The 57,671-nt window shown below is 51.8% G+C and carries 45 protein-coding genes and 2 pseudogenes (1 of these 47 running past the window's edge); 31 read left to right on the top strand and 16 right to left on the bottom strand.

Features of this window, described 5'->3' with window-relative positions; all coding sequences use genetic code 11:
- The 4 genes from walK to IDH44_RS14545 form a co-directional block, all read left to right on the top strand.
- A protein-coding gene (gene walK, locus IDH44_RS14560; RefSeq protein ID WP_190918834.1) for a cell wall metabolism sensor histidine kinase WalK crosses the window boundary here: on the top strand, positions 1-1,426 show its 3' portion. 410 nt of this gene lie to the left of the window's left edge; the window shows 1,426 of its 1,836 coding nt (coding positions 411-1,836); its start codon lies beyond the left edge, outside the window; it ends in the stop codon at positions 1,424-1,426.
- Entirely contained in the window at positions 1,426-3,054 is a 1,629-nt protein-coding gene (locus IDH44_RS14555) for a YycH family regulatory protein (RefSeq protein WP_190918832.1), read from the top strand. The genes walK and IDH44_RS14555 overlap by 1 nt, the downstream gene beginning before the upstream one ends.
- 185 nt (positions 3,055-3,239) lie before the next feature.
- Positions 3,240-4,010 carry a two-component system regulatory protein YycI gene (gene yycI, locus IDH44_RS14550; RefSeq protein ID WP_190918830.1) on the top strand — a complete coding sequence of 257 codons (771 nt, stop codon included), beginning with the start codon at positions 3,240-3,242 and terminating at the stop codon, positions 4,008-4,010.
- A gap of 3 nt (positions 4,011-4,013) precedes the next feature.
- The gene (locus IDH44_RS14545; RefSeq protein ID WP_190918828.1) at positions 4,014-4,832 is read left to right on the top strand and encodes an MBL fold metallo-hydrolase; all 819 of its coding nucleotides are present in this window, start codon (positions 4,014-4,016) and stop codon (positions 4,830-4,832) included.
- On the opposite strand, the gene IDH44_RS14540 is transcribed toward IDH44_RS14545, so the two are convergent.
- Positions 4,777-5,025, bottom strand: a complete 249-nt coding sequence (locus IDH44_RS14540; RefSeq protein ID WP_190918826.1) for a hypothetical protein — start codon at positions 5,023-5,025, stop codon at positions 4,777-4,779. The genes IDH44_RS14545 and IDH44_RS14540 overlap by 56 nt on opposite strands.
- Positions 5,026-5,194: 169 nt before the next feature.
- On the opposite strand from IDH44_RS14540, the gene IDH44_RS14535 reads away from it, so the two are divergent.
- Both IDH44_RS14535 and IDH44_RS14530 read left to right on the top strand, forming a co-directional pair.
- A complete protein-coding gene (locus tag IDH44_RS14535; RefSeq protein ID WP_190918824.1) occupies positions 5,195-6,538 on the top strand; it encodes a S1C family serine protease in 1,344 nt (447 codons plus the stop codon).
- Between the two features lie 59 nt (positions 6,539-6,597).
- Positions 6,598-6,765, top strand: coding sequence for a CxxH/CxxC protein (locus IDH44_RS14530; RefSeq protein WP_190918822.1), 168 nt, complete (start codon positions 6,598-6,600; stop codon positions 6,763-6,765).
- Positions 6,766-6,919: 154 nt separating this feature from the next.
- On the opposite strand, the gene IDH44_RS14525 is transcribed toward IDH44_RS14530, so the two are convergent.
- From IDH44_RS14525 to IDH44_RS14515, 3 genes are all read right to left on the bottom strand, one after another.
- Entirely contained in the window at positions 6,920-7,150 is a 231-nt protein-coding gene (locus IDH44_RS14525; RefSeq protein WP_190918820.1) for a hypothetical protein, read from the bottom strand.
- A gap of 150 nt (positions 7,151-7,300) precedes the next feature.
- A complete protein-coding gene (locus IDH44_RS14520; RefSeq protein WP_190918817.1) occupies positions 7,301-7,537 on the bottom strand; it encodes a hypothetical protein in 237 nt (78 codons plus the stop codon).
- A gap of 57 nt (positions 7,538-7,594) precedes the next feature.
- On the bottom strand, positions 7,595-7,825 hold the full coding sequence (locus IDH44_RS14515) for a hypothetical protein (RefSeq protein WP_190918815.1): 231 nt from the start codon (positions 7,823-7,825) through the stop codon (positions 7,595-7,597).
- A 198-nt stretch (positions 7,826-8,023) separates the two neighbouring features.
- On the opposite strand from IDH44_RS14515, the gene rlmH reads away from it, so the two are divergent.
- The 4 genes from rlmH (at position 8,024) to IDH44_RS14495 (ending at position 15,563) form a co-directional block, all read left to right on the top strand.
- Positions 8,024-8,503 carry a 23S rRNA (pseudouridine(1915)-N(3))-methyltransferase RlmH gene (gene rlmH, locus IDH44_RS14510; protein WP_190918813.1) on the top strand — a complete coding sequence of 160 codons (480 nt, stop codon included), beginning with the start codon at positions 8,024-8,026 and terminating at the stop codon, positions 8,501-8,503.
- A gap of 135 nt (positions 8,504-8,638) precedes the next feature.
- Positions 8,639-12,208 (top strand): SIR2 family protein, encoded by a 3,570-nt coding sequence (locus IDH44_RS14505; protein ID WP_190918811.1) that lies wholly within the window; start codon positions 8,639-8,641, stop codon positions 12,206-12,208.
- Positions 12,209-12,373: 165 nt separating this feature from the next.
- The gene (locus tag IDH44_RS14500; RefSeq protein ID WP_190918809.1) at positions 12,374-14,173 is read left to right on the top strand and encodes an AAA family ATPase; all 1,800 of its coding nucleotides are present in this window, start codon (positions 12,374-12,376) and stop codon (positions 14,171-14,173) included.
- 385 nt (positions 14,174-14,558) lie between these two features.
- Positions 14,559-15,563, top strand: coding sequence for a hypothetical protein (locus tag IDH44_RS14495; protein WP_190918807.1), 1,005 nt, complete (start codon positions 14,559-14,561; stop codon positions 15,561-15,563).
- Here the strand turns inward: IDH44_RS14495 and IDH44_RS14490 are convergent.
- The 4 genes from IDH44_RS14490 to IDH44_RS26595 all read right to left on the bottom strand — a co-directional run bounded on the left by IDH44_RS14490 (position 15,560) and on the right by IDH44_RS26595 (position 16,764).
- Complete coding sequence (locus IDH44_RS14490; protein WP_190918805.1) at positions 15,560-15,916, bottom strand: IS3 family transposase; 357 nt, start codon at positions 15,914-15,916, stop codon at positions 15,560-15,562. The genes IDH44_RS14495 and IDH44_RS14490 overlap by 4 nt on opposite strands.
- Positions 15,832-16,215 (bottom strand): DDE-type integrase/transposase/recombinase, encoded by a 384-nt coding sequence (locus IDH44_RS27400; protein ID WP_397326781.1) that lies wholly within the window; start codon positions 16,213-16,215, stop codon positions 15,832-15,834. The genes IDH44_RS14490 and IDH44_RS27400 overlap by 85 nt, the downstream gene beginning before the upstream one ends.
- 76 nt (positions 16,216-16,291) lie before the next feature.
- Positions 16,292-16,573, bottom strand: a complete 282-nt coding sequence (locus tag IDH44_RS14485) for an ATP-binding protein (RefSeq protein ID WP_263364389.1) — start codon at positions 16,571-16,573, stop codon at positions 16,292-16,294.
- Positions 16,573-16,764 carry a hypothetical protein gene (locus IDH44_RS26595; RefSeq protein ID WP_223869682.1) on the bottom strand — a complete coding sequence of 64 codons (192 nt, stop codon included), beginning with the start codon at positions 16,762-16,764 and terminating at the stop codon, positions 16,573-16,575. Before IDH44_RS26595 ends, IDH44_RS14485 begins: the two co-directional genes overlap by 1 nt.
- Here IDH44_RS26595 and IDH44_RS14480 point away from each other — a divergent pair.
- The 5 genes from IDH44_RS14480 to IDH44_RS14460 all read left to right on the top strand — a co-directional run bounded on the left by IDH44_RS14480 (position 16,675) and on the right by IDH44_RS14460 (position 28,167).
- Positions 16,675-17,100, top strand: coding sequence for an ATP-binding protein (locus tag IDH44_RS14480; RefSeq protein ID WP_223869688.1), 426 nt, complete (start codon positions 16,675-16,677; stop codon positions 17,098-17,100). The genes IDH44_RS26595 and IDH44_RS14480 overlap by 90 nt on opposite strands.
- A 338-nt stretch (positions 17,101-17,438) precedes the next feature.
- A complete protein-coding gene (locus IDH44_RS27200) occupies positions 17,439-18,092 on the top strand; it encodes a response regulator transcription factor (protein WP_317890188.1) in 654 nt (217 codons plus the stop codon).
- Positions 18,093-18,719: 627 nt separating this feature from the next.
- A complete protein-coding gene (locus tag IDH44_RS14470; RefSeq protein WP_190918804.1) occupies positions 18,720-19,715 on the top strand; it encodes a response regulator in 996 nt (331 codons plus the stop codon).
- 156 nt (positions 19,716-19,871) lie between these two features.
- Positions 19,872-23,858, top strand: a complete 3,987-nt coding sequence (locus tag IDH44_RS14465) for a leucine-rich repeat protein (protein ID WP_190918802.1) — start codon at positions 19,872-19,874, stop codon at positions 23,856-23,858.
- A 250-nt stretch (positions 23,859-24,108) separates the two neighbouring features.
- A complete protein-coding gene (locus tag IDH44_RS14460; protein ID WP_190918800.1) occupies positions 24,109-28,167 on the top strand; it encodes a LamG-like jellyroll fold domain-containing protein in 4,059 nt (1,352 codons plus the stop codon).
- A 135-nt stretch (positions 28,168-28,302) separates the two neighbouring features.
- On the opposite strand, the gene IDH44_RS14455 is transcribed toward IDH44_RS14460, so the two are convergent.
- Complete coding sequence (locus IDH44_RS14455; RefSeq protein ID WP_190918798.1) at positions 28,303-29,424, bottom strand: sensor histidine kinase; 1,122 nt, start codon at positions 29,422-29,424, stop codon at positions 28,303-28,305.
- Positions 29,421-30,107, bottom strand: a complete 687-nt coding sequence (locus tag IDH44_RS14450) for a response regulator transcription factor (RefSeq protein ID WP_190918796.1) — start codon at positions 30,105-30,107, stop codon at positions 29,421-29,423. Before IDH44_RS14450 ends, IDH44_RS14455 begins: the two co-directional genes overlap by 4 nt.
- Before the next feature lie 240 nt (positions 30,108-30,347).
- Here IDH44_RS14450 and IDH44_RS14445 point away from each other — a divergent pair, with 240 nt between their 5' ends.
- A complete protein-coding gene (locus IDH44_RS14445; protein WP_190918794.1) occupies positions 30,348-31,523 on the top strand; it encodes an SDR family oxidoreductase in 1,176 nt (391 codons plus the stop codon).
- Positions 31,524-31,688: 165 nt separating this feature from the next.
- Here IDH44_RS14445 and IDH44_RS14440 read toward each other — a convergent pair whose 3' ends face one another.
- Positions 31,689-32,381: an RloB family protein gene (locus tag IDH44_RS14440; protein ID WP_190918792.1), complete on the bottom strand. Its 693-nt coding sequence runs from the start codon at positions 32,379-32,381 to the stop codon at positions 31,689-31,691.
- Positions 32,368-33,639 (bottom strand): AAA family ATPase, encoded by a 1,272-nt coding sequence (locus IDH44_RS14435; protein ID WP_190918790.1) that lies wholly within the window; start codon positions 33,637-33,639, stop codon positions 32,368-32,370. Before IDH44_RS14435 ends, IDH44_RS14440 begins: the two co-directional genes overlap by 14 nt.
- Positions 33,640-33,830: 191 nt before the next feature.
- Between IDH44_RS14435 and IDH44_RS14430 the strand changes: the two are divergent.
- Positions 33,831-34,214: pseudogene (locus tag IDH44_RS14430) on the top strand (response regulator transcription factor); the annotation flags it as partial.
- Between the two features lie 194 nt (positions 34,215-34,408).
- Here IDH44_RS14430 and IDH44_RS14425 read toward each other — a convergent pair.
- The 3 genes and pseudogenes from IDH44_RS14425 to IDH44_RS14415 all read right to left on the bottom strand — a co-directional run bounded on the left by IDH44_RS14425 (position 34,409) and on the right by IDH44_RS14415 (position 38,060).
- The gene (locus tag IDH44_RS14425) at positions 34,409-35,227 is read right to left on the bottom strand and encodes an ExeA family protein (RefSeq protein WP_317890187.1); all 819 of its coding nucleotides are present in this window, start codon (positions 35,225-35,227) and stop codon (positions 34,409-34,411) included.
- Positions 35,224-35,985 (bottom strand): annotated as a pseudogene (locus IDH44_RS26585) (Mu transposase C-terminal domain-containing protein); the annotation flags it as partial. The gene IDH44_RS14425 and the pseudogene IDH44_RS26585, both read right to left, overlap by 4 nt.
- A gap of 1,106 nt (positions 35,986-37,091) precedes the next feature.
- Positions 37,092-38,060 carry an SDR family NAD(P)-dependent oxidoreductase gene (locus IDH44_RS14415; protein WP_190918788.1) on the bottom strand — a complete coding sequence of 323 codons (969 nt, stop codon included), beginning with the start codon at positions 38,058-38,060 and terminating at the stop codon, positions 37,092-37,094.
- 115 nt (positions 38,061-38,175) lie between these two features.
- Here IDH44_RS14415 and IDH44_RS14410 point away from each other — a divergent pair, with 115 nt between their 5' ends.
- The 12 genes from IDH44_RS14410 to IDH44_RS14360 all read left to right on the top strand — a co-directional run bounded on the left by IDH44_RS14410 (position 38,176) and on the right by IDH44_RS14360 (position 50,227).
- Positions 38,176-38,841, top strand: coding sequence for a TetR/AcrR family transcriptional regulator (locus IDH44_RS14410; RefSeq protein ID WP_190918785.1), 666 nt, complete (start codon positions 38,176-38,178; stop codon positions 38,839-38,841).
- A gap of 327 nt (positions 38,842-39,168) precedes the next feature.
- The gene (locus IDH44_RS14405) at positions 39,169-39,516 is read left to right on the top strand and encodes a PDC sensor domain-containing protein (protein WP_190918783.1); all 348 of its coding nucleotides are present in this window, start codon (positions 39,169-39,171) and stop codon (positions 39,514-39,516) included.
- Positions 39,517-39,526: 10 nt separating this feature from the next.
- The gene (locus IDH44_RS14400; protein WP_190918781.1) at positions 39,527-40,111 is read left to right on the top strand and encodes a sulfatase-like hydrolase/transferase; all 585 of its coding nucleotides are present in this window, start codon (positions 39,527-39,529) and stop codon (positions 40,109-40,111) included.
- A gap of 240 nt (positions 40,112-40,351) precedes the next feature.
- Positions 40,352-41,530, top strand: a complete 1,179-nt coding sequence (locus tag IDH44_RS14395; RefSeq protein WP_190918780.1) for an SGNH/GDSL hydrolase family protein — start codon at positions 40,352-40,354, stop codon at positions 41,528-41,530.
- Between the two features lie 83 nt (positions 41,531-41,613).
- Positions 41,614-42,063: an HI0074 family nucleotidyltransferase substrate-binding subunit gene (locus IDH44_RS14390; protein WP_190918778.1), complete on the top strand. Its 450-nt coding sequence runs from the start codon at positions 41,614-41,616 to the stop codon at positions 42,061-42,063.
- Positions 42,063-44,609, top strand: a complete 2,547-nt coding sequence (gene cas3, locus IDH44_RS14385) for a CRISPR-associated helicase Cas3' (protein WP_190918776.1) — start codon at positions 42,063-42,065, stop codon at positions 44,607-44,609. The genes IDH44_RS14390 and cas3 overlap by 1 nt, the downstream gene beginning before the upstream one ends.
- 309 nt (positions 44,610-44,918) lie before the next feature.
- Entirely contained in the window at positions 44,919-45,029 is a 111-nt protein-coding gene (locus IDH44_RS26580) for a putative holin-like toxin (RefSeq protein ID WP_223869681.1), read from the top strand.
- A gap of 161 nt (positions 45,030-45,190) precedes the next feature.
- Positions 45,191-45,853, top strand: coding sequence for a type I-C CRISPR-associated protein Cas5c (gene cas5c, locus IDH44_RS14380; protein ID WP_190918773.1), 663 nt, complete (start codon positions 45,191-45,193; stop codon positions 45,851-45,853).
- A 6-nt stretch (positions 45,854-45,859) separates the two neighbouring features.
- Positions 45,860-47,722, top strand: coding sequence for a type I-C CRISPR-associated protein Cas8c/Csd1 (gene cas8c / locus IDH44_RS14375; protein WP_190918771.1), 1,863 nt, complete (start codon positions 45,860-45,862; stop codon positions 47,720-47,722).
- A 28-nt stretch (positions 47,723-47,750) separates the two neighbouring features.
- Positions 47,751-48,653: a type I-C CRISPR-associated protein Cas7/Csd2 gene (gene cas7c, locus IDH44_RS14370; protein ID WP_223869680.1), complete on the top strand. Its 903-nt coding sequence runs from the start codon at positions 47,751-47,753 to the stop codon at positions 48,651-48,653.
- A gap of 152 nt (positions 48,654-48,805) precedes the next feature.
- Positions 48,806-49,126: an ArsR/SmtB family transcription factor gene (locus IDH44_RS14365; RefSeq protein ID WP_190918769.1), complete on the top strand. Its 321-nt coding sequence runs from the start codon at positions 48,806-48,808 to the stop codon at positions 49,124-49,126.
- 90 nt (positions 49,127-49,216) lie between these two features.
- Positions 49,217-50,227, top strand: coding sequence for an NADP-dependent oxidoreductase (locus IDH44_RS14360; RefSeq protein ID WP_190918767.1), 1,011 nt, complete (start codon positions 49,217-49,219; stop codon positions 50,225-50,227).
- A gap of 117 nt (positions 50,228-50,344) precedes the next feature.
- On the opposite strand, the gene IDH44_RS14355 is transcribed toward IDH44_RS14360, so the two are convergent.
- A complete protein-coding gene (locus IDH44_RS14355; RefSeq protein ID WP_190918765.1) occupies positions 50,345-51,100 on the bottom strand; it encodes an SDR family oxidoreductase in 756 nt (251 codons plus the stop codon).
- A gap of 154 nt (positions 51,101-51,254) precedes the next feature.
- On the opposite strand from IDH44_RS14355, the gene IDH44_RS14350 reads away from it, so the two are divergent.
- Both IDH44_RS14350 and IDH44_RS14345 read left to right on the top strand, forming a co-directional pair.
- Positions 51,255-51,776, top strand: coding sequence for a TetR/AcrR family transcriptional regulator (locus IDH44_RS14350; protein WP_190918763.1), 522 nt, complete (start codon positions 51,255-51,257; stop codon positions 51,774-51,776).
- A gap of 667 nt (positions 51,777-52,443) precedes the next feature.
- The coding region (locus IDH44_RS14345; RefSeq protein WP_190918761.1) for a fibronectin type III domain-containing protein at positions 52,444-57,671 on the top strand (5,228 nt) is incomplete at its 3' end.

The following is a 57,671-nucleotide window of genomic DNA, read 5'->3' as shown; positions in this document are numbered from 1 at the left end:
TGAAGAGGACATCATCGACGACGACAACGTGCGCAAGAAGGTGATCGCGCGGCCGGCCTTCTACCAGGGCAAGGTCGTCGGGGCGGTCTACATCGTCGCCTCGATGTACGAGGTGTACGAGACGATCAATCGCGTCAACCGCATCTTCGTCACCGGGATGCTGCTCGCGCTCGGGCTGACAGCGGTGCTGGGCGTGCTGCTGTCGCACACGATCACGTCGCCGATCAAGGTGCTGACCCGGCAGGCGACGGCGGTCGCGGAGGGGCGCTTCGACCGCAAGGTGCCGGTGCACGGCGAGGACGAGATCGGCCAGCTCAGCGAGGCGTTCAACAACATGACGCAGCGGCTGCAGGAAGCGCTCTCGGTCAATGAGGAGGAGAAGGAGAAGCTGGCCTCGATCCTCTCCAATATGAGCGACGGCGTCGTCGCCGCCGACGAGCGCGGCGTCGTCATCGTCACCAATCGGCGGGCACGCGAGATGCTCGGCGTCAAGCAGGGCGAAGGGCTGCCGCTCGCCGAGCTGGTGCGGCTCGAGCCGCAGCGCATCGAGGAGCTGCTGCGCGGCTTCGAGCATGCGGCGCTGATCCGCACCGATACGCTGGAGCAGACGGAGGGGGAGGGCGGCATCATCCGCGTCACGTTCACGCCGATCTCGCGGCGGGACAAGACGACGGCCGGCACGATCGCGGTGCTGCAGGACGTCACCGAGCAGGAGAAGCTGGAGCAGTCGCGGCGCGAATTCGTCGCCAATGTCTCGCATGAGCTGCGCACGCCGCTGACGACGATCAAGAGCTACGCCGAGGCGCTGGAGGACGGCGCGATGCAGGAGCGCGAGCTGGGCGAGCGCTTCGTCGGCGTCATCCGCAACGAGACGGAGCGGATGATCCGGCTCGTCACCGATCTGCTGCATCTGTCGCGGCTCGACTCGAGCCAGTCGGCGGTGCGGCGTCAGGCGACCAATATTCAGGAGATGCTGGAAGAGGTGGCGGACCGCTTCTCCTTCCAATTGCGGCAGAAGGCGATCCGCGCCACCGTCGAGGCGGAGCCGGATCTGCCGCCGATCCGGCTCGACCGCGATCAGATCGATCAGGTGCTGGACAACCTCGTCTCCAACGCGATCAAGTACACGATGGACGGCGGCCGGATCGCGATCCGCGCGCGCCGGCCCGACCCGGCCTCGGTGGCGATCGCGGTGCAGGATACGGGGATCGGGATTCCGCAGAAGGATCTCAACCGGATCTTCGAGCGATTCTACCGCGTCGACAAGGCGCGCTCGCGGAATATGGGCGGAACGGGTCTAGGATTGTCGATTGCCCGGGAAATAATCAAGGCCCACGGCGGCACGGTGACGCTGGAGTCGGAGTGGAACGAGGGGACGACGGTCACCTTCACGCTCCCCGCGCTGCAGGAAGGAGATGGCGCCTGATGATGGAGAAGGCGAAGACGGGCGCGCTCGCGCTGCTGGTCGCGCTGAGTCTGCTGCAGAGCTACTTCCTGGCGTACAGCTTCCCGTCTCTGGGCGCGCGTGAATCGTCGGAGATGAGCTATGTGCCGACGGAGAAGATGGGTCCGGAGGAGCGGATCGAGAACCTGCTCTTCCCCGAGAACATGGTGCTGCACTTCGGCGGCGACCGGCACACGGTGCTGTATCCGGACACGGTCGCGTACAATCAGATCTGGGAAAAGCTGCAGAGCCGCGAATTCCGCGGCTTCCAGCGGATCGGCGGCCAGGCGCAGGACTGGGAGCAGGTGCGCAGCCGCTACGGCGGCATCGAGCTGCGCTTCGGCTACGGGGTGCCGCCGGAGCTGCTGCGCAAGGTGCTGCGGCTCGAGGAGGACATGCTGCTGATGGAGGAGCGGATCGCCCGCATCTGGATCTATCGGATCGCGGAGCTCGATCAGATCCGCGTCTATCTGTTCAGCGCCGACGGTCAGACGGTGTATGAGTCGCGGCGCGCGGACATCACCGTCAGCGACATCCACGAGTACATCAGCTTCGGCGCGCGGCAGCCGATGTACCGGACGACGGACGGCAATCTGTACCTGCCGGAGCAGCCGCTGGAAGCGATGGAGGCGACCGCGACATACGACATGTACACGCCGGATCAGCTGCTGCGCAATCTGAACTTCGACGCGGGCGCGACCAAGTCGTTCAAGGACCGCAGCGGCACGCAGATCTACACCGACAGCAAGCGCGGGCTGCAGGTGGAGCAGGACGGCCGGTGGGTGCGCTTCACCAATCCGGTCGCTGTGACCGACAGCGCGACGCAGCCGAGCGACAGCGCGTATACCGCCGTCAGCTTCGTCAATTCGCACGGCGGCTGGGACGGCCTGCATCGCCTCGTGCTCGCAGGGAGCACCGAGTACGGCCGGAGCGTGCTGTTCCAGCAATATTACCTGTCGCGTCCGCTGCTCTCGGCGCCGCTCTTCCGGATCGGCGCGATGCGGCTGACGGTGCAGCAGGGCGTGGTGACGGACTACGAGCGCTCGCTCGTCACGCTGAGCGGCGGCGCGGCCGAGCATACGGTGCGCTACTTGCCCGGCGGCGACGAGCTCGCCGGCCGGCTGGCGCAGTATGAGCGCCGCTTCGAGGTCGAGGCGCTCTATCCGGCGCTGCGGACCTCGCAGGCGGGAGACATGCGCGTGCGCTTGACGCCGGTCTGGGCGGTGCGGCTGCGCGACGGCACGCAGGAGACGCTCGCCTCGGCGCTGCCGGCGGGCATGGAGGTCGAGCCCGCTCAGGCCGCCGGCGCGGACAAGCTGCCGACTGGCGGCGAGCAGGACGAGGCGGGCGGCGGCGCGCAGGACGGGGCGCAGGATGGAGCGAGCGCCGATGGGCCGGACGAGGCGTCAGGCGTCGATGCCGAGGGCGGGGAGACAGGCGACGCCAGCGGCACGGGCGGTGCGGACGATGCGGCTGACGGGGCATCCGGCGCGGATGCGGACAGCGCGGCGTCGGGTGGCGCGAATGCGGAAGGCGCGGACGATTCCGCTGGCCGCGAGGCCGCAGACGGTGCGGACGGCACGCCTGCGGATGCGAACAGCGGTGCGTAGCAATAGTGGCGGCGTCGACGCATCCGGCAGCGCGGCGGCCGATGCGTGAACAAGTGCAGATGCGCCCAGCGCAGGCAGTGGCGGCGCCGACGCCCCTGCGAGCCAGGATGAGCGCGACGGGGCATAGCTGACGGCGCAGCAGCACGGCGAGGAGCCGCAGGACAGCCGGCGGAGGAGGTGGAGCGATGGATTGGAGCCGCGCGAAGAGCGTGCTGATCATTTCGTTTTTGGTGCTCAATATCGTGCTCGGCTACCAGCTATGGACCGATCTGCGCGACCGCCTCGACACCGGCGGCGAGCTGTCGCAGCAGACGCTGGAGCTGATGCAGCAGAAGGACATCCTCCTGCTCGGCAACGTGCCGGACAAGGCCCCGGAGCTGAGCAATCTGGAGTATCGCTTCACGACGACGCCGGGCGAGCCGGAGCGCGTGGAGCTGGAGACGCCGGTGGAGAGCCGGATCATCTTCTCCGAGGATGAGCTGCGGGACGGGCTGGGGGACATCATCCCCGAGTTGGACCATTACGCGTACGACCCGGAGATCAGCACGACGGACGTCTTCGTCCTGTACTGGATGGCGGACGGGCTGCCGATGTTCGACGTCGAGCTGCGGCTGTACATTCAGGATCAGCAGATCATCGCCTACAGCCAGGACCGGGTCGAGCAGGTGCAGCCGGACGGCGCGATGCCGCAGCAGGTGCTGTCCGCCTCCGAGGCGCTGCAGCTGCTGATCGAGAATACGCTGCAGCCCGGCACGGTGATCCAGGAGATCCGGCTTGGCTACCACGGCCAGATGTTCGACTCCGAGGATCAGTATTCGGCGCCGTCCTGGCGCGTGCTGCTGCAGGACGAGCCGCTGCCGTACTACGTGCACGGCGTCAGCGCGGAGGTCTCGACGGAGACCGAGCCGACCAGCGGCGACACCGAACAAGACCCGATGGGAGAGGGAAGGCAATAACGTATGGGATTGCGATTCACAGTACTGGCCAGCGGCTCGACAGGCAACGCGACGCTCGTCCAGACGGAGGATGCGACGGTGCTCGTCGACGCCGGACTGAGCGCGCGCAAGCTCGAGGGATTGATGAAGGAACGGGAAGTCGAGGGCAGCCAGCTCGACGCGGTGCTGATCACACACGAGCATTCGGATCATATCAAGGGGCTCGGCGCCTTCGCGCGCAAGTACGAGCTGCCGGTCTACGCCAACGAGGCGACCTGGGAGAGCATGCACAAGCATCTGGGCAAGCTCGACCCGCAGCAGCGGCATATCCTGCCGACGGGCGGCGCCGCCGAATTCGGCGGTACGCTCGGCCGGATGCGGGTGCAGTCGTACGCGATCTCGCACGACGCGGCGGAGCCGGTCGGCTATTGCTTCTATAGCGGCGAGGCCAAGCTGAGCCTCGTCACCGATCTCGGCTACATGAGCGACAAGGTCAAGCAGCAAGTGATGGATTCGGACGTGATGGTGCTCGAGTCCAATCACGATCCGGAGCTGCTGCGGATGGGCCGCTATCCGTGGAACATCAAGCGGCGCATCCTCAGCGATCTCGGCCATCTGTCCAACGAGGCGGCCGGCGATGCGCTGAGCGAGCTCGTCACCGACCGGCTGCAGCGGGTGTATCTGGCGCACCTGAGCCTGGACCACAATTTGCAGGACTTGGCGCGGATGACGGTGAATAACATACTAGAGAGCCGCGGCTTCTTCTTCAAGCGCGACGAATTCGCGCTCAGAGACACGCATCATGATCGGGCGACCCCGTGGGACGAGGTGCGGCGGCGATAGCCCGCTCCAGCGCGCAGTCGAGCTGCGCGGCGCGGCTGTCGATCGCCTCGGGCGTGAGCGTGCGATGCTCGCGGAGCAGCTCCAGTGCGGCCTGCAGCTCGGTGAGCCGGCGGTACCCTGCGTCGCGCCGGTCGGCGAGCGCGGCGATGCGCTCGACTTGCGCCCACGGATGGGCGGGGGGAGACGTAGACATCTGCGATTCCTCCTTCATGAGAGACAGCGACAGGCCCACGGTCGGATGGTAGACCGCGTGCGAGATCGGATATACTTAGTGTAGGTAGTCTGGGTGCAAAACATGCCTACGGCATGTCACAAAATTAATAGAGAGCGTTGCCCGTGCAATCCGGGAGGAGCGAGAGGCCATGAGCTTGTTTGACGACGATTTTTATTCGACCAAAGTATCCAAGCGCGCCCGCGCGCCGCAGCGCGACCGATTCCGAGGCGGCGCGCGATCCGGCGGGTGGTCGCCGCTGCGCCTCGCCTTCGTGTCGTCGCTCGTGAGCGCGCTCGTCGCGGTGCTGCTCTTCGGCTGGCTGTTCGGCGGGGGCGCCCAGGGCGACCGCACGCCGCAGCTGCCGCTGGCCGCATCCGCAGATCCGTACGAGCGGCCGATCCAGGCGGCGGCCAAGATCCGCCCGGCGGTGGTCAGCATTATCAATGAACAGATGCTCAGCTATGGCATGGACGCCTTCGACTGGGAGGGCGGCGAGTCCGAGGGCGAAGCGCGGTCCGAGGAGGACGGGGACGGCGAAGCGGATCCCGCCGAGGAGGGCGAGCTGGCCGAGGTCGGCATGGGCTCGGGCGTGATCTTCGAGCTGACCGGCGGCAAGGCCCGTATCGTGACGAACTATCACGTCGTCGAGAATGCGGTCAAGGTCAAGGCCGTGCTCGCCACCGGCGAGGTGCGCGAGGCGACCGTCATCGGCAAGGACATGATCAGCGACCTGGCGGTGCTGGAGATCGACGGCAAGGGCATCGACGTGGCCGCCGAGCTCGGCGATTCGACCCAGATCCAGGACGCGGAGACGGTGATCGCGATCGGCAATCCGCTCGGACTGGGCGAGTCGATCACGATGGGCATCGTCAGCAAGACGCGCCGCGTCATCCCGGTCTCGCTCAATCAGGACGGGGTGTACGATTGGGAGCAGGAGGTCATCCAGATCGACGCCTCGATCAATCAGGGCAACAGCGGCGGCGCGCTGGTCGACCTGAGCGGCCGTCTGATCGGCATCAACAGCATGAAGGTCGCGGACTACGGCGTGGAGGGGCTCGGCTTCGCCATCCCGATGCACATCGCCGAGCCGGTGATGGAGAGCCTGATCGCGCACGGCAAGGTACTGCGCCCGTACCTGGGCGTGTACACGCTGGATGTGGAGCAATACATCGAGCAGCAGGCGTTCATGGAGGCGTACGGCGAGGAGAGCGGCGACGACACGGCGGCCGAGGAAGAGGCGCTGACGCTGCCGGAGGACATCAAGCGCGGCGTCATCGTGCTGGAGACGGTCGGCCCGGCGAACAAGGCGGGGCTGAAGTTCAACGACATCATCGTCCAGCTCGACGAGCAGAAGATCGGCAGCACGCGGGAGCTGCGCAAGTACCTGTACGCCCACAAGGCGATCGGCGACCGCATCGACGTGACCTTCTACCGCGGCGACGAGCTGGAGCAGACCTCGTTCGTGCTGGCGGAGATGACAGACGAACAATGACAATTGCGAATGGCAATCGATTGCGGATACTATTTGGGACGGAGATGGCTTAGAACGATATGTATTGTGTATGCAAGGCGCATGTAGAGATTGCACTGGAGATGTTTGTCGACGAGTACGAGGACGCCCCCGACGTCGTCGATCTCAAGGAGACCCACTTCGCCAATTGGGACCCGCCGCCGCGCTGCGAGCGCTGCGAGGCCCCTGCCACCTATCTGGTGGTGTGAGGCCGGCGGCCGTTGCGGACCGGGTATCGGTCGCGAAGGGAACACGAAAAAGGAGCGCGTCCGCGATCGGATGCGCTCCTTTTTGGTCGATTGCGCGTTTGCAGATGCAGCCGCATCTCAGTGACTGCAATCCTGCCGCGCGGCGTCGCTTCGATTAAGGGGCAGGCGTCATGCCGCCATCGGCGGGTGCGCCCATGCCGGGATCGGTCGGCGTCGTCGTGCCGCCGTCCGTCGGCGGAGCGGTCGTGCCGTTATCCGGCAAGGTCGTATCGTTGGTCGTGCCGGTACCGTCATTGGCGCCGCCGCACGCGGCCAGCGCGAAGACGAGCGCGAGACTCATGACACCTGTCGACACTTTCGTCAGCCATTTGCGTTTGCCTTGCATGGGAAATCATCCTTTCTTCGTGAGAAGTTGTAGTGTGATGCTCGTATAAGGGCTAGATTCCAAGTCTGGTGCGCGCATGGTACGCGAAAGGTACGTGCACGGTGATGTGCTCATCCTACGGTTGCCGCATAGCCATTCATATGCCTCGTATTAAGGCGCGGGCGTCATGCCGCCATCGGCCGGGGCGTCCGTGCCAGGATCGGTCGGCGTCGTCATGCCGTCATTGGTCGGTGCGGTCGTGCCGTTATCCGGCGTCATGTTGTTGTTCATGCCGTTATTGTCGTCATTGGCGCCCCCGCAGGCCGCCAGGCCCATCACGAGTACGAAGCTCATCAATGCGGTTGTAATCGTCGTTACCCGTTTGCGATTCGTCGTTTTCGTCTTCATGGTCGTTCACCATCCCTTTCGGATTTTAGAAGTAGTAGTAATAGAAGTTAGCTGACGTTAGGGTGCGGGCGTCATGCCGCCATCGGCGGGTGCGTCCATGCCGGGATCGGTCGGCGTCGTCATGCCGTCGTTGGCTGGTGCGGTCGTGCCGTTGTCCGGCGTCGTCGTGCCCGCGTTATTCATATCGTTGCCGCCGCCGCAGGCCGCCAGGGCCAACACGAGCGCGAGACTCATCATTGCAGTCATCAGCGACGTCAGCCACTTGCGTTTGTTGCTTGCTTGGTTCATGGCTTTCCATCCCCTCTCGGTGAAGCGCGTTGTTTGGTCTTCCTGCCCTGTAATTAACCGCCGGGACGGTCGCGAAACGAAAAAAACGATTAGAATGCGGTTAGAAAACACTAAGATTCAAGCCGCTATCCAGGCGGTTATTGATAGGATTGGCTGTCGATAGGTAGAATATTATGGTAAAATAGGAGGAACAAACGCATGCATATCCAAATCGCGGCGGTCGGGAAGCTGAAGGAAAAATACCTCGTACAGGGGATCGCGGAGTATGCCAAGCGGCTCGGGCCGTACGTGAAGCTAACGCTGACGGAGGTCGCGGACGAGCGCGCCCCCGAGACGATGAGCGCGGCCGAGGAGGCGCAGGTACGCGATCGCGAGGGCGAGCGCCTGCTGGCGCAGATCAAGCCGGACGCGCATGTCATCACGCTGGCGGTGGACGGCGCGCTCTGGTCGAGCGAGGAGCTGGCCAGCGAGCTGGACAAGCTCGCGACATATGGCCGCAGCCATGTGACGCTTGTCATTGGCGGCTCGACGGGCCTCGCGCCCGCCGTGCTGCAGCGCGCCCAGCAGCGCCTTAGCTTCGGCCGTATGACGCTGCCCCACCAGCTCATGCGGCTCGTACTGGTGGAGCAGGTGTACCGGGCGGTGAAGATTAATCGGGGGGAACCGTATCATAAGTAGGGCGAAATATAGCTAGAAACCAAACATAATTGATAAATGGTTATGATTGTCTTCTAGACCACCCACATTATGGTAATATTAAAATGTATTTTAGAATGTATTGTTGCGAGAGAATATAAAAAGGTGGGAACCGAAGTGAACTACCCTAAGAATTTTTTAGAAGCTATAAAATCTCCTGAAAGTGTTTTATTCATTGGTTCGGGTATATCTATGTGGTCCGGGTTACCGCACTGGGAAGGTCTTCTTAAACTGATGATAGATTTCCTGGTACATCGTGGCCTATCAGAAAAACATCGAGTTGAAATACAAGGAATGATAAACAAAGGAGATCTTTTGACTGCGGCAAGTTTATGTGCATCAAAAATGAGAGACGCCGATTTAAGTGATTTTATTGAAAATACGTTTATAAAGTCAAATCCAGGACCTCACAATATACACGAATTAATAATTGACTTAGGTCCGACTTGCTTTATTACAACTAATTATGATGAACTTATCGAAGATATCTTCTATACAAAGAGAAAATCAAAATTAGCTGTGGTGAATAATGATCAGCCTGCAGAACAAGCGAAGCTTCAGAAGTCCGGAGCCGCTAAGTTTATTTTTAAAATACATGGTAGTATAAATAGTGCGAAAACAATAGTTCTATCTAAAGAAGGCTATAGAAGATTGGTAAATGAAAATAGGTCGACAATTGAGACATTGAAGTTTCTTTTTGCTTCCAGACCAATAATTTATTTAGGTTTTGGTTTGAGAGATCCTGATTTTCAAATATTAAAAGATGAGATAAGCTCTACTTTCCATGGAGCAGAGCGGGAACATTTTGCAATAATGGCTGATATAGGGGAATTGGAAGCGGAATATTGGAAAAGAGAATATGGTATAAATATTATTACATATGAAACAGCAGAGAAAATTAAGGAAGGTAATATTAAAATACGGAGTCATGAAAGATTATTATTAATGCTCAAAAATATTTTAACAGAGTACCGTGAAGATGTTTATGACGAAACTGAGTCATTAAAAGCTTCTCTTAATAGATATTTTGAATCACTTTGTCAGATTTTTCTAAGTAGATCGAATGAATCAGTTATTAATATAAGTGTAAAACAAAGATATGATCTTTATAAAGGAAAGAGCAACAAGGAACATCTCATTAAATCTAACGTTCCTATAAACGAGGTTTTGAATTCAAATGGTAATCTCGTTGTTATTGGTTCACCGGGAACAGGTAAGACAAATTCAGTCCAAAGATATACTTATTCGGTAGCCAAATTATATTTGAATAAATTACGCACATGTAACAATATTGATGAACTTGATTTAAAGCACTCAATTCCTGTGCTTTTGTCAATGAAGGAATACAAAGGTGACTTAAGAAAAATGATAGAGAACAGGTTACCTTCAACTATTGATGTAGATGATGCATTAGAGAAAGGATGGTTTACTGTTATATTCGATGCTGTGAATGAAGCTCCTAGGCATCTTATCGAAAATGAACCAAGAATTTTATATAATAATTTGCAGTGGTTGACAAATATGTACTCCAAAAATCGATTTGTTGTAACTTCAAGATCAATGAATTACATCCAATTCCTTGATTATCCGGTTTATGAGGTACAGCCACTTAATTATTTTCAATTAGATGTGATTCTTTCTGAGAATTTCAACGATAACAGCAATAATCTACCTCCAAAAATGAAGAATATACTTCTAAATCCCTTGTTTCTTAGTCTTTATATACAATTAGACCAAGATAAAAAACAAGTTGGTGACATAAAAACTCTACTAGAGTATTATTTGCAATTGGCAGAAAAACAGATAATTCACCATACTAATATTGATATTAGTGTCATTCATCAAGTTTTCGCTAATCTAGCTTATGACTTAGTGGATAAAGGGATACAAACTATCGAAACTAATGAATTGTTATTGAAATTCCAAAATTATGGTTGTACCAATGAAATTTCCGAAATTGTATTACAAAATAGTATTAAATCTGGAATTATGGTTACCGATGTTGAGGGAGGTATCTCCTTCTTTCACCAAACCATTACAGAGTTTTTAGCGGCGTTTAGTCTTTTGGAACATTTTAATAATGATCCTTTTGTTATTGAAGAAAAAATAAAAAATCTTAAATGGAATGAAACCCTAGTTTTGTTTGTAGGGCTATTAGAGAAAGAAAAGGCAAGATCGGTATTAAGGAAAATTGCAAATACTGATATTTTATTTGCAGTAATTGCTTTCCAAAGTGCAGCAATAAAGGAGGGGGAAATTGGATCCCAATTATTCCGGATTCTCAATGAAAGAATACAAACCCCCTCTATTAGCAAGGCAGAAATAGAAACATTAGCAAATTCATTAGAGTATATAGGGGAATTCGGAGAGAAGGAAGAATTATTAAAGATGCAAAACAATGAGGTAGAGCAACTATCAGTTTCAGCTTCCATGGTATTAGCTCGGTGCGGAGTACTTGATTCTTTTGATAGATCCTTAAGGGGTTTATTAACTGACAGAGCATGGAGGTCAAATGGATACGATAAAGCTTTGAAAATATTGGCTATACCAAGTATGTTCGACACTTTATTTGACGAAGCAATGAAACTGGATATAGAAGAAGATGCAATAATATTAAGTAATATTGCTGAAGTTATAGGTGCTTTTGATTCAGATGATTTATATAAGAGATTAGCTGAACTTATAGATTCCGAAAATGAGAAGGAAATCATATTTGCTGTTGAAATATTAAGTAATATCAAAACAGAAAGAGCGAAAAATGAATTGTTGAACCTCATGAGAAGTGACTTTACGAAAGTTAAACAGAAAATAATCTATGGATTTAGGGACGAAAATTACAAACCAATTAATTACAAAAATTTGATTGAGTGTCTCTTTGAATTGCTATGTGAAGACTCAGTTGGGGCAACCGCTGCAAACTACATATATGATCTTGAAGATGTTGAAATTGCACAAGTCGCACTCGATAAATTAGACAGTTCTAGAAATGATATAGAACAGATTAATTTGTGTAATATTGTTTCATTAATTGATCCTGATAAAGCATTTAAGATTCTAGAGGAGAAAATAAATAATTATAATTCTTATTGGATAGATTGTTTATCTAATGCATTAAATAATTTAAATGAGAATTACCCTATAGTTGATTATTTAATAAATAAATTAACAATCTGTGATGCGGATGTTCGATCCGTAATATTGCACACTATCGTAAATAATGAATATAAGGATCAAAAGTATCCCGTTAATCACGATTCTTTCGTTATTTTGTTTAAAATATGGGAAGAGTATTGCGGCTTAGGATTTGATTATTGGACCGAGAGATTATCATTAGAAAAATTTATTGGGCATAACTGCTTTCATTCCGAAAAGGATTACATATTACATCGTTTCAACGATAAGGAGTACAAGCATAGGTTCCTCTTAAAAGGAATAGTAAGTATTTCTCCAATTAACAGCAGTGATATTGAAGAAGTAACAATGCGTTGGTTAACTGATTTAGTAATAAAAGGAGTTCCACAATTTCATCAGTATAAATTAGAAGAGCTATTATCTAAAGCTTGTAACGAACAGCGACTTACAGAATATATATTACCACTTTTAAATAATAAAATAGATTTTATTAAAAGCAGTGCATACAAGATTATTAAGAGGTTTGAGCGTATAGTGGGCAAACGATATATTTAGTACTATTATAATTTTTGCGAGTTGCTTTCACCGCATTTATGGTACGTAGGTACATATCACAATTAGGTGAAATGCGGTATACGGAGATTTCGCCTTGGCGATGATACGAAGAACCGAATCATAAGTGACGGCGAAAAATTTTGTTATGCTTAGGAGGGCAACGATATGATAAAAAAAATTAAATTACAGAAGTTTAAAAAAATGAAGAATAAAACATACGATTTAAACATATCTGGTATTTCTATTGTCGCAGGAGCTAATAACTCAGGGAAATCGACTATTTTGCAGGCACTAGCAGTGTGGGAGTTTTGTAAAACCATTATTATGCTTGAAAAGAGTAAGGCTAGTTTATTACCTGGAAGTAATAGTCAGGGAGTGGGTTTGTCAGTTGATGATTTCCTACCACTTGCGGTCCCAAGTTTAAAACATTTGTGGACAAACCTTAAGACTCAAAAAGAAACAACTGATTTAGATGGATATACTTTAAGAATTTGTTGTTATTGGGATAGATCAGATGCATCGGAGTGCTATTTAGAATTCGGACTATCTCTAGCCAATGATAGGTTGTTTGTTAAAACAACGGCTACAAATATTATCAATTCAGATAAAATACCTGTAGTTGCATATTTGCCTACATTTGGAGGGATTGTGGAAAGAGAGACGAGGTTATCAAGAGCTGATAGGAGTAAGCAAATCGGAAAGGGACTAGCCGGGTCGGTTTTAAGAAATATGTTGTTAGATATGCATTTGGAAAATCAAAGGAAACGGGTAAGCTTAAAAGGAACCAAATCAAAAATCTTATCAAGTGATCTATCAAATCTTAGAAATACTGATCCATGGGAATTATTAATGCATACTCTCCACGAGATTTTTAGCTGCGAAATCGAAGTGCAACCATTTAATGAACTATACCACAACTATATTAGAGTGAATCAATTTAAGGGGGAATTTAAAAATAATAGGTTTACTAAGCATTCAAATTATAATAAGAGGGACATTATGGTTGAAGGTAGCGGTTTTTTACAATGGCTAAGTGTCTATAGCCTCGTATTGGACAGCACAATCGACGTTATTGTTTTAGATGAGCCTGACGCGCATCTCCACAGTAGTCTGCAACTAACTTTATTAAACCGCCTTCAAAGAATTGCGGCAAAACAAAACAAACAAGTACTCATAGCTACGCATTCTACTGAAATTATTAGAAATTCTAAAGCAGAATCAATACTAGGTATAAAAAAGAGCGGAGCAGAATATTTGACAGAGGATCAACAGAAGATTGGGTTGCTAGAAGGTTTGGGAAGTGAATATTCTCCAAAGCTAAATCAACTCCAAAAATATAAAAAGGTATTCTTTGTTGAAAACCAAAGTGATGCAACCTTTATAAATTCTTGGAGTGAGAGACTTGGTTTTTCATTGTTTGAGAATACAGTTATTTGGGAAACGACATACTCAGCGAAGGAAAGAAAGCATTTATTTCTAGAATTGAAAAAAGAGATTCCAGATCTTGTTGGAATTAGCTTAAGAGACAGGGATGATGAAAGTTATAATACGGTTGATATTACTCTCATTGATAAATCGCAAACGGTTATACCGGACTTATATTTTGTAAAATGGAGAAGAAGGTACATTGAAAACTACTTATTTTGTCCACAAGCCATATCTAGACTAGTACAAAAGCCGGTAGGTGATATAATGCAGCATTTTCAACAATATCATGGTTTAGCTTTGTTTAATAATTTTACTATGAGTGATGTCCCATCCCCAATTTATGAGGCTAGGGGGAAAGAAATCATTTGCACTAACCAACATTCAATAGAAAAGGTGTTTGGAGTAAGCAAACATGCAATAGTGAAGGAAATGATTGAGGAGGAGATATGTGATGATGTAAAAACATTAATAAGGTTGGTAATTGAAAAGTTTGGTGTTGAGTGTGAAGAGAATTTGATAACGACTGTAATAGCTTAAATTAAACTCGTACTCCTTATTTTTGTTGCATTTTAAGAAATTAGATTGTTAAATTTATACAAAATCAATCAGAATCGAGAATATTCCAAAATCCAATGATGCGCATTAAAGAGAATGGTACTGATTTTGAAAAATATTCGCGTGAAAGTACTCCTATATTAATCCAGTAACAATGCAATGAATGATAGGGATATTTCTATACATTTTTTGTAATGAGTAAATATAATTTAAATAATTACTTTGTCTTTGGAGGGGATAAATTATAATCTATACAGGAACGAATCGAAATCTAACTATTGATCCGTATGAACCTTGTCCATGCCATTCGGAGAAGAAGTTTAAGTTCTGTTGCTATCAAAAAGCAAAAAAAGATACTTCAGCTCCAATGGCTAAAGGGTTTAGCCTGGGCAGGGTAAATCACTTGATCCGTGAATTTTATGCGGGTACTGACTTCAGAACATGCTTTGGATTTGACAATAACCTATGTAGTGGCCCGATAAAAAACGCCCATTCATTACAAAACAATAGAATATTAAATGTCATTTGTGAGAGTGGGCATTTATATTATTTCAAACCAGAGATAGTTGATTCTGGGCCTACTTCAGTTATTAAGAAAATTGGAAAAAACGATGCAAGCACCTTTTTTGGTTTTTGTGATTTTCATGATACAGAATTATTTAAACAAATTGAACTTTTCGATTATACTGGTGATACTCAGCAAAACTTTTTATTTGCTTTCAGAGCACTTGCAGTTGAAATGCACAAAAAACTAAGACAATTAGAAAATGTTAAACGGATGTTTACACAAAGGCCTAGAATTATGCTCGACCCGCAATCTGTATATATGTATCGTGTAGCAGTGTCAGATGTAAATGATCATCAAATTGAATATGAAATATTTAAACAAGGTTTTCAAAACGGTGAGTATACAGGATTGAGAACTATTTACCGGGAACTTCAATTTGGAGTAAAGTTTGCAGCATGTTCGTCGTTTACTGTCCGATACGATATTGATGGAAAACTCATAAATGACACCTTCAGTACAAAAAGTGACAGAATGCCTTCAATATTTCTAAATATATATCCTACACTAAAGGGAACTACAAACATATTAATTTCGTATTTGAATATTGATTCGGAGACATATCAAAATTATTTCAATTCTTTGGATGCCCTGGACGACCGGAAACTTACAAAATATTTAAATTATCTTGTTATTGAGAATACTGAAAATGTATTCTTTACGCCAAGTTATATAGAATCACTTAGTGAAAATGAAAGGAAGTCATTCGAGAGAAGTTACAACTCTTCAATGAATGTTTTGGAAAGAGCAAGTCTTCTAGCCGAGGGAAATTATTATAAATTCGATTTGTTCAATCTTGCTCCCTAATTTGGAAAATGCTCAAAATATAAAGCTTCGGTATGGATTGTCAACATTAAATCAAACAGCTTTTTAAGGGCTGCTTGGCGGTACTGAACAGGCGTCATGTATCCTAATGATCCATGAACTCGATGCTTGTTAAACCAGTTGACGTAGTCGTATAGTTCCAACTGCAGATGATGAAGATTTTGGAACTTCATCTTATGGATGAACTCTGTTTTCATTACCTTGTAGTTTCCTTCAGCCACAACATTGTCATAAGGACAACCCTTCGCGCTTAACGATCGACCGATTTCGAAGGTATCGAGGAGCTCGTCCATCGTTTGCTTTTTAAACTTACCCCACGGTCCGTTTGGAACCATTGGATCCGGCTCAGATCGCCTTCTACCGTAGAAAAGGCGCGCGAAACCAGAGCAGCGTCCTTATTTGGACCTGCACTATGGCCAATGATTTCTCGATTAAACAGGTCAATGAGGACGCAAACGTAGTGCCACCGGTTCCCTGCCTTTACATACGTTAGATCGCTGACCCCGAAGCGCTTAGCTTCCGCCTGATCAAACTCACGATCTAATTCATTCGCCGTTTTCGCCTCATTACATGCCGTTTTGTGGGGCTTAAACTGGGCGATGGTATACGTGGAGACCAGGCCCTGCTCTTGCATGATCCGTGTATTTCGTCAAGCAAAAGTACCCAGAAAAATCGTGCATTTTTACCCATCATCGTCAGGGGTAATTTTCTCAGCGTTCCTTCATAAGCGCATGCTTTATTCTGTAAATTTCGCCTTCAAAAACGAGCAGATGGCCGTGGTGCACCAGCCGATCAATCATCGCGGCGGCCATCTGGTCGTCGGTGAATATGGCGCCCCATTTGGAGAACTCCAGGTTCGTCGTAATCACGAGGCTGCGGCTTTCGTAGCTGTCGGCAATGACACGGAACAAGAGCTGCGACCTTACCTTGTCGACGGGGATGTAGCCCCACTCATCCAGGACAAGCAACTGACAGCGCTGGATCTCGCTCATCAGACGCTCCAAGGTTCCACCCGCTTCGCCTCGGCAAGACGCGTCACGAGTTCGGCGACGGTATAGAAATTCACCGTCATGCCGAGCTTGCAGGCGCGCATCTGGCGGTCGCGCTTGCTATTGAGGCCATTAAGCACCGGTATACCGTCTATTTCATCACTGCACATGATCTGGTACAGATGCTTCAGCAAGCCTACGTGAACCAGACCATAAAGCAGAAAATGAAGGCGCTCAGTAAGCCTAGCTTGCTAATCATTGACGAGATCGGCTACCGCAAGATGGAAGAGCCGGCTGCACATTTTTTCTTCCAAATTGTCTCCGAGCGTTATGAGAGCGGCTCTATTATTCTGACCTCCAACAAATCCTACGGTTCGTGGGGGGATATATTCGGCGATTCCGTCCTGGCTACAGCTATCCTAGATCGCCTCCTGCATCACTCCACAACCGTCAAAATTAAGGGTGAGAGTTACCGCGTAAAAGAAAAGAAAAAAGGCGAGATTCTTCAAGCCGGATCCCCAGGCACATGAAATGGAATAGCTGAAATTTTCATGGAAGTCGGCCCCCAGGGAGGCATCTTGATCCTGATGGGGAATTTTCAACTGATTATTTTGAGGAATTTTCATTTGGTATTGACATGAGTCGGCTGCGTTCGTAAATGCCAGGCTGGAGGACTCGCATCTGTATGAACGCTATCTTCGGGAGGCCTGCGAGGCGTATGTCAAGTGGGGTGCAACGGGAAAAGCGAAGTGCTTGCAGCAGAGCGCTCCGGCATTCGCAGCGTTTGCCATTGCGGAAGGGCGGAGTTAGCAGGAAGCCGACCCGACAACACAGTTGGAGGACAGCCCTCCAGGCATTTACTGGCTCAATGCGGAAGAACCGGGATAGCGAGCTGCTGCAGCAAACGGCCCATCGGTCCGATCAACCCTTGTCAGAGCGATTCCTGCAGCTGGGTCTTTATACGACCGGTGCTGAGAGAGGGGCTATTTTGCTCGAAAGCAATGGCCGGTTCATCATCACAGCAGCACTCGAAATGAATCATGAACTGAGTCATGAATTGAGCCAAAAACCTAAGCGGGCGAAATCTCCAGATCAGAATAGTTCTTTTTCTCAAGCGGTCTTTCAATTTGTTTATCGCACGAAAGAGCCTGTCATTTTGGGAGAGGCGCAGCAGAGCATCTTTTCAAACGATTCTTATATACAGCAACGGCGACCGCGTTCCATTCTATGCCTGTCCATTCGGGATTCGGTTCAGCGGGACGGAATCGCCTATAGCGAATGCCAGAATACGCAGAATGCGCAGGATGCGTCCAATGCCGCAACGGACATTGTTGAAGCCTTGACGAGTCGTGAGCTTGAGATTGTTCGTTTCATCGCCGAAGGATTGTCCAACAAGCAGATTGCCTCGCGTCTGTCGATCACGGAAGGAACAGTCAAGACGCATGCGAACAACATCTATGGCAAGCTTAACAGACGAATCCAGGCAATCAACAAGGCAAAGGAGCTTCAGTTGTTAAGTTAGGTTAGTGAGATTCGGCGAGTTCTTCAGCCACCAGCAATGTAAGAAAAATGTAAGGGGAATTTGCTATAATTTGCAGCAAGGATAGGCGACTAAGAGGATTCTTATGCGAATGAAAGCAATCAGCGCCATCCTTACATTGGAGATTCTCATTATTAGGCGGAGCTTGTGGATGTGCGAAGTTATCTCAATCTCAGGTATTGCCTTGCTACTTATTGTCACCTACGATAGAGAAAGGTGTGCAGAATGTAGATAAGGGACGGGCGATCGAAATCAAACAAAAATCTTTTTTCCTAGTGGGAATTCTATTGACGCTGGTTGTGCTGGTCTATTATTACATAAACACAATGGATAAATCGTCCGATCCAGTGGACCAAGGCGTCCTTCATTTGGCACTGGATGCGCGATCAGGCAGGGCATACCTATGCTCCGAAGGGCTATGCCACATTCCGGCTCGTGTTGGAACCGGAGCGGGACAGTGGAAATGGCAATGGAAATGGCGTCAGTCTCACCAATATTTATACGCGATTAAAAAATTTCTGTCATGTGAAGCTGCATTTCGATACAACTGAGCGCGGGACAAGCGTGTACTTTACGGTGCCCGTGAGCGCTGACAGGGAGGTGTAAACCTTGATTAAGGCCGTGTTAGTGGATGATGAAATTCTCGTGTTGAATTTACTGCAGAAGATTATTCGTGAAAGCGCAGAGATGCAGGTGCTGGCGGCTTTCACCGACCCGGAGCAGGCGCTGGAGGAGATTCCTGGCTTGCGTGCGGATGTGGTCTTTCTGGATGTGGATATGCCGGAGATGAACGGGATTGAATTGGCGACGAAGCTGATCGAGCACCATCCAGGGAACGATCTGTCCATTGTGTTTGTAACCGCATATGAACAATATGCGATTCGAGCCTTCGAATTGAATGCAATTCATTATATTCTGAAGCCGGTGGATTTGCAGTCTGTGAATGAAATTCTGGAAAGAGTGTGTCAAAAGAAAGGGGTCGAGAGAAAGAAAGAGACAGACAATGCCAGCAAAGCAGGTGGAGAGATATATTTGTTCGGTAATCTGCACTTGCGGATCGATGGGAGCACGCTAAATTTTTTGACGCCCAAAATTGAAGAGCTGCTGGCGCTGCTGCTGCTTCATCGTGAGACCGGAATAAGCAAATGGAGCATTATTGATGTGCTGTGGGAAGAATCGTCCATTGAAAAATCGCAGCAAAATTTATACACGATGATCTTCAGATTGAAGCAAACGTTGCGAAATGCCGGCATCCAACTGGAGATTAAGCGAAAAAACAGCATGTATCACATCGAACTCCCCAATGTGTACTGTGATGTGCTGGAGTTCGATCGTCTGGTGAAGAAGGGGTTGACCGCGCAGGAGCGTACGATCGAAACGCTGGAGCATGCGATCGCATTATATCAGGGCGAATTGCTGAAAGGAAAAGATTATTTGTGGTGTCTCTCAGTCAGGGAGAGGTATTATCTGCACTATGTTGAACTGGTCAATGCCGCTGCCGGCTATTATGTAGCGCATCAGGCGGCGAACAAGCTGAGAAAGCTTGCTCAGGCTGTGAAGCCTTTGCTGCACGAAGACGATTATAGCGCGCTAAAGCTGAAATAAGATTTCCTGAATTTAAATAGTCGGTTTATGCATGAATATGCATGAAGCCGGCTGTTTTTGGTTTGGGGACAAAGTAAGAAAAATGTAAGGCTCGTTTGATAGGATACTCATTACAGGAAAAAAGAAGAGGACAAAAAACAACAGGAGCGTGAATTCATGTTCAAAATGTTTAGAAAATGGGGGAAACTGTCTTCCATCGGATTAAGCATGCTCATTATTGTTGCTTTAATTTCGACAGGAGGGGCATCGACGCCGTGGATGCCAGTTGCTCAGGCAGGACCAGGTCCACTATTCGAAACGTCCGAGAAAGAGGACGGAACCTTGAAGATTACGGGATATAACGGAACCGAAACCGAGCTCGAAATTCCGGGCACCATTGATGACAAGACGGTATCCGAAATTGGAGCACAAGCTTTTTTTATGGGTAATTTGACTAGCGTCACGATTCCGAAGGAAGTCGTGGCCATCGGAAGTATGGCCTTCGCTGGCAACCAATTGACGAGCGTGACGATTCCGGGAAATGTCAAGGTAATCTCGTCTTATGCCTTTCAGGGTAATTTGCTCACCAGTGTGACGTTAGAGGAGGGCGTACAAACGATCGAGGGGCATGCCTTTATGATGAATAGCTTGACAAGCATCACGATCCCGGAAAGTGTGATCAAGGTGGGCACTCAGGCTTTTGCGCAGAATATGACACTCACAAGTGTGAATATTGAGGGCAATGATGAACTAGGCACCCAAATTGAAGCCAATGCTTTTAATTTCAATGGGAACGTGACCAGTGTGACGCTCGGAGAAGGTGTGACGTCCATAGGCGATTATGCATTCTCAGGGAATAAGCTCACAAGCTTGACCATCCCGGGCACGGTCACTTCCATCGGGAACTACGCCTTTACAGTGTACAAAGACATGGAAGGGCTGGAGCGTTTGACAATGGAGGAAGGGGTAGAAGAGATAGGCGATTCCGCATTTTTTGGCAACCAACTGACGCACGTGACCATTCCACATAGCGTACAAAGTGTTGGGATGTCGGCCTTTTTACAAAATCGATTAGAACGCGTCACCTTTGAAGGGATGCCGACATTGAAGAACGATGTCTTCAAGCAGAATTATACCGGTTTTGACGGGTGGTACTCAGATGCAGCGGTGACGGAGGAATGGACAGATCAGTTGTCCGCGCCCGTAGGTGGCGAGCTGTATGCGAAGACAACATGGCCGGCATCACCCACAAGTGCAAGTGCGGAAGCTGGAGATGCGCAAGCGATTGTCAATTTCACCGCACCCGCATATTCTGGGGACTCCGCAATTACAGGCTATACTGTCCGTGCATACGTGGATGGTGTCGAACAAACGGGTTTGCAAGCCACTGGCGAAGCATCGCCGATTACGGTAACAGGCTTAACGAACGGGACAGCCTATACCTTTGAGGTCATCGCAACGAATGCGGCGGGCGACAGTCTGGCATCAGCCGCGTCGTCTCCTGTAACGCCGGTGCGTAAACCGGAGGCCAGCGTGGTGAGCATACGCTCGAGCAATGCAGATGCTTCGCGTGCCAAGGTCGGCGACACGATCACGTTGGACATCACGACCAGCAAGGCTGTGATTGAACCTGCAGTGACCATTGCGGGCAACGTGGCTACGGTGAGCGACAAAGGCGACAGCGACGCGACCACGTGGTCGGCAACTTACACGTTGCAGGAGAGTGACGAAGAAGGCGCTGTGGCATTTACCGCAGATTTCGAAGATACGGTGGGCACTGTCGGTGTACAAGTGACGACCACGACCGATGGCAGCAGCGTGACGTTGGATAAGACGGCGCCGGCGGCGCCAGAGATCAGCATTGACCCGGCGCAGCCGACCAATCAGAATGTGACGGTCACCATCAGCTATCCAGAAGATGCGGCCACCGCTTCCTACAAGCTGGGCGACGGAAGCTGGCAGCTGTACAGCGCGCCTTTCGAGGTGGCGACCAACTTGAGTGTGTATGCCCGCGCGATCGATGCAGCAGGCAACATGTCAACGACGACAAGCTATGTGGTGGATACCATCTACAAGAGCGAACCCGTCATCACGCTGATCGGACAAGAGGAACTGAATCATGAAGCCGCTACACCTTATACCGATGCAGGTGCGATTGCTGCGGACCAACGCGATCAGGACCTGACGGCTGCGATTACCGTCACCGGCGCGGTCTATACGGATGAGCTCGGAACCTATGTACTGCGCTATAACGTGAGCGACAGCACGGGCAATCCGGCCGCCGAAGTTACCCGCACTGTGCATGTGGTGGACACTACAGCGCCGACATTGACGTTGAATGGCGACCAACTGGTCACAATTTCGCAGGGCAGCAGTTATGTTGATGCAGGTGCCGTAGCGAGCGATACGTTTGACGGCGACCTCAGCGGCGACATCACGGTTGACGGGACGGTCGATACCGCAGCGCCGGGCGAGTACACCCTGGTCTATCGGGTGTCGGATGCATCCGGCAATGCGGCAGAGGAAGTGAGTCGAACAGTTCAAGTGCTGTCCAACGACGCTTCCTTGCAAGCGCTGGACGTTGACCCAGGTGCGCTTGCACCCGCGTTTGACTCTCAAAAGCTTGCGTACACGGTCAGAGTCTCCAGCGCCATTGACCAGATCAACTTGTCGCTGACGGTTTCTCATCCGGGTTCCGTTGTCGAGCTGGATGGAGAGCTGCTAGCCTTGGACGATCAAGGTGGCGCCACAGCGGAGCTTGAGGTAGCGGTGGGCAAGAATGCCTTTGTACTCACGGTGAAGGCCGCGGATGGCACGGAACAAGCGTATAGCTTGACCGTGAACCGGGCGAAACTTACACCGGTGTATGGCGGCGAGGGGCCTGTCTCTCCAACTCCGAATGAGCCTGAATCCGAAGAAGTGGACATCTGGATAAACGGGAGCAGGGTCCAGATAGGCAAAGCCTTGACCGATCGCGTCAATGACCGGGAAGTGACCACCGTCGCAGTGGACGAAACGCTGCTGGCAGAAAGACTGGAAGCTGAAGGAAAAGGGGCGACGATCATCGTGCCCGTTAACACCGGCAGTGAAGTAACGATCGGCGAGCTCACTGGTCGCATGGTGAAAGCCATGGAAGCGCAGGAAGCTGTTGTTGAACTTCGCACGGACAAGGCTTCTTACACCCTTCCGGCCGGGCAAATCAATATTGATTCGATTTCCGAACGCTTTGGCAGCAATCTGGCACTGGAAGATATTAAGATCAACATTATGATCGAAGAGCCGCAGAAAGAAACTGTGCAAGTTGTTGAGGATGCTGCGAACGCTGGCGGCCTAATGCTGGTCGTACCGCCGATGAGCTTTTCCGTGCAGGCGAAATACGGCGATCGTACAGAGGAAGTAACGACCTTTAACGCCTATGTGGAGCGGACGCTGGCTCTGCCGGAAGGTGTGGATGCGAGCCGAGTCACCACGGGTGTGGTGGTTGATCCGGACGGAAACGTTCGCCATGTACCGACAAAAATTGTTGAAGTCGAAGGGACGTACTATGCTCAAATCAACAGCTTGACCAATAGTACGTACGCCGTCGTCTGGAGCCCGGTAGCATTCGAAGATGTAACCGGCCACTGGGCAATGGCTGCTGTAAACAATATGGGCTCCCGAATGATCATCAGCGGGGTTGGCGAGGACAGGTTTGAACCCGATCGGGAGATTACCCGTGCTGAATTCGCAGCGATTGTTGTAAGAGGATTAGGTCTTAAAGTAGAGAGCGGAAGTGCACCTTTTACAGATGTTCATGCTGAAAAATGGTACCATGATGCGGTTTATACCGCCTACAGCCATGATCTGATTTCTGGTTATCAAGACGGTACTTTCCGTCCGAATGCAACCATTACGCGCGAAGAAGCGATGGTCATGATTAGCAAGGCGATGGGCATCACGGGCCTGGCTCCTGTGCAAACAGAGCAAGCTGCGAGAGAAGCTTTGCATGCATTCGAGGATGGAAGGGAAGCGTCCGAGTGGGCTGTTGCAAGCATCGCCGCCAATGTGGAGGCTGGCATCGTATCGGGACGCAGTGATTCCCGGTTGGCGCCGAAAGCCTCGATCACAAGGGCCGAGGTCGCGCTCATCATACAAAGGCTTTTGCAAAAGTCTGAACGGATCTAGCGAGCATGGAGACCACATCAGCATATGGAGATCACTCTGCCGAAGAGTGGTCTCTTTTTCAGTTGAAGCGGACTCCTTTTGGTGCTTACATATGAATCGTGAACAGGAGCTTGAAGATGTCCTCGCAAAAAGAGGAAGATCTGCATAAGATCTCGACATTTGTGGATTAAACTGGATGAGGGAGACGAAAGGAGTACCCTGGCAAAAGCACGCCATACTTTCCTGACGGGAACTGTGAAGGAGGGAACTTATGATCAATCAGCCTGATTATCACTGGCAATTTGATGAAAGAGATGGGTCCGTCGTGACAGACCGGATCAATGGGAGCAAAGGAAAGGTTCAGCGCGTCTCAAGGGACGGACATGGCCGCATAGGGCATGCCATCACCATACGCGGCAATGATTCGCTTATTGATTTTGGAAACGTGGTCGGTCAGTTCGGGATTGACGATTTTACAGTGGCTTTTGGCATGAAGTATATGGACCGCCATGGCGAGGATGATCTTGACATCATCGGCAATCGATCGGTGGGCGGGCATGGTAATTGGTTCTCAGTGAGGCAGCAAAAAGCAAAAATACTGTTCGAAGTCGATGAAGATCATAAAGCGAAAAATTACGCAATTGCTAAAACGAACGACCTTCAAGTGCTCCAGCAAAAAAAATGGCATCATATAGCCGTCGTGAGAGAAGGGCAAACGCTAAAGATCTACATCGATGGGGAGCTGGCGGCGGAAGGGTCATCGCCAACAGGTGTGGCTGCTATTAACAATGGCATAAATCTGAGGTTGGGCGATTGGAAGAGGGGCGCTGCGGTCGCGCAATACGAGGATCTTCGCATCTACCACACCGCTCTGGATGCCGCACAGGTGCAAAGCTTGGTGACGCCGGTGAACCGGCGCTTGCGTGCAGGGGACATTGAGCTTGTCGCCACTGATGATGCAGCCGTTATGCTCTCGCATGATGCAGAAGATTTGACTCGCTTGTCGCCAAATTTTCAAAGGCTAAGGCTCGGCCCCCTTACAGGTGCCACACTCTATACACAAGCTAATTATGGCGGCGTGGCTCAGAAGCTATATGCGGATCTCTCGGAAATCAGGTTCTCGAAGCTGGCTGACTTCCCAAGATCGATCCGCATTTGGTCGGCAGCAGAGCAGCCTTTTACAGGGAAGTGGATCATCCAAGCGCCGAACGGCCAGTACTTGAGCCTGGGCCAATCCTCCCTCACAACAGCGCCCCGTCCATCCGCGAGCGAGCTATTCCGCTTCCACTTCAATCCACGGCATGAGAAGCCGCAACTCATCCCGGGCTCCGATGAGGAAAACGCGGATTTTGTCATAACGCCGGGGGCAGCGCCCGCTTTTCTCTTTGCCCATTATTCGGACGAGGACCATGCGCGGTTCTTTATTGGCAATGAGGCGCATACGAACTGGCTGAGACTCAGCGCAGACCACACGTTCAGCTGGACCGAGCAGCAAGAAGAGCGCGCATTGTTCGCCAATGTCGTCAAAATAGCTGATCATGAAGGGCAAGTCGGAACCCTGTCGGCAGGGGAAGCGGCCTTCTATGAGCACCGGGCCTATAGAGGGAAAACGTGGATATTGTCTGACGGTGCACCCAATCTTCCAGGCAGTTTTACGAGCTTTCAAGACTTCCCGGGTCTGGATAATCAAGTGTCGTCCATTCGATTGGGACCCGATACGGGCGTGACCTTATTTGCCAATGAAGACTTCAAAGTCAAGGAAGCCAATCGAGAGAAGGAAATGGAGGATATCGTCGAACACGCTCAAGACCTCAAGGAATCGCAGATCGGGAATGATGTGATCTCCGCTGTCAAAATCTTTAGAACCCTCGCACCCGAGACGGTGTTGACCTCCTATACATCCAAGTTAAGTCAGGACTATCGAATGGCGGGCGACGAGCTTGAGGAGTTTTCGGCCTATCGAACGATCCTCAAGTTTTCATCTGGCGCTGGCGAGGTGGAGATTTCAGCAACCGATCTGGTTCAAATTGAAGTAGAGGGAACCACCTATGTCATAGACGAGGAACGATTTGTAACGCTGAAGCCTAATGAAATGGATCGCATGATGATTACCTCCGAAGCCGAGGGCATCGACACCCCCGGATTAAAGATCCGCACCAGCGCGATGGCCGAAAATGAGCGGGTTGTCATTTTCCCGAATCGAGAGGTTCATCGGCAGCTTGCTGAGCTGGAAGACGATGCGCTGTGGAATGCGACGGATGCGAATGGCGACCTCATCGTGGATCGTCAGGCGCATAGTCAGGCAGATGTAGCCAGCGTGCAAAGCACGATCAAGAAGGTGCTTGCTAATGTAACCTATGTCGATGAGGCGCCTCGCAGCATTAGAAGCGGGAACAGCGGCATGCAGTCGGCCAACCGGGTAGTTTCCAGTGATGCCATCAGCAATCCATGGATGCTCAAGTTTGAGGCGGACGGCAACACGAATAAGTCGAATACTGCGAGAGCTTTCACTCCCGGCTCGTCCTTAGCTGCATCTCGGATCAGCGAGGAAGAGATCAGCCCGGATGCATTTACACGGTTGCTGAGTCAGGCTGCTAAAAGTCAGGCAACGACGCAAGATCAAGCGCTTGCACGCTCCCGCAGACGTTTGTTTTCACGGATCAAAGATGCGGTCAAAAAAGCCGTGTCGGTTGTGATTGGGGCTGCCAAAAACGGCTTTCACCTCATTGTCCAGACCGCTGAGGGCCTGATTGAATTTATCGTGGATACGGCTCAAAAGGTTGCGGAGTTTGTTGAGGCGATTGTCGAGAAGGTCGTGACGAGCATCAAACAATTCATTGCGTTCTTACAGTTCCTGTTCAACTGGGGCGATATTCTGCATACACACAGGTATCTGGTAAGCTCCGTGAACGCAAGCTTTGATTTCGCCGTCCAACTGGCTGAAGATGCGAAAAAGCCCGTCTCAGACTTCGTAGACAACTTGCAACATACCGTGGAAGAAAATATGAACATCCTGGTCCGGACACTGGGTGGTGATCCTTCAGAGGCACAATCTTCTCAGTTTGAGCTTCCAGAAGCCGCCGAGTGGTTTCTCTCCAAGCTGCTTGGCAACGCTCGACAATCAGGCGCCAGCCCGGTACCGGCTATGGGGATGAATACGGGCGGAGGTTCACCGTTAAGCCAATACTTCTCGACCTTCACTCAAGGGGCTGCAGACAAAGAGGACATTCTGCTGCGGGCATTTGAAGGAGTGAAGGGCAGTATAGAGGATATCATTGCAAATCCGCTCAAGCCGCAGCAGGCACTGGCCGGTATGATTCAAGCCGTCAGAGATGTCGTCATCCAGGCTTTGGATCTGGTCGAGGATATGGCACTCGGCTTTTTGGATGTTGTGAAGGAAATGGTTAATCTCTTTCAAGATTTGCTTACCCGCGAGATTAAGATTCCGTTTATTTCGAAGCTGTTCGAGCGGATCGGCGCCGGGAAGCTGACGCTGCTGAATCTATCGGGCTTGCTGCTTGCGATTCCGGTCACCCTCGTATCCAAGCTTGCCTTTAACCAACGACCGTTTAAGGGGAGGTCAACGCCTGATTTCTCGGGTCAAGTAGCAGCAGGATTGGAAGCGCCGGAATTAGCTAAGTCAACTGTCAAGCGACTGTCGGATGATGCCGGGAACGTGCCTGATCCCGAGCATGATCCCGATCCGTCGCGCGAAAGCGAGATTCGCTCATGGGGGATTGTTGTGCTGGTAGCAGGTGCGATTAACGGTTTCATCAATGCCGGATTAGATGCCGTCTCTGAAAAGGCCGATGATTCACTTGAAAAAAGCGGCAGCTTCGGGATGGAAGCCGTGAGCATGCTGCTCAGCATATTCAGTTGGCAGGCCAACTTTATCACGAGTGAGATCGCCGCGCCTACTGAGGCTGACAAAGATAATCGTGAGCTAGCGCGCTCCGAGCGTATTTTGCACTACTATCGGGGAGCTGTTTTGATAGTGGATTCACTGTTTGTATCCTTCGGCTCAGCGATGGATCCCAAAAACATGCAGCGAATGAAGCGAAGAGATCAAGCCATTACCGGATTTTTCTGGGTGCTCTCCATCGTGGATGCGGGGCTGGCCATACGTTATCTGGTGGCTCTTCCCAACAAAGATAAACCCGGTCTGGAGATCGCAAATGAGACGGTGTCCTGGCTGCCCAATTTGTTGTGTCCCCTGCGACTCACCGGTGCTAAAGGCGCTTTAGCACTGGCCGGAGTAGACTCCGTCGCAACCGTCGTCAACACGGGAATCGGGGGCAAGCTGCTCGCTAACGATCTGGCAGCTTTGTAAGACGCTGTCGAGCCTGACGCTGCTTTGTGATGCGTTTCCTATACCCGTGCAGTCAAAACCAAGTGCCTGTTTAGCACTTGGTTTTTTGCTGAGCATCAGAGGTTGAAATGATTGATCTCAGAAAGAGTCTTTATGTTAAATGTCATTATTAATAGGCAAATAAACCGTAAATGTCGTACCTTGACCAGGCTCGCTAACGACGCGGATGAACCCGCCGTGGGCTCTGACAAAATGATGAACGATCGATAAGCCGAGCCCCGTTCCGCCTGTATGCCGTGAACGGGCTTTTTCCACGCGATAAAAACGATCGAATAGGTGAGCCAGCTCTTCGGCCGGAATCCCGATGCCGGTGTCGATCACGGAGACACATGTATAGACTGCATTCCGATCTATGACCTTGTCTTGAATGACAACTGAAATCTTTCCCCCTTCCGGCGTGTAGCGGATTGCATTCGTCAACAAATTGATGAATACCTGCGTAATCCGTCTGGCATCGGCCATTACGGTCACCGGACTTGAAGTCGTAGAGAGACGAAGGTCCAATTTGTTTTCTTCCGCTTCGAATTTCACGTCGTCCACGATTCGTTCAAGGTGTGCCGTCAGATCGAGCGGTTTGCGATCGAGTGATAACCGGCCCGCTTCTGCAAGTGACAAGACATGAAGATCATCGACAAGCAGGCTCAATCGGATCACTTCATCGTGAATCCGAAGCATTTCCGGCGGGACATGATGACCGGCCTGCTGATAATTTTCCAGTTTAAGCTGCATAATGGACAGCGGCGTGCGAAACTCGTGAGCGACATCGGCCACCAATCGTCTGCGGTCCTCCTCAGCTTCCCGCAGGCGAAGCGTCATCTCGTTGAATGTCTGAATCACTTTTCCATAATCGTCTTTTGTTTGTACAGGAACGCTCACCTCCAGATCTCCTTGTGCAACGCGTTCGATAGCGGCAATCAGTTTTCGAAGCGGACGCGTCAGTACCCCCGAGATCCATAAACTGAAAAATAGGCAGGTAGCTACAAAAAAGCCCCATTTCCCAAACCAATACAGCTTCATCTTGTCCATCACGTAAATTTTCAAGATCTCGATTTGTTCCTCGGGCAGGGCATTCAGAAAAGGTGCACTGATTTCTTCCTTGCGAAATTGATCGAACAAAAACGCCAAGTAAACCTGATTATATAAGACATAGGCACCGCCGATCATACAAACGAGCAGTCCCATGTAGATAAATATTTTTTGGCGTACCGTGGGTGTCATGATTGTTCACCGAATCGGTAACCGAAGCCGTAGACTGTTTGAATATAACGAGGACTCGCCGGATCGTCGCCCAGCTTACGGCGAAGATTCCGGATATGAGAATCCATCGTTCTTTCGTAGCCCATATATTCGTCCTGAAGCGCAGTATTTAATAATTGCAGGCGGCTGAATACCATTCCGGGATGCGTAGCCAATGTGTACAAGATTTTGAATTCTGTCGGTGTCAGTTGGATCTCTTGGCCGTCCTTGAATACCTGACATTTGGCCTCGGAAATGATCAGGTTGTCTCGTTCCAAGAACAGCGACCGGTCTTCAGGTCCGCGCAAACGGCGAAGTAAAGCCCGGATGCGCGTAGCGAGCTCGCGCAGGCTGAACGGTTTCGTCAAATAATCGTCCGCGCCGATTTCCAGACCGACGATTTTATCCGATTCATCCGATCGGGCCGTCACCATAATAATCCCGCAATTCGAGGATTGTCTGATTTCGCGGCATACGTCGATGCCGCTTTTCTCTGGGAGCATCCAATCAAGCAAGATGAGATCAGGCCGTTCAGACTTGGCAATCGTGAGCGCTTCCGTGCCGGTACAGGCGGTCAACACCTGGAACCCCTCACGTTGCAGATAGGTTTGCATCTCCTCAAGCATGTCCGGTTCGTCTTCCACAAGCAACAATTTCGGTTCCATTCCAATCACATCATTTCAAGTTAGTCTGCTTCCACGCGCGAGAATCCACCGTTTACCTAAAAGTATACCGTGATCAAGCAGATTCTTGAAGAAGTTCACACAAAAAAAGAGGAAGATCTGCATAAGATCTCGACATTTGTCGGGTATACTTGCTTGGAAGCAGATCGATTCCTTACGGAATAGGCGCGGGTCGCGTTCTCGTAAAAGAAGAGGGACAGTCTGGCCAGATCGGAGAATACAATGGAACAGAATGTTTTAATTACAGGAAGTACAGGATTCATTGGTCAGCATCTATTGTACGAACAACTACCCGAATACATAAAAGGGCATAAGCAGGGCAAAATCTATTTGCTTATTCGCAGGCAAGATGGCAGAGATGGAGCGGCATTTATCCGTGGTTTGTTGCAAAATGCATGGACTCCTGATTTTTTGCAACAGGGATCTGTGAGCCATGCCATGGATTATATACAGATCATAGAGGGCGATATTCGAGACCGTGACTTGGCAAAGATGTTAAAGAAGCATATTCCAGACCGTGTTCGACTCCAAGTGTTTCATAGTGCCGGAAGTGTAAATTTGCATGTGGGTCAAGCAGCAGAACAAGATGTGTTTCACCATAATTTTTTAGGGACACAGTCGTTTCTGCATGCCCTGCAAAGCTATGACTGCAGGTTTATGTTTATCAGTACGGCGTTCTCATCGGGTATTCGAACAGGATTAATTGATGATCATGTTCTTCGCTCTCCATCCGATGTCTATCGCAATCCGTACGAACAATCTAAAGCGGCTATTGAAACGATGATTCAAGCGTATGGGGCCAAGAAGCAGATGGCGATTCAAATTGCGAGGCCGAGTGTTGTCGTTGGCCGCTTGCTAACCGCACCTCTATATTATACTTCTAAATTTGATGTGATCTACGGATGGGGACGTTTCTTCTGGATGATGAAAGAGAAAAATACGGGAGACGGGATCAGAATTCATATCAACCCGAGCTCGGGGATGAATATCGTTCCGGTTGATTATGTAGCAAAAGCTTGCTTGAGATTGAGTCGCACAAACCGGAGTCAATTAAACATTGTCCAGACCCAATCCATACATCATGCGGAGTATTTATCCCGTATATTGGATGCGGTTGGATTTACAAATTATGCATTTGTCGATAAGAAGCCGATTGACCTGAAAGGTCTTGAGAAAATCTACTATAGGTCAGTCGGAAGTATCTTTAGCCCTTATCTTACAGGACCATGTTACGAATATGATACGTCGGCCCTGAATCAAATCATGGCGGATATTCCTCCAATCGATATCCCCGCTTCTATAGAAGCATTGCTTCAATTTGCGGTTGCGCATCATTTCGAGGAACAACAGATTCATGCCGCATGGAGTAGAGCACAAGCTGCTTGCCATGGATCATAGTCGCAAGAGGGTGGAGACGGGAGATGCTTTGCTCCATTGCGGCTCCGGGCTTTAGGTCGAGAATACGTTCTAACTCTCCACTATTTTTTCATAACAAAGGCACCTTATCAAGGTGCCTTTGATAATTCCCCTTCATAGATATAGGTTGAAGTACGACAACGACCACTATGTTTCTGACCTCTCCATCTCATATAATATTCTTTCCATAAGAGAATGAACCGTTGTGAAAGGATTCATTTGCCGGATGTCCTTTTCCAAACTAAGATTTAGACTCTTGTAACGTTCTTCAAGAGCGTATGCATGCGAAATTGCATTTCTTAAGTTATCGCCATTTCCAATGATCTGCCGGATAAGACCAGAGTCAGCTTTTGTATACGCTTTACCTAATGCAGCCTCCAGCCGATTCCCAACTTTTGTTTTTGTATCTGTATAGATGGGTTCGACATGCTCAAAATGCATAAGTAACCAGGTTTCGAATAACAGATTCGTTAAAGACAATGTATAATTATTAGTTGATGCGAGCATATCAATGATAACACGCTCAATATCAGTTGGAGCATCGCAATCAAAAACAAGGTGCTTTTCGTATAATGCATACTTACGAAGATTGGTCTCCTCTTGCAAAAACGCCTCAGCGAAATTCAATACTCTTTGGGCGTTACCTTCTGCCGGGATGGATTCTATATCTAGATGTGCAAACTTATTTTGATTCTTGCGAATGATTTCAGCAAAATGTTCAAAATATAGAACCTCGGTTGGGCCTTCGCAAATAAGAAGCACCTTACCCAAGTTGCTCGGACGAGTTTCGGTTTGTCTTGGAACGAAGGGATTTAACCGGGCGATGTCAGTCACCACCATTTCCATTCTCTGCTGATTGGAAAATCGGAATTGCTCCGTATTTTCCACTGAAATAGTCCTTGTTATAAGTTGCATCTTGCCGGACCGTTTTCAAGTCAGCTAGAGAATAAATCGTGGAGGCGCCGAACTTATTCTTGTCCACAAACAGAATTTCATCTCGACGGAATTGGTCTTTATTCAAGATAGATGTATCATGAGTCGTAAAGATTAGTTGCGCTTGGTTTTGGTTCTTATCTGATTGAAATAGGTCAACAATGAATTTTGTAAGCAACGGGTGGAGTCTGGCCGACAATTCATCAATGACAAAGACCCCCCCTTTTTCGATTAGTGTTAATATTTCTTGTATGAACGAAAGGAACCGCAATGTCCCAGATGACTCTTGAGGAAGGTCAAAAGCTTTGCTGCCTACCTTAATGCCTGCTTCATTATAGACAGCATGTATCGTTTTGATTAAAAGTTCTTGTTCTTTTTGTCCGGTTTTCTTATTTAAGACCCACTCTTTTTCAATTTTTATATCGTCAATTCCTACATCGATTTTTCTTATATATTCAGCTACCTTGGATCGGAACATGTCATCTTGAACAAGACGCTTGGAGTGTAACCATGAATCTATTGTGCCTTTGATACTCGATTCGAGAATCAATTCGAAGTGAACATGAAATCTGTTGCGAAAATAGTCTTTGAAGCAGTCGACTGTTTCTTTCATCTCATCCGTTGCAAAGTAATCAAGTACGGAAAGAAAAAGGCGATCTTCCCGATATTTTTTGAAGCTTTTTAATTGAGCCTCGTATTTTTTCCCAAAAGAAATTCCCTTATCATCCCGGTCAAAAACATTGGCATTATTCACCGTAAGCCATTCTGATAAGATGAGTGATTCTTGTATGGAGAAACCATATTGAAATAAATTATTTTGATGAAGGAAAACCATTTCTAACTCGATACAGGAATCATTCGATTCGCTTAGCAAGAAAGGTTGAATTGATGTAATTTTTCTTGAGTCTGATTCTTCATTCATGTGTTCAGATTGACTTCCTTGAAATAGATGGCTGAAAATGATCCGCTCGTACCAGTGCATCGCACTGATTAGGTTTGATTTACCGCTCGCGTTAGCTCCATAAATCGCTAATGTTTTCAACAAGTTTACTGAATCATGCTTTATAATGTGTGAAGGGTGTTGGGTATATGAAGTGGCGCGCATATCTAAAACGACCTCGTCACGAAACGAAGAGAAGTTTTTACAACGAAACATCACTAGCATGATAGCACCTCCAAGGCCACTAATTCGAAAAATTCTCTTTTATTTTATTATTATATACGATATTTCCGAATATTAAACCGATAATTACGAAAAAATCGAATATTACTCTGGAATCGGCCATACAGGCCGAGACGAGACCTTGATCAGGAGTAGAATGAATGAAAGATCTGGATAGAGAGGGAGTGAATGATATGGATGAACGAATAAAAATATTGGTCGTGGAAGATGATAATGAAATTAATCAACTACTGTGCGAAGTTTTAACCACTAGTGGATATGAACCACAACCCGCCTATTCCGGAACGGAAGCGTTGTTGTATTTAGCTGAAGAGCAGCAGAAGTGGAGTATGGTATTGCTCGATCTGATGCTTCCCGGTCTGAATGGCGAAGAAATTCTACGTAAACTCGGGCCGGACCGTCAGCTACCCGTTATCATTCTATCGGCCAAAGGGGAGCCGCATACGAAGGTTTCCATTTTACGCATGGGAGCGGATGATTACATTACAAAGCCCTTTGATGTTGAAGAGGTATCCGCAAGGATAGACACCCATCTCAGAAGATCCAGACGTGTCGCGCCAGCGGATCCCATTCTGTTGCCGCTCACGTAAAATGACGGCGTGAATCTTACCGACAATGACGGTAGAAATGTAACGCCAATCCGTCAGACAGGCGAGAAGTGTAACGTCATTCAATAGACGAGGCGCATGCCAATCTCTGTGAATAAGAGAGGGCATACGCCAATTCATGTGCATATTGGGGATGACGGGGATTAATTCGTAAGGCCTCGCTGCCGGTCCATGTCCGCAAGCACACGAACGACATCACTTTCTTCAATAACCTCGAGATTTCGGGCGGCGGCATCGAGCAGGATTTGCGTGCAAATTTGGTTCACAACACGCGGCAGACCCTGGCTTGCAGCGAAGATGCGGCCAAGTGCGCTTTCGGCAAAAACAGGCTTCTCCGTCTGGCTGACCGTCATGTGGTGACGAATATAGGAACTCGTTTCATCCCTGCTCATACCGCCTAGATGGTATTGCATCCCTACCCGCTGAAGCGTTGCTTCATATTTTTTGAGTCGCAGCAGCTTGCGCAACTCCGATTGACCGACAAGAATGAGTGGAAACAAAGCTGCAGAGTCCATGTTGTAGTTCAATGCAAATCGCAATTCCAGCAGCATTGCTTCGCTCTGTGCCTCATCAATAATAACCACCAACGTTTTTTCTCCCGGCGCAGATCGGCTGCGTACGACCTCTTGCCAAAGTTTCCGCGCCTTGGCTACCGTGTAAACCGGCTCTACACCAACAGCTTCAAGCAGTCCAGCATAAAACTCGCGCGGTTTTAAATTGGCGCAGCACAGATAGATTGGCAAGTACGTCATCGGATCAAGTGAAGCAAATAATCGACGAATCAAGGTGGACTTGCCTCCGCCTACCTCGCCCGTTAGTACGCCGAGTGTCCGGTGCTTAATCATCAAGTCCAACCGGGCGGATGCTTCCTTATGCCCGCTGAACGCATAACACAGCGTCGGATCGAGTTCTTTGCTAAAGGGCCGTTGCGGCGTGAGAGAGGCTTGCGTGACCGCATTCACTCCGCATCATCCCCTTTCGACGTGGCATAAGAGACAGGCTCACTTGCCCACTCTGCTTGTCGCTTCTGTTCTGCCAATTCCAGAAAAGCCACTTGTCCGTCCGGTTCCACGACGAGCGGATCAGCTCGTTCAGGCTTTACTCGGCGATCATAGGGACGGGCTAAATCGACGACGGTCGCATCGGCGTACCTTTTGTCTTCATACCAGACCTGAATGTTGGTTAGATCGAAGGGATCATAGCGAAGCAGCACACGCTTTCTGCATAGCTCAAGATCGACCTCATAACTGTTGCCATCCAGACTCACACATCCGGTTTTGTCGGCGGTTCGTTGCTCTTCCCATAGGAAGATCTCTGTCAGTTCCGCTAGCGTTTTGCGACGCATTTCCCGTTTGCTAGAGGCTAGTCGCGTTTTTGGTGACTGCTTGGTGGAGCCATGCTCCCGGATAGGGTAGTAACCATCGAGCCATGCAGCAAGTGCGGCGTTAAGCTCGGCGAGTGTCATTAGCCGCCCTTGTTCAATCATGGCGTAAGCTTCCGGATTGAAACTGGTATCAATAAAACGGAACCAACGTTCAATTTTACCGCGACCAGCAGGGCGCCGAACGGTACTGTGCGAAAGCTGAATCCCAAGCTTCCCGCAGATGCGCACCAGATGATGGGATGAGAACGCAGAGCCGTTATCACAGTAGAATTGAGAAGGAACGCCATGCTCCAGAATCGCCTTTTTAAGACTGTCCTCCATGCGCGGCAGCTTCTCTCGAATCATCCGCCATGCGGATTGCAAGGTGCTCCAAAGGGATGGCGCACGTGGCAGTGTGAGATGGGGTGCCCGGGCGAGCATCCACGCCCACAAACCGGATTCGAGCTGCGCAAGCCGCTGGTTCCAGCCTCGAATCAGGCTGGCAAGGGTGCGTTCGTCGATGCCGCCGCAAGGCAAAGCTTGGGCCTGCTCTGCGACCTGTTCTACGGTTGCGCCTTGATGAGCCGCACCGGCTAGATCCTCCTGAAGCATATACGGCTGAAGGAAGGCGGGGATGACGGAATGAACATATCCGCAATCTGGGCAACGAAACCGGAAGACGCAGATCTTCTCTGCGCACGTAACGGTCAACACAAGTCGCTCATAATGACTGTGGCGGTGAGGTTTCCGCTTGCTCTGACAGCACTTCGGACATTGCTTGGGACGGTCTTCCTCCGGTATTCCGTGCGTGCTGACAAGCGCCAGGTAGTGTGTTAGATCTTGATGCCAGGAAGGTAAGGATGGTTGCTGGGATGCGGTCCTGCATGCTGAAACAACTTCGCTGCAGCAGGGACAGCGGTAGCCTCCCTTGCCTACTCGAATCGTCATCTCATGTAAACGAATAAGCCCGCCATGGCGCTGGAAACGATCATTCTCTAAGCTGACGGAGACGCTCTCCGCTGCTAATTCCCCCACAGCAACAGATAGGGGCTTTACAATGCACTTCTTTTTCATTAAGCTTGATTTAAGCGAAAGCTGGGGAAAGGAAGACGGGGCTGCAACCCATAACGTCTTCCTTTTTTATTTGGTCGCTTTCGCAGCTCCTTGGACAATGAATGGCGGTACAGCCTTCGGCTGCACACGCCATTCATTGTCCCTCATACCGTCATCCTTGGCAAGAAAAAAACGCCCGATTCCCGACAGGGAAACTGAGCGGCGACACAATATTCATGTGGACTGAAGAAGCGTCTTCTGCGTTTCGGGAGGTGCTTCTTCGAGTAGGCTTTGAAACTGGGCGAGAGTCTGCCGTACTTGCTGGAGAGGGACCAGTTCTGTCTCAATTAGATTTGAAAGAAGAATCGTTTCTTTTCCCTAGCTTAGGTAATTTCTACTCCGTCGTAGCGTCAACGGAGTAGAATAGGCTCCTCATTTGGTTCCAAATGGACGAGCATTTTTGTGTCATTCCATAATTGTAGTGCTCGTTTTTTATCATATGATAATGTAGAAGAACGTCTTTCGATTAAGCTGCCGTCATTTGATTGAAAATACTTCCCTGATCCATTGGCATAAGCAGGATCAGCAGAAATCTTAGCAAGAGCCTTTCCTGAAAAGTCTACGCTCCCAATTGTAATACCGATGCGCTTGAAAATCCAATTCATAAATGATCTGTCAGCTAGCCACTGCACGGGCTTTGGCATCTCTCTGAGGAATCCGGTTCCCGGAGTAGCACCGGGGTCATACGCGATAGAAGCGATCGAACTGCCAGATTTTTTTAGCCGACGGTCCAACTCATAGGCATGAAGTATCATACATAGCTTTGAAGTTGCATAAAGCTTACCAGAAGAAACTAATTTTTTTCCATATTTACCCATGTTAGCTAAATCCATTGCGTTATGTTCTGAAGCAACGCCCATCATTCTACCGTCTGCCGTATCAGGATCATGCGTTCCACTTACTGTGAATACAATGCGACCATGATTCGCCATGCTGTCCAACAACAATTCGACCAGTAGAAAATGTCCTAAATAGTTGGCTGCAAATGTCTCCTCGTAACCGTCACTGGTGTAGGAGACGGGCCCGTTGAGCCGTACTCCGGCATTACAAATGATCGCCTGAAGGGAATCAATCTCTCCATTGTTAAGCATAGTGCGGCATTGCGCAGCGGCTGATCTTACTGAGTCCAGGGAGGAGGTATCTATTTTAATAATACTTACCTTTACACCGTAGGTTGCACGAAGTTCGCGAGCAACTGGTTCCATTCGCTCCAAGTTACGTCCTGCTAGAACTAGATTATGCTGATAATCTGAGGCGAGTTGTTTGGAGCATTCGAGACCGATTCCGCTGTGTCCGCCTGTTATGAGAATTGTAGCCATAATGACAACCTCCTTTAAAGTCCCTGTTAAATGTGGGATAATTAAATTAAAGCATTCAACTTACGGAACTGTCAAGTTCCGAAACCAACAAGTTCATTATAATTGGAGATAAATCATGAATGATACGAAGAAAACAACATCCTCCGGCTCTCAAGTGCCCGACGAAGTATTGGAACCTGCGCGAAAGTTGGGCCGCAAGCGAGATCACACGCGGGATTCGATAATCCTTGAGGCGGCCATCGCCATACTCGCTGAAGTGGGTTTCGATGGCATGACAATGGACATGGTCGCGTCCCGAGCGAAAGCTGGAAAGGCGACCGTGTACCGCCGGTGGTCCTCCAAGTCGGAGTTAGTCCGAGAAGCCTTGACCTGGATGAGTAGAAATCATCTTGAGCTCGACTCCTTGCCTGATTCTGGGACCTTGCGCGGCGATCTGCTTACACTATTGAAGCCGCAATCGATCGAGGAGGAAGAACGCAAATTTCGAGTTCTCGCGGGTCTGGGCTCCTATTTGCAGCAACCGGAATTTGCTGAAACGGGAATATCGGGAGTGTTTGAGCCATGGATCGCTGCAAATCGCGAGCTCATGCACCGGGCTGTTAACCGCGGTGAAATTTCTGCTCATGCAGACATTGATATGGCTTGCCAGGTTATTACGTCAATGGCTTCCTATTACGGGCTCATTGAGCACAAACCGTTTGACACGAGTCTCTTTACGGGGCTAATCGATGGAATTTTGTTACCTGCGCTCATAAACCCGTTAACATCTCCAAGGATCTGACATGACAGGAATAACTTAAGAAACTCAGCAAACAACGCTAAGGAATGCGTTGAATAAGCGGGCAACGATAGCCGAGTAAAGCGAGACCAAAGAAAGGGCAATCCGGATAAGGATGGCCCTAGTACTTTCCGTTATAGACAGCGCGGTGAACCGCATCATAAGTAACGCTGAAAAGCTGCCAACTCATGTCGGTCCTATAGGCCGAGCCGAGACCTGGATCAGGAATAGTTCTCCATCATTTGTAATAAATAATTTTGAAATTTTTCAGCGAAGGTTCTGGGCTCCACTACAAGGTTTCCGTTTTTTCACAATTTGCTGAATACCCTGATGGGCGATTACACGGGCAATGTGTATCTGTTGGATCAAACCGGCAACGTGCTGGCCTCCAAAAATTCGGATGGTTCGATCAGCGCGGCAGATGCGGTCGCGGCGATGGAAGAGCAGGGCCGGACGGGCGTTTTTGACGCTCGCATCGACGACCGGAGCTATTCCTTCGCGATCACGTCATCGAATTCCGCCAAATGGACGGCGCTGGCAGTCGTGCCCACGAGCCAATTTTTTGGCCGGGTGATTGCAGCCAAGACGCTGGTGTTCACGATGTTGTCGGCGCCGATCCTGATCGGCGTAGGCGTCGGGCTGCTGCTGCCTGTTCCTGTCCTGGGGGCCGCCGCATGATCCGTATCCGATGGTGCCTCAGGCGTACAAGGACCTGTACAAGGACAAGCCGATTGCTCTACGCCCGAATGTGAAGGCGTCCGCCGCCGACAACGGCATGGCAGTCAAGCTGGAGCTGCTGGATGCGCTGCTGCATTACTATGCGGCGATCACGGCGCTGGACGATCAGCTCGGTCGCTTGACGGCCAGGCTGGACGCGCTCGGCCTGCGCGATAATACGCTGCTGATCTTCACCTCCGACCACGGGGACACGCTGGGATCGCAAGGGTACATGAAGAAGCAGCAGCCGTGGGAGGAATCGATCTCGATTCCGCTGCTGCTGCGCTGGCCGGCGCGGGCGGCCGCCGCTCAGACGCGCGAGCAACTGGTCGGGACCGTAGATATGGCCCCGACGCTGCTTGCCGCCGCAGGGGAGGGATATCTTGCCCTCGCTGCGCGATGCAGGGTGGCACGGCCCCGACAGCGTCCTGATCATGGACATGCTGCAGGCGGACGAATCGCGGCAGCAGCGCATTCCGGAATGGCGGGGCGTGCGCACCGCGCGATATACGTATGCCCGCAAGGTGGACGGCACCGATTGGTTGCTGTACGATAATTGGGAAGACCCGTACCAGCAGCATAATTTGATCAGGGATGCGCGCATGCGGCAGGTGCGCAAGTCGTTTAGCGGCCAAGCTCGATGCGTGGCTGAGGCATGCCGGCGATCCGATGCTGGAGGGCAAGCAACTGCTGAAGCAACTGGGGCTGACGCAGTTGTGGAATGCGCGTGAATACGAGATGCATCCGAGACGGCCCGACTTAATATGAGAAATGATTGAAAAGAGGTCATGCTTCGATGACGCTTCAGATTCATCACCATCGGACGCCGCTGGCGCGGACGTTCGAACGATTAGCCGCAGGTCACTTGCGGATCGGCCTGCTGGGCGGCTCCATCACGGCGCCCGCGCCGCACAATTGGTCGGAGCCGGTCGTGGCCTGGCTCATGAATGCCTACCCCGCAGCGCAGATCGTCGTCGAGAACGCCGCAATCGGGTCGACCGGCAGCGAGCTGGCGAGATTTCGCGCGCAGCGCGATATTGTGGAACGAGATTGCGATCTGATCATCCTGGAATATGCGGTCAACGATCACGCAGAGCCCGCTGAGAAGCGACTGCGGACGCGCGAGGGATTGATTCGGCACCTCCTGCGGACCACTGACGCCGACATCGTCTGCGTCTACACCTTCCGGCAGGAGATGCATGCGGATATGATGGCCGAGCGGATGCCGCCCTCCGTCGCCGAATTCGAGCAATTGGCAGCGCATTACCAGCTGGGCTCGGTGTGGATGGGACTGCATGCGCTGCGCGAGGTGAAGCAGGGCTGGATGAGCTGGGAAGGCTGGCTGCCGGACGGGCTTCATCCGCGGGAGCGGGGCAGTTGGAGCTATGCACAGAGCGTGACGGCCTTCCTGGAGGCTGAGCGCGCCCGGCTCCCCGCGCCGGCTCCGGCGGGAGCCGGCGAAGGCGGGGCCCGTGCGGCCTCGCGCGACGCCGCTCCTGCAGCGCCGGGCCGTTCGGAGGGAGGCGTCGATTGCGCGCCCGCGCGGCTGTTGCCGCCTCCCGTTAGCCCGGGCAATTGGGAGCGGGTACGGACCGTGGACTTCGCGGATATGGCCTGCACGGGACCCTGGAGCATCAGACGCCGGAGAGATATTGCCTCTCTCGATCAAGCGCTGTTCAGCTCGTCTCCAGGGGCTCGTCTCGCCTTCTCCTTCACCGGCCGGGGCGTGACGCTGGCCTCCATCTTCGGCCAATACGCCGCCGAATATCGCTACCGCATCGACGGCGGCGCATGGATGGACTCGGCCCGCGACCGCAGCGTGTGGTGTCCGGAGAAGGGGTACCCGCGTATGGATCTGGCGACGGACGAGCTGCCGCCGGGCGAGCATCGCTTCGAGCTGGAGCTCGTACATGGCGTCGGGCCGAATTGCAAGGGCACCCACTTCGAGCTGCTGTTCGCAGGCATTATTGAATAGCGCGGCGGACCGCTATGCGATCACCGAATGTGATATACTCATAAAATAAATGGGTTTATGTTGGAATGGGGGGTTGAGCAGGCATGACGTTTCCCATTGAGAAGCTAAAAAGGCTGCGTTATAACGAAAAGCAGTTTTCAGAGGCTCTGCATTCCTTGTCCAAAGCAATCGGTGAACGTAATTTCAATGAATATGTCAGGGATGCTACCATTCAACGATTTGAGTATACGTATGAAACGGCCTGGAAAGTTTTAAAATCTGTATTATCTTTTCAAGGTGTCGAGTTGAGACATCCGCGCGAGATTTTTTCCGAGGCATTTGCTTCAGGGTGGATTGAAAACCCCAAGCATTGGGAGGCCATGATTGAGGATCGCAACTTAACGACACATACGTATAAAGAACGGACAGCTCAAGCCGTATATGCAGCAATTTGTAAGGAGTATTACCCGGAATTGCAGAGGCTCCAGCATGCCATAACAAAGGTAATCCAGGAACATGTTGAACCTCTCGATGAAAACAGGGGAAAACCGTGATGTCGCAGCTACCTGAATCAGTTTTCAAGCGACTCTACGCTGTATTTTTAGACGAGGCTGCTCTGGAACGTGTCGTGTTGTTCGGGTCGCGGGCGCGCGGCGATCATCGGGACAATTCTGATATTGATCTGGCGCTGTACGGCAAGGATATCCCATTGTCCATTCACACTCAATTAAGGGATGCGGCGGGATTGTACAAGCTGGATATTGTCAATATGGAAAACCTGGACAACGCCGAGCTGCACCATGAAATCGAAGCGGACGGGCAAACCCTATATACCGCCTATTACGCACATCGAGCCGAGTCAGCAGACAAGAATCAGTGGCAATTGCTAAACTCGCACTTGCTTGAAGTCGGTAAAAGGGCCGCCGAATTTGCAGCGCACTTCAAAGCCGAGAAGTGGGGGGAGCTCGCAGGGCGACTGCACGATGCGGGGAAATTCTCGGAAGCGTTCCAACAGAGACTGAACGGCTCTCCCGTTCGGGTTGATCATTCCACCGCCGGCGCCCAATATGTACACAAGCAATGGGGAGGCGACTCGATCGCGCACATTGCGGCTTATGTCATTGCCGGTCATCATGCCGGATTAGTTGATTTTGGAACCGCAGGCTCTGCGAACGAGCGGGTGCTGGCCAGAAGGCTTGTCAAAGAGGGACTTCCTTCTTACCGAGCAGCGTTGGAACAGCACATGCCCCGGGCCGCTGGCGACCCGATGCCGCTTCCCTTAGTCCCTGGATTTCATGCAGGCATGACGCTTTCCATGTTTATTCGCATGCTGTTCTCGTGCGTCATTGATGCCGACTCCTTGGATGCGGAGAGATATGCCAACCGAGCCCGCGCCGAGCTTAGGGGGCGGGCGGCTTCCATGTCGCTTTTGTTGGAACGGTTTGAAGGCCACATTTCCGATAATTTTGCAGCCCCTGAAAAGAGAATCGATACCGTTCGATCAGAGCTGCTGAAGGCGTGTATGGCCCGCGCCGAAGGCGAACAAGGGCTGTATACGCTCACCTTGCCGACGGGTAGCGGCAAAACGCTGATTTCTCTCGGCTTTTCTCTCGCCCACGCTGTTCATTGGAAGTTGCGCCGCATTATTTTCGTCATTCCGTATACAAGCATTATCGAACAGAACGCAAAAATTTACCGTGATATACTGGGCGCCGATCAAGTGCTGGAGCATCATTCCAACATCCGGCACGAATCGTCCGATGACGACTGGGAGCAGATGGACGAAACCCGAAAAATAAAGAAAAAGCTTGCGCTCGCAACTGAAAATTGGGATCTTCCTGTCGTGGTTACGACGAATGTGCAGTTTTTTGAATCGTTGTTTGGCAATACGCGTTCACGCTGTCGAAAGCTTCACAATTTGGCTAACAGCGTCATCGTGCTGGATGAGGCCCAGATGATGAACGGACAATTTTTCAAGCCGTCGCTGTATGCGCTCGAGGAATTAGCTAGAAATTATGGGAGTACGATTGTGTTCTCCACAGCAACCCAGCCGAACTTGTCATCACTGTTTGCAGGTTCCGGAAATCAAACTCGGTCAAGCGTAGCTTCTCCTCTGCCCATCCAGGAACTGATAGGCGATGTGTCACCCGGCCGCTTCGAGTGCTTCCAGCGTGTGCGCCCGCTAATGCTCGGCCGCCAGGATGATGACGCGCTAGTGAACCGTCTGGCCGGGCACCGTCAGGCAATGTGCGTTGTTAATACCCGTCAGTCGGCAAGGGAACTGTATGAGAAGACGCTGGAGCGCATCGGCGATCCCACAGTCGTCTTTCATCTTAGCGCGCGAATGTGTGCCAAGCATCGGGAGCATCGACTGAGAAGAATTCGGAGGCGGCTTTTCTGCAAGCTGCCTTGTGTTCTGATCAGCACCCAATTAATCGAATGCGGGGTTGATATCGATTTTCCCGTTGTTTATCGCGAACTGGCCGGGCTGGACTCCATCGTGCAAGCTGCCGGGCGGTGCAATCGCAACGGGGAAGGATCAATTGACGAGTCCTTTGTCTATGTGTTTGAACGGTCGACGCCGAACCCCAATAGCTGGCTGCGCACAAGTGCGGATATTGCCAAAGAAGTGATTGGAACGTATGGGGAAGATTCCTTTTCTTCCGCGGCCATTCAAGCATACTTTGCCAAGGTCTATCAGTACCAGTCATTGGGACGATCATCCGAAGACAAAACGGACAAGCATCAGATTATGGCGAAGTTGAATGATAAAGCCGCGTATCTGGAGTTTCCGTTTGAAACCGTCGCACGATTGTTCCGGCTCGTGGATAAAACGACCAAGCCTGTCGTTATCGGATATGACGCGTATGCCCTGCAGCAATTGGAGCGACTGCGACAGACGGATCGAGTGTTCGGCATTCTGCGCAGCCTTCAGCCTTATGTTGTACAATTGGATCCTGATGAATTTAAAGCTTTTTGCAAAGCCGGCCTGGTGGATGAAATTCGGGAAGGGGTTTTTGCGCTCAAGCACCCCGATCAATGGTATCTAAAAGACTTAGGGGTTCGTCCGTTCTCAAAAACGCTTGCTGAGGATGAGTAATTGGTCACTTGACGTTACGATTCGCCAGTCCGTAAAATAGAGGATGTTCTAGTCGCCCTTCGGGGTTGTGGGTTGAAACAGTAGGTTGCAATCTATTCTTGTAAAAATGACACTTTCATCGAGGGAAGTGTCATTTTTATTTAAGATGGGTTCAGTAGTTAACAATCTATTTTGTATACCTAACTTCAGTAGTTTTATTCTATCTTTTAAAATTACAATTATCAATTGACTTGCATAGTTTGATTCTGGTAAACTTGCGATGAAGTAAAAAATATAGGAAAAAAATTATAAGAAAGGAAGGGGTAAACTATGAACATCTTCCAAACTCTCTACCTCATGCTTGTATTCGGCTCATTCATTCTTTCGTTGCTTTCGTACGTTTCCTACGGTTCATACAAGCACAGGCCAACCTCGATTTAGAAAAGAGGTTGGCCTGTGTTGCTTACCATCAATCACACACAGCTTAGAGAACTTCAGAAGAGAGGTGCACCAACACTTCTCTTCTCCCCTTTGATGCTCTTACAAGTATACCACAGTTCCGCTTTTTCGTTTCGAGAATATCGATAAGGAGGGGAAGTGCAGTGGGTTACGGAATTAAACTTCACGTTTGCGGCGATTACGCCTGTTTCACCCGGCCTGAGATGAAAGTGGAGCGGGTGAGCTACGATGTCATGACGCCATCGGCAGCGCGAGGTCTGCTGGAAGCAATCCACTGGAAGCCCGCAATTCGGTGGGTGGTGGGTCGTATTCACGTCTTGAATGAAATTCGCTTCGAGAACGTGCGGCGCAACGAGATCGAGAATAAGATTTCGACATCGGCCATCAAAAACGCGATGAATGGAAAGACGGCCACGCTCGCCCAGGTCGTGACCGAGGAGCGGCAACAACGTGCTACACTCATGTTAAAAGCCCCCGCCTACCTCATTGAGGCGCACTTTGATATGACGGCTGCCGCCGGAAGCGAGGATTCCCCCGAGAAGCATTACAACATCTTTTTGCGCCGCGCCCGCCAGGGCCAGTGCTTTCATCGTCCTTATCTGGGCTGCCGCGAATTTGCCGCTCACTTCAAGTTAATCGAACCCGATGAGGAAATGCCCGTCAGTTTCTATTCGGACAAGCCGGACAAGGACTTGGGCTGGATGCTCCACGACATCGATTTTATGAACAACATGACCCCGAAATTTTTCCGTGCCGAAATGCGCCAGGGCATTGTTCGTGTCCCGCCGTTTGCCGAAGGGGTGTGACGAGCGATGATAATTCAAGCGCTCCATCAGCGGTACCACGATTTGCTAGCCGACCCCGATTCTGAAGTGAGCCCTCTTTATTTCAGCTTGGGGAAAGTCACCTATGTGTGCGATCTGACGGTAGATGGCAATTTGCAATCCTTCAGAGATATTCGCGACGAATCCGGCAAAAGAAAGCAACCGGTAAGATTCATTGTCCCGGAGCAGTCTAGTCGCTCCAGCGGCGTTGTCCCTTACTTTGTGTCGGACAAGGCGGAATACGCGCTCGGACATTATCCGGTTATGTCTAATGAAGCCGCAACGCTTAAAAAGCGTGCGGACGCTCGCAAGAAATACGAGGCGGCCAAAGCGCTGGCCCTGGACGTACTAGCGGATGTGGACGACGAAGCGGCGCGCGCGCTGTTATTGTTTTACGAACAGTGGGACCTCGCGCTCGTACGCGACCACCCGCTGCTTCAACCGTACATGGAGGATTTGGATAAAGGCATTGATACAAATGTGATTTTTGCATTTGATATGGTTCCCATTCATGAATCCCCTGCTGTTCGATCAGCCTGGATTCAATATCGCGAACAGTCGAACACCGCTTCCGAATTCGACGGTCAGTGCTTGCTCACGGGTGATGCGGACGTATCGATCGCCAGAACGCACGACAAAATTAAAGGCGTGCGCGGCGCGCAATCGGCAGGGGCTTCTCTTGTCTCGTTCAACTTTCGCTCGGCGGACTCCTATGACAAGGAACAGAGCTACAACTCGCCTGTCAGCAAGGCGGCGGTGTTCAGCTATACGACTGCACTGAATCATTTGTTGGCTTCGGACACCAATCGCAAGCTGATCGGCGATATGACGGTCGTCTTCTGGGCAGCCACCAGGTCCGCGGAGGAATCGACCAGTCCGTTTGTTCAACAGGTTTTTCAGTCTACCTCGACGCCTCAAGAAGACACAAGGACGACAGCACTGCTTGGTGATTTGCTTGACCGTGTACGTCAGGGCAGACAACTGAATCCGAATTCAATTCCCAATCAAGATATTCCTTTCGGTGATACTCCTTTCTATATTCTGGGACTATCCCCGAACAACGCTCGAATCGCCGTGCGCTTCTTTTGGCAGGGCAGCTTTGGGGACCTGGTTCGAAAGCTCGCCCTGCATGCTTATGACATGGCGTTACCCGCGCAGACCAGCGGCTACCGAGAAAACCCGTCCATTGATCGAATTGTGGCCGAAACGATGCGCGTCGGGGCGGATGGCAAGAAGGTCGGGGAAGAACCTCCCAAGCGACTTGGCGGGGAACTGCTGCGCGGCGTTCTGCAAGGAACCGTCTATCCACGCTCGATCTTTCTGATGATCATTAACCGGATACGGGCGGACGGATTGATTACACATTTGCGTGTCTCTATTCTGAAAGCCTATTTAAATCGCTACAACCGATTTCACACCGATTCCAAGGAGGAAATGCCGTTGAGCCTGGATACGAACGAAAACCAGAATCCTGCTTATCGCCTCGGTCAATTGTTTGCCGTGCTGGAGAAGGCTCAGCAAGAAGCCGCTTCCGGAAAGCTGAACGCTACCATCAAAGACCGCTACTTCAGCTCTGCATCCTCTAACCCCGGCGCTGTGTTTCCGATCCTGATTAAGCTGGCGCAGCATCATATGAGCAAAGCTCGCTACGGCGAATTGCGCGATCGTGAAATAGCCGGAATTATGCAGCAAGTAAACGGCTTCCCCGTTCGTCTTGATGTGCATCAACAGGGCATATTTATTCTAGGCTACTACCATCAGAAGCAAGCCTATATCGCTCAGATTAAAGCGGCAACCGAAGCCAAACAGGAAGCTGCAGGAGCGTTGAACGCGGAAGAATCCGAAGAATAAAATCCAATTCCGAAAGGCGAGATGAACAATGTCGACAATGGAAAAAGAATTTCTCGGTCAAGCCGGTAGCACCGAACTGCTCTCCAAGCGTGTCGAATTCTCCTTGTTTTTTGATGTCATTAACGGCAATCCGAACGGCGACCCGGATGCCGGCAATATGCCGCGGATCGACCCGGAAACCGGCAACGGCATCGTGACAGATGTCTGCTTGAAGCGAAAAGTGCGCAACTTCATTGAACTGACGCGCGGCGGCGAGGAAGGCTTCAACATTTATGTGACTGAAGGCGGTGTCCTCAATGAGCAGCATCGCAAAGCTTACCAAGCGTTGCGACCTGGCGATGCGGATAAAAAAGAATTGAAACCGAAAGATAACGAAGAGGCTTCACGCCTAACCAAATGGATGTGCACCAACTTTTACGATATTCGTACATTCGGTGCCGTCATGACAACGAAGGTCAACACAGGTCAGGTCCGCGGCCCGGTTCAATTTACGTTTGCGCGTAGTCTCGATCCGATTTTCTCGCAAGAGGTCACCATCACTAGGCAGGCCGTCACGCAGGAAGGGACGGAAAAGGGACGGGAAATGGGCCGCAAGCATGTCGTGCCGTACGGTCTTTATCGCATGGATGGATACATCTCGGCTTACTTGGCGGATAAAACCGGATTCACGAATGGAGATTATGAGACGCTGCTCGAAGCGCTGGTCAACATGTTCGAGCATGATCGCTCCGCTACCCGAGGTCAAATGGCGGTGCGTAAGCTTTTTGTATTTGAGCACTCCTCCAAGTTAGGAAACGCGCCTGCCCACCGGTTGCAAAGCCTAGTGAAAGCTAATAAAACGACTGATATCGTCCGTTCTTTCGACGATTACGAGTTTACAGTCGATCGCGAGTCTTTGCCGGAAGGCGTGCAACTTATTGAGCGCGAATAAGCTTTTGGGCCAAGTTTGAGCCCATCTAAACGAACAATCGCGTTTTGTAACGGCGGGAGCGCAGGCTTCTTGCGCCCTCGCCCGCATTGACACCCAGCCCATCCATATGTTTAAATGATTAAACGAACAAACGAAAGATGGAGATTATAGATATGAGCCAAGAATATGAGCAAATGGACCAACAATTCAAGAAGTATGTTCCGTTATTGGATGCATTGAAGGACGAAAACCGTCATGCCATTATTCTGTTGCTTGCCCAGCATAAGGCGGGACTTAATGTGAATACGATCGCCGAGCATATCCAATTGTCCAGACCTGCGGTCTCGCATCATTTGAAAGTGTTAAGACAGGCAGGCTTTGTGGCGTATACCAAAAAGAATGTCGAGAATTATTATATGCTGACGATCCGAAAACCGCTGGACGAACTAAAGGGGTTGATTGCAACGATTGAAGCACAGTGCAGCCAATCCTGATCATCAATAGCCAACTTAAACTTTCTTTTTTTGAATAATTGGTTCATAAGATTAAACGAATAAACAAATAATCAAAATGAGGTGCCCCCGATGAAAGCGATGGTCATTGAGAAATATGGAAAACATGTCCCCTTGGTGTTAAACGAGCGTCCGATGCCAGTCCCCGGTGAACACGAGGTATTGGTGGACATTCGCGCTGCAAGTCTGAATCCCATCGATTATAAAATAAAGGAGGGGAAATTAAAGCTGCTGTTAAAGTATCGGATGCCCTTAATTTTGGGGAATGATTTTTCCGGCGTTGTGGTCAAGGTGGGAGCCAAGGTCGATCTATTCAAGCCTGGAGATGAGGTGTACGGAAGACCGCGAAAAAACAGAATCGGAACGTTGGCGGAATATATCGCGGTTCATTCGGATGACCTTGCGCTAAAGCCGACGAATCTTAGCTTTGATGAGGCTGCATCGATCCCCCTGGTCGGGTTGACCGTTTATCAAGCCTTCCATGATATTGTTCACCTGCAAAAAGACCAAAAGATTCTCATTCATGCGGGTTCCGGAGGCGTAGGCACGTTTGCGATTCAGCTGGCCAAAACGATGGGGGCTTATGTCGCGACTACAGCCAGCGAAAAGGGCTACGATCTGGTGAACGCATTGGGAGCGGATCGCATCATCAACTATAGAGAAGAGGATTTTGCGGAGCAGCTAGAGGGATATGATGCCGTGTTGGACACGTTAGGCGGGGAAGTGTTGGGAAAATCCTTTCAGATATTGAAGCCGGGCGGCCAGATCGTGTCGGTCTCCGGCACGCCAAATGCCCGCTTCGGAAAGGAAGCGGGCTTGGGACCGTCGAAGACCTTTCTCTTATCGCTGGTCAGCCGTCGGCTGACCGCACTTGAGAAAAAGACGCGGACGCGCTACCATTTCTTGTTTATGAGGCCCGACGGGGCGCAACTGCAGGCGATCAAGGCGCTCATCGAAAAAGGGCGTATCGTTCCTGTGATTGATCGGGTGTTTACGTTTGCGGAAGCCCCGCAGGCCCTGGACTATCTCGAAGGCGGGCGAGCGAAAGGAAAGGTAGTCGTATCCATGCCGCCACATGCATGATCTTCCATGACCTCCCGCGCGTGCTGCCTGCTTGCGCATGGGCTCAGCCCATGCGCTTCCATTGCTTCCTTCGATAACCGTCTCCATGCCGAGCGCATGAGCCTCATCACGCGCCCTTCAGCCCCGCGCCATCGCATTCGAGAGGGCATCCGGGAAGTATTTTCCTGCCACTCGCAAAAATTTGGACATGCCCGGCACGACCCGTTTTTTGTTGCGCGCCATGCCTTGGATCCCATGCTTGACAAGCGTAACCAGGCTCATATTTGGAATGCCGCCGCCGCTTTGGGCGTCCGATTGAAGATTGGTTTCCGCAACGAGCGGCGGGACGAGCTCCATGACGTGAATGTTGGTCCCCGCTTTCTTGAGCTGGATGCGCAGCGCATCGGTATACATATGCACGCCTGCCTTGGTCGCCGAGTACACCGGGTGAATGGGTGACGTGACGTAGGAAAGACCGGAGCTCACGGTTACGATCATGGCTTCGCTTTGCCGGGCCAATTGCGGGAGCAGCGCTTTCGTCATCCAGATCGTGCCGTTTAGGTTCGTGGCGACCTCTTCGGTAGCCTGCTCCATATCGAGGTTATCGTCCATCCAGTTGAATGCGCGCATAATGCCGGCGGAGTTGAACAGGATCGACACCTCCGGGTAACGTTCACGGAGGAAGGCGGCCATTTCGCGCACGGCGCGCACATCGGAGACGTCGCCTTGCAGCCCGATCAGCCCTTTATGCTTCGTTGTAATCTGATTGAGGGTGGCTTGGCTCCGTCCGATGACGATGACTTGATTGCCGAGCTCCAGCAGCTTTAAGGCAAAAGCAAGGCCAATCCCGGAAGTGCCGCCGGTCACGACGACGGTGCGATTGGAAAGGTTCATTACATCCACGCTCCTTATGGGGGTTACGTTTTTTAGAAATTGTAACTTGAGAACGGCTTAAGCATACATTGGCGAGTTACAAAAGTCAATAGTTGTAACCCAATGCATGAATCGCTATAATAAAACCATGAAAACATTAAGCAGAGCGCGCATTATGGAAACCGCGCATCGTATGGTTGTGGAGCAAGGGATGGAGAAGGTCAATCTGTCAAAAGTCGGCGCTAAGTTGGGGACGACGCATGCAGCGATATACAAATATTTTTCGGGCAAGGAAGAGCTGTGGACCGAGCTGGCCTTGTCCTGGCTGGATCACGAACTGGCGCGGCTTTTCCCATTCGACACGATGCACTATACGTCCAAAAAGGACATTGTGCACGACTGGTTGTGGGTGCTAAGTCAATCGAAATATGACGCTTATGTGCGCGAGCCTGAAATGTTTAAACTATACACCGCCTATATCGATCGAAATCCGGCCGTACTGGCACGGCACATCAACGATTTGGTGGCCAGCTTGAAGGCGGCCAGCGGCATCGCGGACGGCGGGCGCCTGGTCGCCATCTTGATGGCGTTCTCTTATTTTTCTGCGCCGGCTTATGCGGATAATTGGCTGCGCATGGACTTCCAAGCGGAATTCGAAGCCGTCTGGAAGCTGATCGAAGCGGGAGTCGAGGCGTAGTCGAACATAGAAAGGCCTTTCCCACATGCGGGAGGGCCTTTCTTGGCGCTCTGACGGCTACTTAAAGGCGCCGCCGCTGGATCACGGGAGCTGCAACTATGCTTGCTTCACCAGTAAGCGCTGATCCGTACGGCCTGCCCCCGTTAGCGCCACGATGTGGGCGAAAGTCAGCTGTAATGGACAAGGGAGACGCTTAGCGCCGTTTTTTGGCTCCCTTCTACGTGTAACGGTCACCAGCGACGCTTAGCGGGGATGATGAGACGTGTAGGCGGCGGAAATGGCCGCTAAGCGTCGCTGGTGTCCATTAGAGCCACCACCAGCGTGCCACCCACCAGCGTGCCACCACCAGCGTGCCACCACCAGCGTGCCGCCAACCAGCCGCCACCACCAGCGTGCCGCCACTCGGCGTAGCGCCGCCCTGTACCCGGCCGGGGCCGCCCCGCAACGGGCCGCACCTCTCTTCCTGCACTCGCCCGCTTACTCTGCCATCTCCGAAAGGCGCCGCCGCCGATGAATCACGGCAACTCCAACCGATCGATGGAATCGTCCCTCCAAAGCCTCCGCACGGTTGTTCAGTCATTTTTCAGTGCGGGAGCTTATAATCGTACAAAGCCTGGATGAATGGGTTACAGTAAGAGATTCGGGTACGTAGGGGAGGGAATTGGCTTTGCGTTCATTCGTCACAAGTCTACTCATCGGCGTGCTGGTCGTCGCCGGGATGTCCATTTCCGTTGTGAGAGCGGAGCCGGTTGCAGATTGGGAGCAACTGGGCGAGCGATTCGAGATCTCTGTAAATGCCTCCGCATACACGTACGAAGGCGCGGTGTATGTCGCCTATCGCAATGAGCAGGCCCAGATCGCCGTGAAGACATTCAATGCGGCAAGCGGGGAGTGGGAGGCGGTGGGGCAGAACGGGGGACACATTTCCGTCTACAATGGATATAACCCCAGGATGTATGTCGACCAAGGGGAGCCCTATGTGATCTTCAGCGATCAACAATCGGGGAATCGCGTCCTGGTCAAAAGGTACAACGAAACGACGGACCAATGGGAGACCGTCGGATCTGCCGGATTCTCGGACGACAGAGCAGCGAATATGTCGCTGGTCGCATCGGGCAGTGATACGCTGTATGCCGCATATATGGAGCAAGTCGGCGCCGATCGTTATCTGCCCATGGTCATGAAATACGAGGAGGGAACCGGCGACTGGGAGGAAGCCGGGGGTGCCTCCGTGATCCGCGATTATGTCGCAAGCGAATCCCGCGAATTAGGCGACATCGTCCTCCAAGCCGATGGCCACTTCGTTTATTTGGCGTATGTGGAGATGGACGGCCGTCCGTCGAACCGAACCGTGAAGGTATGGAGATTCGACGAAAGCAACCCGGGCGCAGGATGGGCGGAATTGCGCGGGGACAGCGGGACGCTGCCAAAGATCCGGAATATGCATCATTTATCGATGGTTGTCTACAAAAATATACCATATGTGACGTACGAGAATCAGCTTGCTGACGTCGTGATCATGAAGTTTCAGGATGGCGAGTGGTCCAACGCCGCCGACCCGATCGAAGACGTGTTTCGCCCTCGTCTCGTGGTGGAGAACGGTGTCCCCTATTTGTCGTACTTCGAATCGGACATCTATTATGAGGACGACGGCGCGAATCATCGCTTGCTCGTCCAAAAATTCGACGGCGAGCACTGGATGCAGGTGGGCAGCGCGATCCTGCCCACCCGTGCGGGAGAGACGCTTACCAATTACGGGCTGCAATTCGATCACGGCGACCTCTATGTGCTGTATGCGGAATTCTGGGAGCCGGATTGGACGTTCTATGCCAATGTGAAAAAGATTCGCGAGGCTTCGCTGTACCTGCCTTCGCCGATCCTGTCTGCGGCCGGGCCGAAGGCGGCGGGAAGCACGGCGGTCATCACGTTCGCGGACGATCCCGCCTGGCGAAGTGCCATCGGCAGTGTCCGAATCGATGGCGAGGCGCTGACGCCAGATGTTGATTATACGATCGCGCCCGGCCGCTTGACGATCATTCGGCCGGAGCTGCTGCCTCCGGGCAAGCATGCGATCACCGTCCGGGCGGAGGGGTACGCCTTGACGTCCGCCGTTCAATCAATCAGGCCGGACGCGCCGGGCGATGTGCAGATCAAGGCGGCGGGCAACCGATTCGTCGATCTGTCTTGGCCGGCGGTGGATGGAGCGGAGGCGTATACGATCTATTACGGGACCGACGCCGATGTGACGGCCAGCTATATCGGCCAGCTCACAGTGAGCGCTACCCAGACCCATTATCTGATCACGAAGCTGACCAACGACGAGCTCTATTATTTCGCCGTCGCCGCTTCAGCCGACAACGTGGAGAGCGAACCGTCCGGTACGGTGAGCGCCAGACCGACATACGCCCCAGGTCCAGACGAATGGGCGCCGCTGGGCAACCGATTCGCCGGCTTCCAACCGCAGCTCGTCGCCGACGGGAACGACTTGTATGTGGCCTACCGCAATAGCCCCGGCGGTGATGCCGGTGTCCGGAAATATGTCGAGGGCACGGGATGGACGGTCATCGGCGAGGGGAAGATCGCTGAGCTGAATGCGTACGCTCCTTCCCTCGCCGTAGATGAGGGCACCCCGTATATCGCCTATGCGGATCAGAGCGCAGGGGACAAGCTGACCGTCAAGAAGCTGGAGGGAGGCAACTGGCAGCCGGTCGGCACGGAAGGATGGTCGACGGGCGCCATAACGGGGAGCGCCCTCGCCGTAGATGGGGGCGTGCCCTATGTCGCTTATCTGGAGAGCGGACTCCCGGTCATCCAGGTCTATGACGAGGAGACCGGCTGGGCGCCTGTCGGCGCCCCGGCGTTGCTGGAGGGCGCGCGCGCCGGTAGTCTGGCCATGAAGCTGCATCAGGGCAGCCTGTACGTCGCGTATATCGATACGGAAGGGCGCAAGGTCCGCCTCGTCAAGTGGGAGGAAGCGGCCGGCTGGCACGTGCTGGACACGTCGGCGTTCCCCGCGGCGGTCTCCGGCGGCTCGGTGTCCTTATCCCTGGAGGCCGGCCTCCCGTATGTCGCCTACCCGTCCTCCGCCGGCATCGAGGTGTGGAGAGGGACGGGTGCGGAGGCATGGGAACGGCTGCCTGCAGCCGACGACCGCTATACGTACGCCCTCTCCGTCTATGTCGACAGCGGGTCGCCGTATCTGGTCTATTCCACAGGCCCGGATAGCTACTACACCTTGATCGTCAAGAAATACATCAACGGCGCCTGGTATCCGGTCGGCGATCCGATTCGGCCCGAGTCGGGTCGCGCCGGCAGCTACGCTATCCGGGTTCATGAGGGGAATCCGCTCCTCGTCTACTATAATGGCCACCAGGAAGTTGAAACGAAGCAGTACGCCTATACGTGGTGCGAGGCGACGTTGCAATACGCAGACGAGCGGGCGGATACGGCACGGGCGTTCCCGTGCGGGGAGCCGCTCCCCCGTCCGGCCGATCCGGTGCGCACGCATTACCTATTCAGTGAATGGCTTCTTGAGGGCGGGGCGCCCTACGACTTTCGGCAGCCGCTCGCAGCCGATACGACGCTGCGGGCGTCATGGAAGCTGCCCGCCCCCGGGAATATGCGGATCGTCGGCAGCGAGGACGGATATGTGGAGCTCGAGTGGGGTTCGGTCGACGCGGCGTCCCGCTATGCACTCTACGTCGGGACGGAAGCCGGGAGCTACGACACTGAGCCAATCATCGTAACGGACACTGCCGGCAGGGTGGAAGGACTGACCAATGGCGTCGCCTATTATTTCGCGGTCAAAGCGGTGAACGACGAAGCGGAGAGCGACTACGCTACCGAGGTGTCCGAGACCCCCGTGACCAAGCCGGACGCGCCGGCCATCGTCAAGGTGGAGCCGGGTAACGGAGAGGCAACGGTCACATTTGACGCCCCCGAGGACGATGGAGGCAGCCCGATCGACCACTATGAGCTCACGGTCTACCCGGGGGAGACGACGGTCACGGGGAGTGGCAGCCCGATCACCGTCACCGATCTGGACAACATTCGCGAGTATCGGTTTGCCGTCGTCGCGGTTAACGCGGCCGGCAAGAAGAGCGAGCCCTCGGCGCTCTCCGCTCCGGCGATGCCCTTTGCCTCGTGTTCCGTTTCCTTTCATTTCAAGGATGACCGATTGCCCGTGGAAGAGGCCGTGAAATGCGGCTTTGCCGCCGAGCAGCCGGACATTCAGGCACGGAGCGGCTACACGCTGGCAGGATGGACGAATGCGGCCAACGGCGCGTCGTTTGACCTGAGTGCCACTCCCATCGAAGAGGATATGGTGCTTGAGGCGAAGTGGCAAATCGACCGGGCGCAATTGGCGATGAATCAATGGCATGTGCTCGGCGTCGGCCAATCGCCTGCAACGAATTCTGCCATCGATGCGGGCAGCGGCGCGCTCTACGCGGCGGAGGTCCATGGCGGTCGGATCTCAGTCCGGCAATATATAGAAGGGGATGGCTGGTCCGATGTGGGCCCGCGCGGATTCGCCGAGACGGGCGGCCTCCCGGTACAACTGCAGGTCGACGGCGGCACGCCCTATGTGCTCTTCGGAGATCTCGGTTTTCCGGGGATCTTGACCCTCATGAAATATGATGCGGCAGACGAGGCATGGACGGCTGTCGGCGGACAGGAAGTAATGAGCGGCACGCTGCTCAGCTTCGATCTGCATGTGGAGGATGGGACGCCTTACGTGTACGCGTGGTATTTTGATTTCGCAGCGGGGTTCACGTCCAAGGTATTGAAGTATGTCGGCGACGAGACGGGAGCCTGGCAGGAAGCGGCGGGCTTGCTGGCCGATAGCGCTTCTGTGGCCTCCATCATGCGGATGGACGGCGACCGGATCTACGGCGCCCTGATTGAAGCGGATCATTCGATTCGCGTCAAGCGGTGGGACGAGGCCGGGGAATGGGTGGATGTTGGCGGCCCCGGCGCCGCTCTGGGTACAGTTGGCGGAAGCCTGAGCTTCGACCTTGTCGTCGAGGGAGGCCGTCCTTATCTGGCCTATATTTCGAATGATCACGCCATCCAGGCCCTGTCGTTCGCAGAGGGGAGCTGGCACGCGCTCGCCCCGGTCGAGGTGGACGGGACACCGGAGCAATTGGCCGTCGAAGTCTATAACGGGGGGCCGTACTTGCTGTATGCCTATGAGCAGCCCGATCACACCAAGAAGACGGCTGTGGCGCGATTGGATGACGGTGGCTGGGAGGTCGTGGGAGACGAATGGACGACGGCGGGCGGGCGCGCTGACGAGCCGCAACTGCGCGTCGTTCGAGGAACGGCATACGCGGCTTATAGCAATGGCAATTCCGAACAGGTCATTCGTGAATTCAAGCTGCCCCTCTGCCGCGTCACCTTCGACAGCAGCGGAGGCACGGCGGTGCCGGACCGGACGGTTCCTTGCGGCGAGCGGGCCGGCCTGCCCGTACCTGCGCCGCAAAAAGCGAATTATACCTTCGCCGGCTGGTACACGTCGCCGGAATTGGCGAGGGCGTGGGAATTCGACCGTGATGTCGTCACGGCGGACACCGTGCTGGTCGCGAAATGGAACTGGAATTATGCAGACGATATCCTGCCGATCGGGCTCGCAGCATCGGCGGGAGACGAGCAGGTGACGTTGACCTGGAACGGCGCGCCGGATACCGTCGCCTACAGCGTGTATGTGAAGACTGCGCACGGCAGCTATGGCGATGCTCCGGCAATCACGGTCACGGGCGCTACGTACGAGGCGACGGTGCAAGGGTTGCACAACGGCACAGCGTACACCTTTCAAGTGAGCCTGATGAATCGCGACGGGAACACGGCGAATTCCGAAGAAGTGGTCGCCACGCCGCTCGGCCCCACGCCGCCGGA

The sequence above is a fragment of the Paenibacillus sabuli genome, from assembly GCF_014705605.1.
Classification (GTDB): domain Bacteria; phylum Bacillota; class Bacilli; order Paenibacillales; family Paenibacillaceae; genus Paenibacillus_D; species Paenibacillus_D sabuli.
This window is presented reverse-complemented; position numbering and strand designations above follow the sequence as displayed.

Bases quoted from the DNA above. Each gene is read 5' to 3' on its own strand.
- IDH44_RS14555 (WP_190918832.1), top strand. From the start codon at position 1,426: ATGATGGAGAAGGCGAAGACGGGCGCGCTCGCGCTGCTGGTCGCGCTG.
- yycI (WP_190918830.1), top strand. From the start codon at position 3,240: ATGGATTGGAGCCGCGCGAAGAGCGTGCTGATCATTTCGTTTTTGGTG.
- IDH44_RS14545 (WP_190918828.1), top strand. From the start codon at position 4,014: ATGGGATTGCGATTCACAGTACTGGCCAGCGGCTCGACAGGCAACGCG.
- IDH44_RS14540 (WP_190918826.1), bottom strand. From the start codon at position 5,025: ATGTCTACGTCTCCCCCCGCCCATCCGTGGGCGCAAGTCGAGCGCATC.
- IDH44_RS14535 (WP_190918824.1), top strand. From the start codon at position 5,195: ATGAGCTTGTTTGACGACGATTTTTATTCGACCAAAGTATCCAAGCGC.
- IDH44_RS14530 (WP_190918822.1), top strand. From the start codon at position 6,598: ATGTATTGTGTATGCAAGGCGCATGTAGAGATTGCACTGGAGATGTTT.
- IDH44_RS14525 (WP_190918820.1), bottom strand. From the start codon at position 7,150: ATGCAAGGCAAACGCAAATGGCTGACGAAAGTGTCGACAGGTGTCATG.
- IDH44_RS14520 (WP_190918817.1), bottom strand. From the start codon at position 7,537: ATGAAGACGAAAACGACGAATCGCAAACGGGTAACGACGATTACAACC.
- IDH44_RS14515 (WP_190918815.1), bottom strand. From the start codon at position 7,825: ATGAACCAAGCAAGCAACAAACGCAAGTGGCTGACGTCGCTGATGACT.
- rlmH (WP_190918813.1), top strand. From the start codon at position 8,024: ATGCATATCCAAATCGCGGCGGTCGGGAAGCTGAAGGAAAAATACCTC.
- IDH44_RS14500 (WP_190918809.1), top strand. From the start codon at position 12,374: ATGATAAAAAAAATTAAATTACAGAAGTTTAAAAAAATGAAGAATAAA.
- IDH44_RS14495 (WP_190918807.1), top strand. From the start codon at position 14,559: ATGGCTAAAGGGTTTAGCCTGGGCAGGGTAAATCACTTGATCCGTGAA.
- IDH44_RS14490 (WP_190918805.1), bottom strand. From the start codon at position 15,916: ATGGTTCCAAACGGACCGTGGGGTAAGTTTAAAAAGCAAACGATGGAC.
- IDH44_RS27400 (WP_397326781.1), bottom strand. From the start codon at position 16,215: ATGCAAGAGCAGGGCCTGGTCTCCACGTATACCATCGCCCAGTTTAAG.
- IDH44_RS14485 (WP_263364389.1), bottom strand. From the start codon at position 16,573: ATGAGCGAGATCCAGCGCTGTCAGTTGCTTGTCCTGGATGAGTGGGGC.
- IDH44_RS27200 (WP_317890188.1), top strand. From the start codon at position 17,439: ATGCGGAAGAACCGGGATAGCGAGCTGCTGCAGCAAACGGCCCATCGG.
- IDH44_RS14465 (WP_190918802.1), top strand. From the start codon at position 19,872: ATGTTCAAAATGTTTAGAAAATGGGGGAAACTGTCTTCCATCGGATTA.
- IDH44_RS14460 (WP_190918800.1), top strand. From the start codon at position 24,109: ATGATCAATCAGCCTGATTATCACTGGCAATTTGATGAAAGAGATGGG.
- IDH44_RS14455 (WP_190918798.1), bottom strand. From the start codon at position 29,424: ATGACACCCACGGTACGCCAAAAAATATTTATCTACATGGGACTGCTC.
- IDH44_RS14450 (WP_190918796.1), bottom strand. From the start codon at position 30,107: ATGGAACCGAAATTGTTGCTTGTGGAAGACGAACCGGACATGCTTGAG.
- IDH44_RS14445 (WP_190918794.1), top strand. From the start codon at position 30,348: ATGGAACAGAATGTTTTAATTACAGGAAGTACAGGATTCATTGGTCAG.
- IDH44_RS14440 (WP_190918792.1), bottom strand. From the start codon at position 32,381: ATGGTGGTGACTGACATCGCCCGGTTAAATCCCTTCGTTCCAAGACAA.
- IDH44_RS14435 (WP_190918790.1), bottom strand. From the start codon at position 33,639: ATGCTAGTGATGTTTCGTTGTAAAAACTTCTCTTCGTTTCGTGACGAG.
- IDH44_RS14415 (WP_190918788.1), bottom strand. From the start codon at position 38,060: ATGGCTACAATTCTCATAACAGGCGGACACAGCGGAATCGGTCTCGAA.
- IDH44_RS14410 (WP_190918785.1), top strand. From the start codon at position 38,176: ATGAATGATACGAAGAAAACAACATCCTCCGGCTCTCAAGTGCCCGAC.
- IDH44_RS14405 (WP_190918783.1), top strand. From the start codon at position 39,169: ATGGGCGATTACACGGGCAATGTGTATCTGTTGGATCAAACCGGCAAC.
- IDH44_RS14400 (WP_190918781.1), top strand. From the start codon at position 39,527: ATGGTGCCTCAGGCGTACAAGGACCTGTACAAGGACAAGCCGATTGCT.
- IDH44_RS14395 (WP_190918780.1), top strand. From the start codon at position 40,352: ATGACGCTTCAGATTCATCACCATCGGACGCCGCTGGCGCGGACGTTC.
- IDH44_RS14390 (WP_190918778.1), top strand. From the start codon at position 41,614: ATGACGTTTCCCATTGAGAAGCTAAAAAGGCTGCGTTATAACGAAAAG.
- cas3 (WP_190918776.1), top strand. From the start codon at position 42,063: ATGTCGCAGCTACCTGAATCAGTTTTCAAGCGACTCTACGCTGTATTT.
- IDH44_RS26580 (WP_223869681.1), top strand. From the start codon at position 44,919: ATGAACATCTTCCAAACTCTCTACCTCATGCTTGTATTCGGCTCATTC.
- cas8c (WP_190918771.1), top strand. From the start codon at position 45,860: ATGATAATTCAAGCGCTCCATCAGCGGTACCACGATTTGCTAGCCGAC.
- cas7c (WP_223869680.1), top strand. From the start codon at position 47,751: ATGTCGACAATGGAAAAAGAATTTCTCGGTCAAGCCGGTAGCACCGAA.
- IDH44_RS14365 (WP_190918769.1), top strand. From the start codon at position 48,806: ATGAGCCAAGAATATGAGCAAATGGACCAACAATTCAAGAAGTATGTT.
- IDH44_RS14360 (WP_190918767.1), top strand. From the start codon at position 49,217: ATGAAAGCGATGGTCATTGAGAAATATGGAAAACATGTCCCCTTGGTG.
- IDH44_RS14355 (WP_190918765.1), bottom strand. From the start codon at position 51,100: ATGAACCTTTCCAATCGCACCGTCGTCGTGACCGGCGGCACTTCCGGG.
- IDH44_RS14350 (WP_190918763.1), top strand. From the start codon at position 51,255: ATGGAAACCGCGCATCGTATGGTTGTGGAGCAAGGGATGGAGAAGGTC.